Genomic DNA, 56,664 nt, shown 5'->3' with positions numbered 1-56,664 from the left:
CAGCTCAAGGTGGATGGAGACGAGGTCATTCGGGTACTTGTGGCGGCGGGCAAGGGCATCTCCTTTCTCCGAAAAAACGAAGTGGAGACGGCCAACCGTATCGGTCAGGCAGTGCACACCATGTTCTTTGAGGAATTGTCCATCCAGGCAAACTTCGTCTATCTCAGGCGGCACGATCAGGACCCGGTCATGCGGGCGGTCATTGACCAGGTGAAACAGGTCTGGGGGCTGGAATAGGCAGAGCGATATCAGGCGCAGTCCGCATCTTCCCAAGTCTGGGCCACCACGTCGGTCAGGGCGCGGATCAGCGGGTCACCCTGCCGACTCTTCGGGTAGACAAAGCAGATATGAAGCGACAGGACAGGACCGGTTTCGCAGATCAGGGCGGTGCCTTCAGCGACCATGGCGTCGGCATCGGACTGCTTGAGCAGGGATACTCCCTTTCCGGCGGCCACGAGCCTGCGGATGACGTCCTCGGAATCCGCTTCGATGTAGTCGGTTATCAGAATTCCCGAGTCCTCGAACACACCCTCGATGATCTTCATGAACGGGCAATCCACGTCAGGCTTGATCCAGGGCATGGCCGCGAGCTGATCAAGGGACTTGTCCTTGACCCTGGCCGCCCAGGTTGACGGGGCCACCACTCGGACCGGGATTTCCCTGAGCTTTAATGCGGTCACCTCCGGATACAGATTGTCGAAAAAGGAAAAACCAGCATCGATCCTGCGATCGCGCACATCCTTGAGGATGGGGCCGGAAGACCCCTGCATGAACTTGAGCCTGAGTTTGGGCTGGGCCATGGCCATGGCCTCCGAGAGTTCGGCCACGCGCAAGAATTCCGGGTCAGTGTTCAGGGCGATGGTCAGGGTGCCGGTCAGCTCTTCCCGGTAACTTGTGGCCTGGTTGACCATGTCCTCGGCGGCCAACAGGACCGAGTCCGCCTTGAGTTTGAGTCCCTTGCCCACTTCGGTCAGCTGCATGCCGCGCGGGGTGCGCACGAACAGAGGCAGACCCAACTCCTCCTCCAGCGCCTTGATGTGGCCGCTCACTGCGGGCTGGCTGGCATAGATGCGTTCGGCAGCCTTGGTCAGATTGCCCTCTTCGGCCACCACGACAAATGTCTTGAGCTGGTACAGTTCCATCATACCCCCCAGGTTCGGCGCACGATCTCGATGAGCGCGGCCATGGACGGGTTCTGCTCATCGCCCTTGCGGTAGACGAAGTTCAGTTCCACGGGATACCGGCCTACCAGGGCGCATTCCGCGGCTTGTCCCGCCTGAAGAAGCTCGGCCACCTCGTCCTCACGGACCAGGGCCAGGGCCTTACCCTCAATGATCAGTGGCCGGATCACATCTTCGGAGTCGGCACCGATGGTTCTGGACGGCACTATCCCGTACTCGTTGAAGATGGATAGTTGCAGCTCCCGGAACGGGCAATGACTGGTGGGCATGATCCAGGTATAGGCGGACAAAGCCCGGGCATCCGCCAGGGCCAGATCGTTTTCCCATTTGGCCGCGCCCATGATGGAATATGTCGGTTCGGCCAGTTTGACGTCTTCGAGGTCGCGGTACGGGTTGCCCGAGAAAATGAACCCAGCATCCAGGTTCCTGGCCCGGATCTCGCTCAAGATCACACCTGACGGCGACTGGACAAGCTTCAGGTTGAGCTTGGGGAACTGTTCGCTCAAACGGGTGATCAGACTGACGGTCTTGAGAAATGCCGGATCGGAACACAAGCCCAGCCCCACATGACCGGCCACTTCGCCGCCCAGCGTCACCGCCCGGGCCTGGAGCATATTGGCTGCGGTCAACACCTTGATGGCGTCCTCGACCAGCTCGGCTCCGGCCTGGGTCAACTCCACGCCGCGCGGCACCCGGTCGAACAGACGCACGCCCAGTTCCTCTTCCAGGGCCTTGATGTGCGCGCTCACCGCAGGCTGGGTGGCATGCACCCGCTTGCCCGCGCGGGTAATGTTGCCTTCCTCGGCCACGGCCACGAACGTTCTCAATTGATACAGTTCCATGCGCACTACATACCCGCACAAAGGAGAAGGGGCAATCAGGATTCCTTATGGGTGGCGTCATGCTTTGTAATTGGACCGAGAACAGCCTTTCCCCTAGGAGGAGAATACGGCGGTACTTTTAGCGGAATTAACCGGAGGGGCGGCCAGATGAAATGGCAATGCAGTTGGATTTATCTTTTCCATGTTGAGGATTCCAGCACAGAAGCGCGGGATTGTCCGGAGCTGGACGTATCGAGGCTGCTACGGACAGGCAAGGCCGTCCTTTGGGTCGGCATATCCGTCCTGATGGGAATGGGCGTGAGCCAGCTCGGCTAGTCCGACAGGACACACTCACCCTCAGCCCATAGACTTCCACGCCCCCTCCCGATACAGCCCCGAGAGGTATCAGAATTTCTTATGGCTGGCGTCACGCATTGTTATTGGACCACCGCGCTCCCTTTTGCCTAGGAGGAGAAAATTTTTTCTTCCTATTCAACAGGGTTAGCAAAGAGGTCGTGATGAGAAATTTGATGAATTGCAACGGCTGGATGTATCTGTTTTACCCCGAGGACTCGACCGGAGCTCCTCAAAGCAACACGCTGATCAAGAACGCAAACGGTCCGCTCGGCGTGATCAAGGTCGCCCTCTGGACAGGCGTTTCCTTCCTCATTTCCATGGGCATCAGCCAGCTCACCTAGTCTGAAAGGACCACCTTGTTCCGACCGGTTTCCTTGGCCTTGTATAGGGCCTGATCTACCTGCCTGATCAGCTCTTCCCTGTCGGTCCCTGAGGCATGAACCACGCCGAAACTGGCCGTCACAGGCCGTGAAAGCCCGCTGAAAGAGAACCCGGCCACGCCTTGCCGCAGCCGCTCGGCCATCCGCCTCACCCGGCCTGAGTCCTGCCCCGGCGACAGGACCATGAATTCCTCCCCGCCCCATCGGGCCAGGGTGTCCTTGCCCCGGATGTTTTCTCCAACCAACTGCGTCATTTCACACAACACGGTGTCACCCGCGTCGTGACCAAAGGTGTCGTTGATGACCTTGAAATGGTCGATGTCGAACATGATCAGTCCGAAGGATTCTTCAGAGGCAACCAAGGTGTCGAGCAGACGCAGAAAACTGCGCCGGTTCAAGGCTCCGGTCAAAGGATCGGTGGCGGCCTCGTCCTCGAGAACAGCCTTTTCATCCTCCAGGGCGCTCACATCCTGGAATGAGAAGAGCCGCAGGTTTGATCCGGGAAACTGGTTGAAGGTCACGCCGAAGACATGGGCCCTGGACTTGGGATGCCGGGGATTTTCGATATGCAGCACATGGTCGCGGTCCAAAGGATCGTTGACCATGGAGTCGATCCACTCGTTGGGATGGCCGTTGTAGGGCTCGTCGTTGAGCTTGACGATGTAATCCTCCAGACCCACATCCCGTTCTGTCATCTTTGCAAAACTCTCGAATCCGAGGAACGCGGCCAGGGGCCGGTTCATGTAATTCACTTCCATGTCATCCACCAGCACGGCCGGACCAGGAAAGAAGTCGAGGAGTTGTTGCAGGGAGTAGTCCATCTGGGCCATGCGCCGGGTCGTGACGATCTTCCGGGCACAGCGCATGACCGCATCCCGGAGCTTGATACCGTCCGCCGGCAACCGTACAAAGGCGTCAACGCCCAGCTCGACCGCCCGAACCAGATCCTTGGGGGCATAGGTATCGAAGGCCACCACCACCCGAGCCTGCTCCGAAGCGTCATGGGCCGCTTCAATAAGCCTGATCCCGTCCACCTGACTGGTCGAAAGATCGGTGACCAGGATTTCAGGCTTGAAGTCATCAATTATCTTGATGGCCTCATGGGTACTCGCTGCTGCCCGGACATGCACATTCCCCTCGTCCAAGAGTTTGACCACGAGCTCACGCTCCTGGTCCTTCTGCTGAACCACCAGAATGGTCATTCGCTTGCGGAGTTTCGACACGGTAGCGACCTTACACGCCCATGATGTTGTAGCCGGAATCCACAAACACGATATCCCCGGTGGTGCCGGAGGAAAGGTCCGAAGCCAGGTACAGGGCGCTTTTGCCCACGTCGTCGATGGTGATGTTCCTGTGCAGGGGGGCCTTTTCCTCGATGCGGCCGAGGATGGACTTGAACCCGGAGATGCCCGAAGCGGCCATGGTCTTGACCGGTCCGGCCGAAATGGCATTGATGCGCACCCCGGCCTCGCCCAGATCAACGGACAGGTAACGCACGCAGGCTTCCAGGGCGGCCTTGGCAACACCCATGGCGTTGTAGTTGGCCACCACCTTACCTGCGCCGTAGTAGCTCAAGGTCAGGACCGAACTGCCGGGCTTGAACAGCTTCTCAAAGGCCCGGCACAGGGCCACCAGGGAAAATGAGGACACGTCCAGGGCCACCTTGTACCCCTCGCGGCTGGTGTCGATGAACCGCCCCTTGAGGTCCTCACGGTTGGCGTAGGCTATGGAGTGGACCAACACGTCCACGTCGCCCCACTTGTCCTTGACCAACTGTGCCCCTGCCTCGATCTCGTCGTCAGAGGTGACGTCGCATTTGAACATGAATTCGCCGCCCAGCTCTTCACAGATGGGGGCAAGCCTGTGCTCGATGGGATCGGCTGCATAGCTGAAGGCCAGCCGAGCGCCATGCTCCCTGAATTGTTTGGCAATGCCATAGGCGATGGAGCGGTCGTTGACCACACCGAAGATGAGAGCCTTCTTGTCTTTCAAAAGCATGGATATCTCCTCTGATTGGCCGAGGTACCCCGGCCGTGACACTGCGGCGATGATAACCTACATGGCCGCGTATATCGCTTCCAGAATACGTGCGGAGTTCGGGCCGCCGTCCAGGTCCAGACCAAGGGAAGCGGCTTTGCGGTCAAGCCCCTCGGCCATGAGCGGCGTCAGCCGATCCGGTCCCAAATCGTCTTCGGTGATGACCTTGAGACCGCCTTTTTCCTCGATGCGTCGGGCGCGCATGTTCTGCTCCCGATTCTGCAGGAAGGGGTACATCAGACCGAAGGTGTTGGTGGCCAGCAGGTTCATGGTCGTATTGTAGCCGCCGAGGGACACGGACAACCGGGCCAGTTCGAGATAGGCCAGGAAACGTTTGCTAAACCGCTTCACCGTTATGTGTTCGTAGGCTTCGGCCTGCCCTTGCAAGGACTCCAACTCCGCTTCCTCCACGTAGGGACCGGTGAACATCACCAGCCGATGCGGATGGGATTCGAACAGCCTGGGCGAGGCAGCCATGACCCCGCGCAACAGATCGCGCCCGATGTGACCGCCCCCCACCGAAGCGACCACCAGGGGGATTTCGCCCAAAGCCAGTTCATCGGCCAGGATAGCGGTCTCAAGGGGGTCCGGCTTGCGCGCCACATAGCCGGTGTAATGCACCTCGGGCACGATGCCGTCCACACCGGGAAAGGTCTCGTCCAGCCGGACCAGGTTGGGGTCCGAATGGACCAGCACATGATCGAAATTTGGATTCAGATAGCCGTGTACCCGCTCCACCTGACGCTTCATGTCGTCCTTTTCCACCAGGATGTCACGAACCGAGCTTACGGATCGGCATTTGCCGTACTCGCCAATGCGCACATTCTTCAGGATGGGCAACAGCTCGAAACGGAATTTCTTGCGCCCAAAGGGAAAGAGTTCGACCATGAATATGTCGGGCTGCTGTTCGGCCATGATCTGCTTGAACAGTTTGAGGCGGCGCACCAGCACCTCGTCCACGTCCGCACCTTCCTCAAGGGGGATGAAACGGGTGAACTTGGAATCCATCATCAGGCCGGGCAACTGGATCTGGGTCATGTTGGCGGGTGGATCAAAATCCACTTCGGCCCCGCCCGTGACCAGTATCACTTCGTGGTTTTCAAGCCCCTTGACGATCTCCAGGGAACGAAACATGTGCCCCACGCCCAGCACGTGCTGACAATAGAAAACAATACGCATTACAGCTCCATATTCAGTTCGCCCAGGGCGAGTTCATTGTCCAGACAATCAATACGATGCAATCGGTAGGGAAGGAAAGGCACCGGGTCGCCCGGTTGAAAATCCAGGCCGCTCAAGGCGTATGTCAAACACTTGAGCACCCCGTTGTGGGTGACCACCAGCACTGACGATTCCGGGTGCTCCAGGGAAAATTCAATAAGCGCATCACACGTACGCATAAGCACCTCGTTTCGGCTCTCCCCGCCCTTGGGCTGAAAGTCGAAACCCCTGAATTCCTGCCGGCGCACCTGCTTGCGTATCTCTTTCAACTCCGCCTTGGTCAACCCGGCCCATTCGCCCCAGTCCTGCTCTCCCAGGCGGGGGTCTTCAAACACGGGCAGCCCCAGCCGCTCGTTGATGATGGACGCGGTTTCCCTGGCCCTGCCAAGGGAGCTTGTAAGGATGCATTCCAGCCCTCCCTGGTCCAGAGTCTCGGCCCATTTGCGGGCCATGTCACGCCCTTCGTTGCACAGGGGGATGTCTAGCGCGCCCTGAATCCGGGATTCACGGTTCCAGTCTGTCAGTCCGTGGCGCATGCAATAATACGTGGTCATTGTGAGGCTCGCTTGTTGGACAGTTTTTGCATGACGTCAACCACCAGACCGTAGTTGCGCCGTGCACTGTGATATTCCGCTACATAGGCAGGAGCCTGATTACCCAGGGACGTGCACAGGGCCAGGTCACGCACGAGAGTGTCCATGCCCTTTGTAAACGCCTGGTGCGTGGTTTCGGTGATAATCCCGGTGTGGTCGTGTGCCACCACCTGGGGCGCGCCCTCGTCGTCCGTGGCCACCACAGGCAGCCCGCATTGCTGGGCCTCCAGGTAGACCATGCCCACACTCTCCTTCAGTCCGGGAAAGGCAAACAGATCCGCTGCACTGAATACGGAAGCCAATTCCGCGCGCTCGACCAGTCCCAGAAAGCGCACCCGCCTGCCGAGCAGGGAGCGGGCTTTCGCTTCCAGCTCTCTTTTGCGCGGACCGTCTCCGGCCACCACCAGATAAATATCACGGCGACGCTCTATGAGCTCCGCGCAGGACCGGAACACCCATTCCAGCCCCTTTGCCTTGACCCCGTCACGCATCATGGCAGCGGTCACGATAACGCGAGCAGAACCGGTTTCCCATGCCTGACGCAACCTGGCGCCTTCTGCTTCGTTGCGCCCAAGCAACCCCTCCGGCAGACCGGGCCGAATATGAGAATACCGGTCTGCGGGCAGCAGTTTGGCGCATCCGGCCAAGTCGTTGGTCCGATTGCAAAAGACATGATCGGCCCGGAGCATGGCCCGCCTGTTCAGAAGATATCCCGGCAAGGTGGCCAACTTCTTCCGCCGGTTTTCCGCATAGCTCGCCTGGAAGATGCAGTACGGCACCCCCAGCCGACGGGCGCCCGAAGGCCCGAAAACATCCGGAACCTTATAGTAGGAGCCGAAGGTAAGCCATGCGTCCACGCCCTGCGCCTCCTCCACCATGGAGTTGAGAGCCCTTGCAGCCCCCGTCCACCTGGTGGGTTTGAAATATATTTCCTTGGCCGGAAAAAACGGCAAAGTGACCATTTCAACCCCCAACTCAACCAGCGTTTGCCGGAGATCGCGCGCAATGGTCACGTCACCAGAAACGGACGGATGCTCAAGGGGCTTGAAGGGCGTGCACAAGGCGATCTTCATCGGTTTCTCCCTAGTTGCGGATGGGACTTCATCACCTCTGTACACCATAATCGTCGGCGGGTGAAACAGCGGAAATCACTCGGAAGGCGGTACCAGCGGCAGAGGCGGGACCGGAACCTCGGGCAGGTTTGCCAGTCGGGTTTCCACCACTTTGGGGTTGGGATAGGTGGTCAGAATGGATTCCAACAGGGAGCGGGTCTTGGCGTAGTCGCGTTCGTTTTCGTAGATGTCCGCCAACAAAAACACTGCCAAGGCCCTGGTTTCATCTGAAATCTCTTTTATGCTCAGAAGCTGTTCCAAGGCCTTGACCGCCTGGGTCCAGCTGGAGATGAAGGTGTAGCTCTGGGCCAATTCGTACAGGCACCGGGCCTTGGACTCGGAATCCTGAGCGGAGTCGGCGCAGTTTTCCAGGGTCGCGGCCACAAGATCGTAACTGCCCATGTTCCTGTACAATCGAGCCATGCGCAGTTGTGTACGGTAGGTGTGTTCCGGTGAATTCGCACCATGGATAAGGCATTTTTCAAAGGCCTCGATGGCCTTGGGGATGTTATCGAGTTCAGAATAGACCTCGCCCAACTGGAACATGATATTCCAGGCAATCTCGGTATCCTGCCCCAATTCGAGATACATGGCTTCAAGCAGGACCACGGCCCGGTCGTAATCGCCCTTGATGGACACGGCTATTTCGGCGAGCCTGTCCCAGGCTTCCTTGCGAAACTCGCCTTGAGGTTCCACCTGGAGATAGCGCTCGTAATCCTTTTCCGCTTCCAGGTAAAATCCCTTGGAATAGGATTCGCGCGCCCTCTGAATGTCTTCCATGCCGGGAGACAATTCGGACGAGCAGGCCGCGACGATACCCATCGTCGCGGCCAGCAGTAACAACAGCAGTAAACGTTTCATTGGACCCTTGGACTAGATGTCCTTGAGTTCTTCGTCATCGTCCATGACGAGATCGAACCCGACGACCTTGTTGTCGTTGTCCATCCGCACCAGGCGCACACCCTGAGTGGCACGGCCCCTGGTCTGACTGACCTCGGACACGGACATGCGGATGACCTTGTTCTGGGAGGTCAACAGGATGACGTCATCCAGTTCGTTGACCATGCGGGCACTAATGACTTTGCCGGTCTTGTTGGTCAGTCGCATGTTCAGGATACCCTTGCCGCCGCGCGTCTGCACCCGGTACTGGTCGATGGTGGTGCGCTTGCCGAAGCCGCCTTCACTGACGGTCAGCAGCTGATCGCGTTCGCTGTCGCCGGTGACCACACAGGCCACGACCTCGTCATTCTGGCGCAGGGCCATGCCCTTGACGCCTGCGGTGACACGACCCATGGGACGGGCGTCGTTGATATTGAACCGGATGGCCGAACCTTCGCGGCTGACCAGGATGCAGTCCACATTCGGATCGATCTCGCGCACGGTCATGAGTTCATCATTGTCGCGCAGGTTCACGGCCCGGATACCGGTGGTCCGGCAGTTGCCGTACAATCCGATGGAAGAACGCTTGATCATGCCGCGCTTTGTCACGAACAGGAAGAAACGGTCGTCGTCGAATTCGCGCAGGGACAGGCAGGTGGTGATCTGCTCATCCTTGTCCAGGGGCAGCAGGTTGTTGACATGCCCGCCCTTGGCGTAGCGGCTACCCTCCGGCACCTGATGGACCTTGATCTTGAACATCTTGCCAAAGTTGGTGAAGAGCACCAGATGCTGATGGTTGGTGGTCAGCATGAAGGTGTGGATGAAGTCTCCGTCACCGGTCTGCACGCCTGCAATGCCCTTTCCGCCGCGACGTTGCGCCGTGTAGTTGGACAGCGGGGTGCGTTTGATATAGCCGCGCTGGCTGAGGGTGATGACCGTTTCCTCGTCGGGAATGAGGTCTTCGATGTCGATGGAATCCAGATCCGCCATGAGCAGTTCGGACTTGCGCGGAGTCGAGTAATTCTCCTTGATCTCCCTGAGTTCTTCTCGAATAACCCCCTTGAGGACCTCTTCGTTGCTCAGGATGGATTTGTAGTATTCGATCTTCTTCATCAGCTCGGCCAGCTCTTCCAGGAGCTTGTCGTGCTCCAACCCGGTGAGCTTCTGCAAACGCATTTCGAGAATGGCCTTGGCCTGGATCTCGGAAAGCTCGAAGCGGGACATCAGGGAATCGCGGGCCTCTTCCGTATTCTTGGACGCACGAATGAGCTTGACCACTTCGTCGATGTTGTCCAAAGCAATGCGCAAACCTTCCAAAATGTGGACGCGCTTTTCGCACTTGTCGAGATCGAACTTGGTACGACGGGTGATAACCTCCCGGCGATGCTCCAGGAAATAGCTCAACACCTGTTTCAGGTTCAGCAGCATGGGCCGCTTTCCGACCACGGCCATCATGTTGATGCCGAAGCTCGTTTCCAGAGGGGTGAACTTGTACAGGGAGTTGATGATGATGTCGGCAATGGCTCCGCGCTTGAGTTCAAGCACGATGCGGATGCCGGTGCGGTCGGACTCGTCACGCAGGTCGGAAATGCCTTCGATGCGCTTTTCATGAACCAGGGCGGCAATTTTTTCGACTAGGGTGGACTTGTTGAGCGCATAGGGGATTTCCCTGATGACGATGCACTCTTTTCGGCCCTTGGTGGCCTCTTCGACCTCTACCACACCGCGGATCTTGATGGAGCCGCGACCCGTGGTGTAGGCGTCGATAAGCCCCTGGCCGCCGAACACCGTGCCGCCGGTCGGGAAATCCGGTCCCTTGACGCACGTCATCAGCGATTCGATGGAGCATTGAGAATCTTCCAGCAGCAGAACACAACCGTCAATCAACTCGGACAGGTTGTGGGGCGGAATATTCGTGGCCATGCCGACCGCAATACCCGTGGTGCCGTTCAAGAGCAGGTTCGGCACCTTGGTGGGCAGTACTGCCGGTTCCTGCATGGTGTTGTCGTAGTTGGGCCTGAAGTCGACCGTCTGCTTTTCGATGTCCCCAAGGAACTCGGAACAGAGGCGGGCCATGCGGACTTCGGTGTACCTCATGGCTGCCGCGGAATCGCCGTCAATGGAACCGAAGTTACCCTGACCGTCCACGAGCGGATCGCGCATGGAGAATTCCTGGGCCATGCGGACCAGGGCATCGTATACCGCCGAATCACCGTGCGGGTGATATTTACCGATGACGTCACCGACCACGCGGGCGGACTTCTTGTAGGCGCGGTTGTGATAGTTCCCGAGGTCGTGCATGGCGTAAAGAATACGCCGATGGACGGGCTTCAGCCCGTCCCGCACATCCGGGATGGCGCGCCCGATAATGACGGAGAGGGAATACTCAAGATAACTTTTCTTGAGTTCGCTTTCGATAGTGATCGTATTGCTCATGTAATTGCCTCGAACTTAAATATCCAGTTCCTGCACAGCCAGTGCATTTTTCTCGATGAACAGCCGGCGGGGTTCCACGTTGTCGCCCATGAGGTCCATGAAGATGTCATTGGCCGCGGCCGCATCCTCAATATTCACCTGGAGCATGGTCCGCTTGTCCGGACGCATGGTGGTTTCCCACAACTGATCCGGGTTCATTTCACCCAGACCCTTGTAGCGCTGGATCTGCCAGCCGCGCTGCGCTTCTTCCATGACCCCGTCATAGAGCGCGAAAAGACCGGAAACGGGCTTCTCCATCTCTTTGAGCTGCAGGGTGAAGTCGAACCCGCCGCAGGCTTCCTTGATCTCGCCGTAGGTCGTGTAGCCCTTCTTGTAGAGCTTTGAATAAAAGAACTCCATGGCCAGGCGCATGCGATGGCCGTTGCCGTTCTCGAAGATCACATAGGTGCGGTCTTTGTCCAACTCATAGTCATGTTCGCTTTCGATAATGACCTTGAAACCTTGTTCACCGAAGGATTTCTTGAATTCCTCGGGATCATGGTCTTCAAAATGGGTGAAGGAAATCCGTTCGGGATAATCCATGAGCGCCTGATACAAAGCACACTCGATGCCCACTGTTTCCGCCTCATTGAACCGGGTGCGCATGAAGCGGATACGGTCCATGAGATCAATGAGTTTCTTTTCGATGAACAGTTCACCGGATTGCGCCTTGATGGCCACGTCGGTGCCGACCTTTTCCATGAGGAAATTATCCAGCTCCACGTCATCCTTGATGAACTGCTCGAATTTACCCTTGTGGGCGCGGTAGAGCGGAGGCTGGGCGATATACAGGTTGCCGCGGTTGATCAGCTCCTCGTACTGCCTGAAGAAGAACGTCAGGAGCAGGGTACGGATATGGGAACCGTCAACGTCGGCATCGGTCATGATAACGACCTTGTGATAGCGCAGCTTGTCGAAATCCTTTTCGCCCTCTTCCATGCCGATACCGATGCCCAGTGCAGTGATCATTGCACGGATTTCCTTGTTGCCGAGCATCTTGTGCATGCGGGTCTTCTCGACATTGAGGATTTTGCCCCGCAACGGGAGAATGGCCTGCGTTTTCGGATCCCGGCCCTGTTTGGCCGAGCCTCCTGCGGAATCACCCTCAACAATGAATATTTCGGAATCCTCCGGATTCTTGGACTGACAATCGGCCAGCTTGCCTGGCAAGGAGTTGTCCGACAGAGCGCCCTTGCGCCGGACCAGATCACGCGCCTTGCGGGCCGCTTCTCTGGCAACGGATGCATCCACGACTTTCTCGATAATGAACCGCGCTTCCTTGGGATTCTCTTCAAAAAAGGTGTTCAGCTTTTCGTAGATGACACCAGCCACCAGACCGGCGGCTTCCGAGTTTCCGAGCTTGGTCTTGGTCTGGCCTTCGAACTGCGGATCAGGCAGCTTGACCGAAATGACCGAGGTCAGCCCTTCACGGACATCGTCTCCGGTCAACTTCTTGATCAGCTTTTTCGGCAGATCGCCGTTCTGAACATAGTTGTTGATGGCACGGGTGAGCGCAGTCTTGTAGCCTGCCAGGTGCGTTCCGCCCTCGATGGTGCGGATATTGTTGGCGAACGTGAAGGTGTTTTCCTTGTACGCCGAGGTGTATTGCAAGGCGAACTCGACGATCATGTTTTCGGATTCACCTTCGCCATACACGATCTCACCGATGGTGCTCTGGCCGGAATTGAGATCCTTCACATACTGAACAATACCGCCTTCAAACTTGAATTTTTCGCTTTCCTGTTCTCCGGAACGCTCGTCCTTGAACTCGATTTCAAGGCCGGAATTGAGATAGGCCAATTCCCTGAAACGCTTTCTGAGCGTATCGTAATCGAATTGATTGACCTCGAATATTTCTTCATCAGGCCTGAAACGCTGGGTGGTACCAGTTTGCGTTGCCGGTCCGATTTCTTCCAATTCCACCACGACGTTGCCGCGTTCGAATTTCATGCGGTGCGTCTTTCCGTCACGCTTGACCGTGGTCTCCATGAACTCGGACAGGGCGTTGACGCAGGATACACCCACGCCATGCAGACCGCCGGATACCTTGTAAGAGTCATTATCGAACTTACCACCCGCGTGCAGGGTGGTCATGGCTAACTGGACGGCAGGCACACCTTCTTTTTGGTGGATTTCCACCGGAATGCCTCGGCCGTTGTCCGTGACCGTGCAGGAGTTGTCCATGTGCAGGGTGACCTTGATCTTGTCACAATACCCGGCCATGGCCTCGTCAATGGAGTTGTCTATGACTTCGTAAACCAGATGATGCAGGCCGCGAATATCCGTGGACCCGATGTACATGGCCGGACGTTTCCGAACAGCCTCGAGCCCCTCAAGTACGGTTATTGATTCGGCATTGTAAGTTTTTTCGCTCATTTATGCGTTTTCCTCGGTATAGTAAGTCTCTTCCTGGATCATCATGGGCATGACGATCACCTGATAATCCTTGTCGTCCGCGCCGGTCAGGCCGCAGGGAGCCTCGGTGCCGGTAAGCGTGAACTTCACGGTGTCGGAATTGAAATGGTTGAGTATCTCGATCAGGTTTCTTGTAGGAAAGGCAATGCGGCTCATGTCGCCATTGAAGGTAGCGTCAATGGACTCCCGTGCCGTACCGGTTTCCTGACCTTGAGCCGATACCGTCACCTCGTTCCCGGCAAAGGAAAAATAGGCGCAACGGTTGGAATCCGTGTTGAACAGGGCCACACGGGACAGGGCGTCCACCAGATCCAACCGGCTCACTTCCAGAGTGGAAGTGTCATCGTCACCTAATTTTGCAAGGAAATTATGATAATTGGGGTATTGATAATAGGACAATGGCAGCGTGAAGGTCTCGCGCTTGTCTCCGGTGCGGAAAAAGAGTCGCTTGTCCGAAATGGCCAGTTCGATTTCATCAGCGGTGAGCCATTTCTTAAGCTCGATCAAATACTTCTTCTGAATGAGCACCCCCTCTTCCGGGAGCATGGCAAAAATATCGTCGTTGATGAAATTGAACATGGAGAACTGATGGCCATTGAGACCGCAGACTTCCACCGTGTTGACACCCAATTTCTGACGCGGCACCAAATATATGCAGGCAATCGCCTCCATGGAATCTTCGTCTGAAATGCAGAAGGCGATCTTGTCGATGATTTCATGCAGGAAATCCCCGGACCAGAACACGGTTCCATTTTCAGGGAAGGTGGAGAACTTCTGGAACCACTCGGGATCATTGACCGGGAATTTGTATTTCCTGGCCTTTTGTTCCACCAGGACATTCTGATTGGCCTCATCGGTCCTGATGGTCAGTTCTCCCTGGCCGGAACGCAACTGTTTCACCAAATCATAAAATGCACGGCCTTGAACGCCGGCAAGGCCTTCGCCTTCCAGCGTGGCCGGATAGGAACCCATGAACTCCAGGTTGGAATCAGTGCTCATGATATTGAGGCATCCGTTCTCGCACTGCAACCAGATGGTTCTCAGAAATGCGGCACCAGTTTTGGCCGGGATGATGTTCGCCGACTTCTGGAGCCCTTCAATGATTTCATCTCTGTTCACTTTCAGAAACATAAAAAATATCTCCTTGATTGAGATTTATTACCTCGGTTCCTTTGTTCCTTTTCGATGTAAGGCCATGGAATCGATTACTATTTTGTGCACATGAATTGTCATGAGTTTGGAACCAAATCTGCGTAAAACAACCCTTTCTTCCAAACATCAAGATATGCGACATTTATTCTTCAACGTTTTCAACAGTTGTTTCAATTCAAAGTCATCTTCCTGTAATTGATCGATTTTTTTAACTGAGTACAAGACCGTGGAGTGATCCTTGCCACCAAAGGCCCGACCCAGGGCCGGATAGGAGGTGTTCAACATCTGACGACACAGGTACATGGCCACCTGTCTGGCCTGGGCAATGTGCTGGTGCCGCTTGGTGCCGGTCAAATCCTTTACGTGGATGTTGAAATGCTCGGACACCACGCTGAGAATTTTTTTTGGTGTCAGATCGTCCGTGGTCTTTTCCTCGGTGTTGGCCAGAATATGTTCGAAGTCCTTTTGGGACAGATCCTGCTTGACCAGCTCCTTGAAGGCGAACAACTTGAGCAGGATACCCTGGAGATAGCGGAAATCCTTGAACCGCTGAGCCAAGGTCAGAATCTGTTCCTTGCCCAGCGAGAGGCGTTTGGCCCGTGCTTGGCGCTGGATATAGCCCACCCGGATTTCCAGATCAGGCTCCTTGAGAGTGACGATCAAGCCCCAACCCAAACGTGATTGGAGATTGTCGTCCAGAAAATCATAACTGGTCACTTTTTCGCGACAGGCCAGAACCATCTGTTTCTTGTTGTCGTAGAAGTGATTGAATATATTCACCAGTTCCTGTTGGAAATGCGGGTGTTCCTTGATCTTGTGGAAATCGTCGATAAACAGGAAATCATATTCGAACAGATAGTTGCGCGCTTTGAAAGGGTCGCCTTTGAACCGGATGGAATAGATGGAATTCAACTCGTCCATGGAGCCCATGAACACAGTGGAATAGTCATGTTTCTTGCTGATCTCGTTGCCCACGGATTTGAGCAGATGTGTCTTGCCCGAGCCGCCAGGGCCGCAGATGATGAACGGGTTGAACAGAGAACCGGTCTGTTTGGCCACTTCCTTGGCTGAGGCGATGGGAAAGTAATTTTTTTTGTTGATCAAAAAAGTGTCAAAGGTGAATTCCTGACCAAAGGGAAAGTCGATGCGTTTGACAACGTCCGACACCTGGACACCTTTTGCCCGCTCCTTGTTTTCGTCATTCTTGTAGCTTACCAGATAGCCGTTACCCAGGAACATATTCAACTGGGCCTCGAATTTATCCTGAATGTCAGACTCGAACCACTTGGCAAAAAACGTATGGGGAAAACCCACGGTCAGACGCTTGTTTTCCTCAGAGTAATCGAACTGCAAAGGATCGAACCAGCGCTTGAGTTCCTCATCCGAACTGGTCTGAAGGAGATGTTTGCGAAGGGATTCTTTCACGGTGTGGCTTTGTTGTTTATAATTGTTCGGATTTATTGGAGATAAAAAACCAAAAACCAAGTCTAAATAATCTCCCTAAATACATTTGATTTTATACCTTATTATGGCCATAAAGCCAAGCATTTCCGAGAAATTAAATAGCTGAGCACCCTGTTTCAAGCCGGCTGAAAAACCCTTTTTCAATACCTGTTGAAAACAAGTGAAGGAAAGGCATTTTTTCCTGGTGAGTGAGTCATAAGCAGAGGATCAAAATTACGTTCAACAACTTGGTTTTCCTCTGCGCGAAATTGGATTACAAGAATTGTAATTCAAGAACAAAAAATTCCACCCCTTGGCTTTGGCTGATGGGTTCGGAGGCGGATACACATGGCAGAATTCAAAGTGAACAAGACGGTCAAGGAGATCAACGAACGCATCCGCAAAGGCAAGGCCGTGGTGGTCAACGCCGAGGAAATGATCGCCATCGTCAGGAAAGAGGGCAAGGTCAAAGCGGCTCAGGAGGTGGACGTCGTCACCACGGGAACGTTTTCGCCCATGTGCTCCTCGGGCCTGCTTTTCAATATAGGGCAGCAGCCTCCGGTGATGAAGGTTTCCAAGCTGTGGCTGAACAACGTCCCCTGCTACTCCGGCATTGCCGCTGTAGACGCGTATTTGGGGTGCACAGAACCTTCCGAGGACGATCCCCTCAACAAGGTGCACCCGGGCCGTTTTGCGTATGGCGGAGGGCACGTCATGGAGGATCTGCTCCGGGGCAAGGCCGTGCACCTGCGGGCCGAGGCTTACGGAACCGATTGCTATCCTCGTCGTACTCTGGACAAGGACGTCACCCTGGCCGACCTGCCCAATGCGATCATGCTCAACCCGCGTAACTGCTATCAGAATTACAATGCGGCCGTGAACCTGACCAGCCGCACCATCTATACCTACATGGGACCGCTCAAGGCCAACTGTTCCAACGTGAACTACGCCACGGCCGGGCACCTCTCCCCTGCGTTCAATGACCCGTACTACAAGACCATCGGGATGGGCACGCGCATCTTCCTTGGGGGCGGTATCGGTTATGTCATCGGTGAAGGCACTCAGCACGTGCAAAAACCCAAGCGCAATGATCGCGGCATCCCGGAGAACGGTTCCGGCACCCTGATGCTCAAGGGCGATTTCAAGAAGATGGACGCCCGGTATGTGCGTGGTCAATCCCTTGTGGGCTACGGCGTGTCCCTGGCCGTGGGTGTGGGCATCCCCATTCCCATGCTCAACGAGGAAATGGCCTGGTTCACCGGGGTTTCAGATGCCGACATCACCATGCCGGTCAAGGATTACGGCTACGACTACCCCAACGGCATATCGCGTGAACTGGCCCGGGTGACCTTTGAGGAACTGCGCAGCGGCGAGATCACGGTCAACGGCAAAAAGACCGAAACGGTCCCGGTGACCAGTTATTCCATGTCCCTCGAAGTGGCCGACAAACTCAAGGATTGGATTGAAAAGGGCGAATTCCTGCTGACCGAGAAACAGGACGACATCCCGAGTTTTTAAGATTTGCCTCCGGCGGCCAGAGGGGGAAACTTTTGAAAAAGTTTCCCCCTCTGGACTCCCCCTTCCAAACTTTTCATGTGCCTTCGGCAAGGGATACGATTTTGGTTGAGTAGCCCTGGTCAGGGCTTTTTTTGGTTTGTATGGATGTAATGGTAGATTTGTACGGTTTTATTATTGTTGTTACCCAAGCAGTAAATTCAAACGAAAAGTTATCATGTTACCATGTCAATTGGCGATAACAAGTTTTGGAAAAAGAGGGCTGGGGGGAAGGGAGAGAAGACCTTTTGAAAAAGGTTTTCTCTCCCTTCCCCCCAGCCGCCGGAGGCACTAAAAAAAATGGTCCCTGTCATAAACTGACAGGGACCATTTTCATTTATTGTACTCAATCTAGCCGACGTGTTTCGCGCCTGCCTGGATGGCCTTGGTGTTGGCCGGGATGAGCTTGTGGTAGCGCGCGGAGATGACGTTCTCCAGGGAGCCGATGACAGCGTCAAGCGGGACGATGCCGGAGGCCTGTACGAACGCGCCGATGGCGACCATGTTGGCCATGCGGGTGTTGCCCAACTCGTCGGCGATGTCGTTGCAGGGCACGCCGTAGCACTTCAGGCGGTCGGTATCGGCCAACTCCATGTCGATGAGCGAGGAGTTGATGATATGGATGCCGCCGTCTTCAACGCGTTCCTGGAATTTGTCGACGGACGGGCGGTTCATGGCGATCAGGGATTTGGGCCTGTGGATGATCGGGGACCCGATGTCTTCTTCGGACAGGACCACGGTGCAGTTGGCGGTACCGCCGCGCATCTCCGGGCCGTAGACCGGGATATAGGTGACGTTCAGGCCGTCCTTCATGCCTGCGTAGGCCAGGAGGTTGCCTATGAGCATGACGCCCTGGCCGCCGAAGCCCGCGATGATGGAATCGATGTAGCGCATTAGCAGATACCTCCTTCTTCCGACACATCCTTGAAGATGCCGAGCGGGAAGTAGGGGATCATTTCCTTCTGGATGCGCTCATTGGCCTGGAGCGGGGTCATCTTCCAGTTGGTCGGGCAGCCCGAGAGCAGCTCGACGAACCCGAATCCGGTGCCGTTGACCTGGAACTCGAAGGCTTTCTTCAGGTATTTTTTGGCCTTGCGGATGTTGGCGACACTGTCTAGTGAGCCGCGTGCGGCAAAGGCCACGCCACCCAGGGAGGCGATGATTTCGGTCATGCGGATGGGCGAACCTTCATGGGTCTGACAGCGTCCGCCGGGTGTGGTGGTGGTCATCTGGCCGATGAGGGTGGTCGGGGCCATCTGGCCGCCGGTCATGCCGTACACCGTGTTGTTGATGAAGACCACGCTGATTTTTTCACCCCGGTTGGCGGCGTGCATGATCTCGGCCATGCCGATGGAGGCAAGATCGCCGTCGCCCTGGTAGGTGAAGACAAAGTTATCGGGCCGGGAGCGTTTGACACCGGTGGCCACGGCAGGCGCGCGGCCATGCGGTGCCTCCACAGCGTCCACGTTGAGATAGTTGTAGATGAAGACCGAACAGCCGATGGAGGCGGTCATGAGGGTCTTTTCCGCCAGATTCATTTCATCGATCAGTTCGCCGACGAGCCGGTGCGCGATGCCGTGGTGGCAGCCTGGGCAATAGTGCGTAGGTCTGTCAATGATGCTTTCCGGTCTGTCGAATACGAGTTTTTCATTCATGTCGGACATTTATTTACCCTCCAGGCATTTGAGGATCGGTTCCTCGAGTTCGTCCGGGGTGGGCAGGTTGCCGGGATAGATGGGATAGAAGTCCGAGTCGGCTATGGTGCGGATGGCGAGACGGACGTCGTCGAGCATCTGGCCCAGGTTGTGTTCGATGGTCAGGAACCGCTTGCCCTGTTCGGCCAGGGCCTTGAGTTCGGCAGAAGGATAGGGATAGAGGGTGATGGGCCGGAACAGGCCGACCTTCTTGCCTTGCTTGCGGAATTTGCGCACCGCGGATTTGGCGATACGGCCAATGGAACCGTAGGCGCAGATAACAAGCTCCGCGTCCTCGGTCTCGAACTGTTCGGCTTCGGCCAGATCAATCCAACTGTCGTATTTTGCCTGGAGATGCTTGTTTTGCTCAGCCAACTCGCCTTCCTGGAGGAAGAGCGATTTGACGAGGCGCTTTTCGCGGTCTGCGGTCTTGCCGGTGATGGCCCAGTCGCGGCCAGCCTCTTCGTCCACGTCTTCCGGTTCCCATGGGGTGATGGGTTCTTTCATCTGGCCAAGAATGGCGTCGCCCAGGATGAGGACCGGGGTGCGGTGCTCAAAGGCGATGTCAAAGGCACGGATGGTCAGGTCGTAGGCTTCCTGGACCGTACCCGGACCGAAGGTGAAATGCCGGTAATCGCCGTGGCCGCCGCCTCTGGTGGACTGGTAGTAGTCACCCTGGGCCGGGCCGATGTCGCCAAGACCCGGTCCGCCGCGGTTCATGTTCACGATGACCGCCGGAATTTCGGACCCGGCCATGTAGGAGATGGCTTCCTGTTTCAGGGACATGCCGGGCGAGGATGAAGATGTCATGGCACGGACACCGGAAGCTCCGGCGCCGAGCAGCATGTTGGCAGCGGCCACTTCGGATTCGGCCTGCACGAAATCTCCACCTGCCTTGATCATCTCCGAGGACATGAATTCCGGGATATCGTTTTGGGGTGTGATCGGGTAGCCGAAGAAACACTTGCACTTGGCGGCCAATGCGCCTCGGGCGATGGCTTCGTTGCCTTTGACGAAAATACGTTCTGCTTTCTTGGTCATGCTATTTATCCCCCTTCTTTTTGGGGGTCCTGTACACAGTGATCGCCACATCCGGGCATATCTGGGCGCAGGATGCGCAGCCGGTACATTTGTCCGCGTCGGCCTCGGGTACCTCGGCGACCTTGTAGCCGCTGACGTTAAACCGGTCAGACTGGACGATGATGTCAACGGGACAGACGGTGGTACAGAGCAGGCACCCTTTGCACCGATCTTCCCGGACCTCGATTCGAGACATGTATTACTCCAGTTCTGTTAGTAATAGTAAAAGGTTACCGCGTTTAAACAATGAGCATCGCATCACCATAGGAGAAAAAACGAAAACTGTTGTTCAGAGCGTATGCATACGCGTTCAGAATGGTTTTTCTTCCAGCAAGAGCCGAGATCATAATGATCAGCGACGATTCTGGCAAATGGAAGTTTGTCAAAATTCCGTCAATGACCTTGAATTCATAGCCAGGAGAGATGAATATATTCGTTTCTCCCTGGAATTTAGAGATTTCTTCTGATTCCTTGAACATGCCTTCCAGGGTACGGGCACTGGTGGTGCCCACTGCAATGACCGGCCTGCCCTCGGATTTTGCCCTGCGGACCGCTGAAGCTGTTTCTTCAGGCACTTCGATATACTCGGCATGCATCCTGTGTTCCCGGATATCCGCGCAGCGCACCGGGCTGAAGGTGCCGTAGCCCACGTACAGGGTCACCTCGGCCCACTCGATACCCCTGTCCGCAAGACGTTGGCGCAGTTCGGGCGTGAAATGCAGCCCGGCGGTGGGTGCAGCCACGGAGCCGGTCTTGGATGCATCCGAGTAGGTTGTCTGATACCGTTCCCGGTCGGCATCATTGTCTGGACGTTTGATATAGGGTGGTAGCGGCAGGTGTCCCAACCTGTCGAAAATCGACTTGAGATCACCCTGCCACTGAAGCTGAACCTGCCACCGGCCGAATTCACCGGCTGCCTCTGCGGTCAAACGGAAATCTTCGCCAAAGGAGACCGTTGCGCCCGGCTTGGGGCCCTTGGATGCGCGGAGCAACCCTTCCGCCCGGGCATGGTTCCATTCTCCCTTTTTCTCCGCGTTTATCAACGGCAACGGGGTGAGCAGCAGGAATTCCACCTGTCCGCCCGTGGCCTTGGCGCCGAAGATGCGGGCGGGAATGACTCGGGAATTGTTGGCAACGAGCAAGGCGTTGTCCGGCAGAAAGTCGAGCAAGTCGGTGAATGCCGCTTCGGTCAGATTTCCATCATCACGACCAAGCACAAGGAGTTTTGATCCGTCCCGACGGTCTGCGGGCTGTTGGGCAATTCTGTCTTCAGGCAATTCGAAATTGTAATTCGAAAGGAGGTAATCTTGAGGTATTTCCATTAATATATATCCGATTGTTTAGGCAGGTTAGGTTGTACAACACCAGCAATTTCAACGGAATCATTTTCTTATTTAATAAAATCAGCTAGATATGAGGTTTCTCGTTCAATTTCAGCTAGGGGCTTGATATTGGCCGTATTCGTGGTATTTCATATACATGAATTGGCTTTCCGTGGCTGAGATAGCCAAACTCACTCGTATTCCCGCACCGACCGCGCGTCGGTATGCTGCCCTGTTCAAGGATTTTCTCGGGGGCCGCAAAATGGGACGCGTCACCAAATATCCCGATGATTCCCTGGTGGTCTTCGAGCGGATTTCCCGTTTGTATGGTGAGGGTTTGGTGACCAGTGAAATCGATGAAAGATTACACAGTGAATTCTCCCGAACCATAGAGATCGACCACAGGTCAAACACCCCTGCCCCTCAAACCGAGGGATATGCTGAGCTTGCATCCACATTCAATGATGTCCTTGCACGGGTGACAGCCTGCATGGAAGTGATGTCCAACCAAAAGAACATCATTGATAATCAGCAGGAAGACATTCGAAAGTTGAAAACGGCCTTTGTGCTTCTTGCGAGAAGTCAGAAGAGGATGAAACAACTCCCGGATTTGTCCCTGGCACTGCCGGATGACTTTCTCATGCAGACCAAGGCTCTTGAGGAAAAAGATGCCGAGATCGAGGAAATGGCCCTCAAGCTCACTTTTGACACTTCGGACATCAAGGCGAAGCTTCAGATTCTCGAAAGCGAACTTGTCAGGCTGCGCAAGGACAGACGTGATATGGAGAAATATCTCCAGGAAAAAATCGACCGACTCAAGGTGTCGGCTGAGTAAACAGCACCGTATTTATTGCATACGATAGACTTTGGAGGAAACCATGCGGTTTTTCACTCAATGCATTTTTGCGCTGATTCTTGTAGGCATGTTGGCGGCCTGCACCACCACCAGAACCGGTTCTTCCCAAAATAATACGGGCCAGTCTCCCGAGGCTCAATATCAGGAACCGGATTACTATCTGGATTTCGACGATATCATGATTCCCAAGGAAATCGATTATGTGAATGACGGTTCCTACAAACTGGATAACGCCAAGTTTCGTGCTTCCATAATGAAGTTCAAGGGCCGTGTCGAAATCCTGGAATTGGTCCAGTATTTCATCAACAACATGACCAAGGACAACTGGACCCTGATTTCCAGCAACAAGGCCAGTTCCATTCACATTATGAATTTCGAGAAATTCAATAAGAGTTGCGTGATTCAGATCGATGACGCTTTCGCCTCTGCCACCACGACGATATTCGCCGTTGAGGTAAAGGATGCCAGCGGAGTCAAGAGCAAGTAAATGCAACCTCACTATGCCTTTGCCGGGTTTATGGGCAAGCGCGTCCACCTGGGCGTTTCCGGGTCCATTGCCGCATACAAGGCACTTGATCTCATGCGTGCGTTACAGGAGGCTGACTGCATAGTGTCGACCACTTTGACAGAGTCTTGCACCCGTTTCATACAGCCGCTTTCTTTTGAGGCATTGGGCGCCGCTCCCGTCTATACGGACATGTTCGCAGATACGCCCGGAGCAGACACTGCATTCGGCCACCTCGAACCCGGTCAGGCCGCAGACGTCATGCTCATAGCGCCTGCCTCGGCCAGCACCATGGCCAGGCTCGCATTCGGCATGGCGGACGATATGCTCTCCTGCCAGGCCCTGGCCTTTCCCGGCCCCAAGCTGGTGGCCCCGGCCATGAATCCGCGCATGTGGAATGCACCCGCCACCCAGCGGAATTGGGCCCTTCTCGACGAGCTCGGGTATATCCGCATAGCCCCGGATTCCGGTGCCGTTGCCTGTGGCGATACCGGTACAGGCCGCCTGGCACCCATGGAAGAAATCCTCACGGCCACACTCAAGGCAATATCCCCGCAGGATCTCGCCGGCAGAAACGTTCTCGTGACCCTGGGGCCGACTCGAGAGCCTTGGGATGCAGTCCGGTTCTGGTCCAATCCGTCCAGCGGCACCATGGGAGCGTGCATGGCCATGGCCGCATATTTGCGCGGAGCAAACGTTACCGTGGTGGCAGGACCTACCGCCCTGACTTTTCCTTCGGCCATATCGGTTGTCTCGGTCCAGACCGCCCGCCAGATGTTCGAGGCCTGCGCAGAACTCTGGCCCGGCATGGACATGGGTTGTCTTACAGCGGCGGTTGCCGACTACCGGCCGGTTCCGTTCGGCAATGCCAAATTCAAGAAAACCACTTCAGCCGGTGCCGGTATTACGGTTGAGTTCGAAACCAATCAGGATATCCTGAAGCACCTGGGATCGCTTAAGACCGATAGCCAAAAGCTGATCGGGTTTGCCGCTGAGACCGAAAATCTTCGTGACGAAGCTTTGAGAAAGCTTGAGAGCAAGAATCTAGATCTGATTGCGGCCAATGACATATCCAAGCCAGGAAGCGGGTTCGGCGTACCCACTAATCAGATGTTCGTTCTGGATAAGCAGGGACGAAAAGAAGTATGGCCGCAATTGCCCAAAACCGAAGTTGCGTGGAGATTATGGGATCACCTTCTGCTCGACTGAAAGTATGCGAGAGCCTGAGGCCCTGGCTTGAGTCCGGGCTGCAGTTCGTCTACAGGCCCGGCGGGTTGGCTGTTGAGGAGCATCCTTCCTCTCTTGCTTCCCACACAAGTCAGAACCAGGGTCAGGCCGCTCCTCAGCCGCCTGCTACCGGAGTTGAACAACGGCAGCCACTGAGACCTCCGCAATCGCAATCCGCCCCGCCTTCCTCTCCGCCTGTTCAGGATTTCCCACAACCCTGGGCTTCCTTTCTCAGGTTCACAAAACCAGAACCTAAAGTCGTGTGGACCTACATGGAGCTGGGACTCGATCTGGGTGGACAATCCGATCCAAGGCGGAGCTCTGTTCTCAAGAATCTTCAAGCTCATCTCAAATGGCCTGCCGGGACCATCAACTTCTGGCCCGTGGCGGCTTTGGCTGGCGGAAGCCTTCAACCCGACACCCAGATGTTTTGGCGTGGGTGGGAGTTGTGGCGCACTCCCCGCATCGTATGTTTCGGTGACGAGGCCGTGAAGGTGATTTTGCCAGATGCAGACATCCGGCTTGAAACGTACCTGCTTGAACACGTCATTGTACACAAGCTACCGCCGCTGACCCGGCTCATGACCCTTTTGCCGCATGAACAGCAGATGTCCGTGGATTCGATAGCCAACATAAGGTTTTGAAGCAGCCCCAAAAAGCCCTGAATCCCGAATTTGGCTCATATTTTCAATCTAACGCCAAAACCCTGTTTCACCGAAGTAGACATCCCTTTTTGTCAAAAAAACAGGGACGAGCCAAATATGGGAACGACCTCGGAAAACCGTTGGGAAACAACAGTTTTATCACGAGATGCAATGATTTTTTGGAGGCTTTATGGGTTTCTGCCAGTCTGTGTTAGTCAAGATCACCAGTCAACATGGATATGACATTTGTCTGTGTCAGAAATAGAGCATTGCAAACTTGCCCTCGTGGCATGGTCTAGAGTATGTGCTTTGTGCATCACTAATTCAACACATGATTCCTAGAGACGAGTACGCCCGGACAAGGGTGGCTCCAAACGCAGTCTTGGCGCGAGGCCGAGCCCGAGGATACTATAATATGAAAGTACTTGTTACCGGCGCAGCCGGGTTTATTGGTTTCAATCTCTCTAAGCGTCTCATTGATGAAGGGGTTGAAGTTGTCGGCCTGGACAATCTCAACGACTATTATGACGTGAACTTGAAAAAAGCGCGCCTCAAGATTCTGGAGGAAAGCCCCGTATTCAAGCATGTGAACATCAGTCTTCAGGATGATCAGCCCATGAGCGATCTTTTTGCTCAGGAAAAGTTCACCCATGTCGTCAACTTGGCTGCTCAGGCTGGAGTTCGTTATTCCATTGAGAACCCCAAGTCTTACATTGATTCCAATGTCGTTGGGTTTTTGAATATTTTGGAAGGATGCCGGCACAACAAGGTGGAGCATCTGGTCTATGCGTCAAGCAGTTCCGTCTATGGCATGAACACCAATATGCCGCTCAACCCCCATGAAGGGGTTGATCATCCCATGAGCTTGTACGCCGCCACCAAAAAGGCCAACGAGATGATGGCGCATTCCTATTCAAACCTCTACGACCTACCCACCACGGGGTTGAGGTTCTTCACCGTGTACGGTCCCTGGGGCCGTCCGGACATGGCCCTGTTCCTTTTCACCAAGAACATCTTGGAAGAGAAGCCCATCGATGTCTTTAATTACGGCAAAATGCGTCGCGACTTTACCTATATCGATGATATCGTGGAAGGCGTTGTCCGCGTCCTGAGAAACACGGCAACCCCCAACGAGCAATGGGATGGGAACAACCCCGACCCCTGCACGAGCTCGGTCCCCTACCGCGTGTACAACATCGGCAACAACTCCGTTGTTGAGCTGTCCAGGTACATTGAGGTAATTGAAGAGGTGGTCGGCAAAAAAGCGATATACAACTATATGCCTATGCAGGACGGCGATGTCCCTGCGACCGAAGCCGATGTTTCGGATCTGGTCAGAGACGTTGGATTCAAGCCGAATACGACCATCGAGGTAGGCATACGCAAGTTTGTTGAATGGTATCGTGAGTACTACAGCAAGTAGAGCAATGAGCACTCAAAGAACTCAGGGGCGGCTTTGGCCGCCCCTTTTTTTTGTGATTTTACGCTTTTTAAGCGAACACTGCTTGCCTTTGTTTTTCATTCATTTTAGGACAAGTGAACCCGAGAGAGGACTGTTTCACGTGAAACAAACGCTGCTTGGGTCGGAATGTTTCACGTGAAACAGGCGGCAGGGCCTCGGAAGCATCAAATTGCAGCATCAAAGCGAGGGTTTTGTGGCAAGAAGAATCGTTGTAGCGAATCAAAAGGGCGGGGTCGGCAAGACGACGACTTCGGTCAACTTGTCGGCCGCATTGGCCGTAATGGAAAAAAAGGTGCTCCTGGTGGATTGCGACCCCCAGGGAAATGCCTCCAGCGGGTTGGGTTTCTACCCTGCCGACAAGAGGGAGAACATCTATACGGTCCTGTTTGAGCCCAAGAATGTCCACAAGGCGATCCTCTCAACGGGGATTCCCTTCCTGGATATTCTGCCCGGAACACAAGATCTGGTCGGGGCTGAAATCGAATTGGTGGATAAGTTCGGGCGGGAATACTATCTGCGCGATCTGATTGATCAAGTGGATGCCGAATACGACTTTATCCTCATCGACTGCCCGCCTTCCCTGGGCCTGCTCACGGTCAACGCACTGTGTGCGGCCACAGAGTTGTTGGTGCCGCTTCAGTGCGAGTATTACGCATTGGAGGGCATTGCGCAGCTCTTGATGACCTACGAACTGGTCCGCAAGCGCCTCAACACGGACTTGGATATCCTTGGCGTGGTCCTGACGATGTATGATTCCAGAAACCGGCTGTCCTGGCAGGTGAAGAATGAAGTTCGCAAAGCCTTCCCGCAGCACCTGTTCGACACGATCATTCCGCGGAATGTCCGTCTTTCGGAGGCTCCGAGCTTTGGTAAGCCGGTGATCAACTATGATATCAAATCAAAGGGTGCGGAGGCCTATCTCGCCCTGGCGCAGGAAGTGGCAAAAAGCACTACTGCCAGGGGCTGAGAACGTTCTTTGACAAGCCCGCCCGGGCATGGTTGCCACGGGCGGCGGTATGAGAAAGCGGTGATCAGTACCGCCCTTCCTTGTTGGTGATCTTGGAATCACGGTAGGGAGTGCACTCGGTGGAGATTTTGTCCTTGAAGTGTTTTTTGACAATCTTGGATTGGCAATTCATGCACTTGAAGGCGACCAGTCCGGCCAGATTGGCGCTGGTCAGCCGGAAAAGGCGCGGCTCATCTTGAGCCCAATCTTGGGTGTTGTTGCCGCAATGTTCGCAGGAGACGTCGGTGTCCACGGGGTACGGGAAGTCCCAGTACTCCTGGAGCGTGGCCCAGTCCGAAAGGGGTTCCGAAAAAGTCGGTTCAGCGGGTTGCTCCTGCACCCCGAGGGTTTTCAGGACCTGATCGCGGACGGCTGTCCACGCCTGGGCCGTAAGCAGAGCGCCGATGAGGTTGCCGTTCTTGTCAAAAAGTTCGTTGATATGATCAGACATAATAACTCCGATGGGTTTCGCTTGTCTTCGGGGTTTATAGGCACTTGAGGCTCATTGAGCAAGGGTGAAATTTCAAGCACTAGGAGAGATGTTCATGACATCAAGTAATAGGGGTTTGGGCAGAGGTCTTGATGCGCTGCTCGGAGGCGTGCGCCAGGATGAAAAGGTGACCTCTGACGCAGCCGAGGTGCGCATGATACCCGTGGGTGCCATAGTGCCCAATCCGCATCAGCCCCGCCGTGAGTTTTCCGAGGAAGGACTGAATGATCTGGCCGCATCCATACGCACTCGGGGCGTACTGCAACCGGTTCTTGTCCGCCCTCTTGGCGGTGACAAGTATGAATTGGTGGCGGGAGAGCGTCGGTTGCGGGCTTCCAAGAAGGCTGAGCTGACTGAAATTCCCACCCTGGTTCGCGAGATGACCGACCAGGAAAGCCTGGCCATTGCTCTGATAGAAAACCTGCAACGCGAGGACCTGAATGCCATAGAAGAGGCTCTGGGCTACCAGCAGTTGCAGCAGGAATTCGGTTTAAGCCAGGAAGAGTTGGCAAGGCAGGTTGGTAAGAGCCGATCCGCCGTGGCAAACTCCCTGCGCCTCCTCAATCTGCCCGAAGTCGTGCAAACGGATATCCAGCAAAACACCCTTTCCGCTGGCCATGGACGGGCCATTATGTCCATCAAGGATGCCGAAGCACAGGAACAACTCCACAGACGCATTGCCGAAAACGGCCTTACGGTTCGTCAGGCTGAAGCCCAGGCAACGTTCTACAAGCAGAACGGCCGTCTGCCCGGTGCCGACGAAATAGGCGTTCCATCCGGTTCGGGGAGTGTCAAGACCCCATCCAAGCCCCTGGAGCCGCGTTTGCTTGATCTCCAGGCCGCGCTTTCCGACCTGCTGAACCTTAAGGTTAAAATCGTCGGTTCAATGGAAAAAGGCAAGTTGACAGTAGCTTATGGCGTTGAAGAAGATTTGCGGTCGGTTGCTGGAAAGCTTGGAGTCGAGTTTGAGTAACTCCGCCCTGCAAGGGAGTGATCAAAGTGCGCCGCGGTGAGTGTTTGAATGATGATATATCCTGATCACAGTGATGTTTGACAGGCAGGCGTGCCAAGCCTTGATCGATAAACGCATGATTTCAGATTAGTATAACCGCTCAAAAATACGGATTGTTTACAGTATGTCACATGATTTGATTCTCACTGCGATCACAGCCCTGAAAGGGCATAAGGTCATGATCATTGGCGATCTTATGCTTGACCACTACCTTATGGGCGAGGTTGAACGTATTTCTCCAGAGGCTCCGGTTCCGGTGGTCCGCGTGGAAAAAGAGTCCTTCCTTCTGGGCGGCGCAGGTAATGTGGCCCGCAACATAGCGGCCCTGGGCGGAGAACCGATCCTCATCGGGACCGTGGGGACCGACAGAAACGGCGGCGTGCTGGAAACTCTTTGCCAGGAGGCGGGGTTGACCACCCGGCTCGTCCGCAGTGCCGACCGCCCTACTACAGTTAAAACCCGGATTATCGCGCACAACCAGCAGGTCGTGCGTGTTGACCAGGAATTGGCGGAGCCGCTCGTCTCCGCTGAACTGGACCAACTGTTCCAGGGCCTGGAAACCATGCTGAGCGACTACCCGGTCATCATCCTGTCCGACTATGGCAAAGGGTTGATTTCACAAGAATTCATGGATCGTCTTATGCCGATGGTCAAAGCGTCCCTCACTCCTCCCCTGGTTTTGGTGGACCCGAAAACCGTCAATTATGACCTCTATCAGGGGGTGGACCTGCTTACCCCAAACACCAAAGAGGCAAGCGAGGGTGCCGGCTTGCCTGTGCGGTCGGACAGGGAATCCGTCATTCTTGCCGGACGGGCGCTCTTCAACAGGTTGAACTGCAAGAATCTGCTGATCACGCTGGGTCCGGACGGAATGGCCCTTTTCGAAGGCGAATCCTCGGTCAGGCACATCCCGACTTTTGCCCAAAAGGTTTTTGACGTTACCGGTGCCGGAGATACCGTGATCGCCACTGCGGCACTGGCGCTGTCTGCCGGTCTGGACCTGTTGATGGCTTGTACCCTTGCCAACTATGCAGCCGGTGTGGTTGTCGGCCAGGTTGGGGCGGCATCCGCCAGCCCTGATGATCTGGTGGAAACAGTTACCGAGCTTCCTGAACCCGAAGTGTCTCGATGGTAGCCTATGAATTCGGCGTCTCCGCAATATAACCGCTTGGAGCGTAAGACATGCCTAATATAGATTTCGATACAAAAATCTCCAGCCTCGGTCCGGCAAAGATCAAAACGCCTCTGGAAAAGACCAGGCACATTGATGAGTCTGTGCCGGTAACCCTGATGCTTACCTCGGAGGAGTTGACCGAACTCGATGACAAAATTCTTCAAAAGGATTTTGAAAAAGCAGGCCCTCGCGAGAAAATCTACTTCGATCCTTCCAAGACACGATGTGCCATTGTCACATGCGGCGGTATCTGTCCCGGCATCAATGACGTCATCCGTGCCATCGTCATGGAGGCCTTCTATCACTATGGTATCCGAAAGGTGCTCGGAATAACCAACGGGTTACGGGGCTTCATTCCTAAATATGGCTATGATGTCCAGGAACTTACTCCCCATGGAGTTTCTCATATCCATCAGTTCGGAGGCACCATTCTTTCTTCTTCCCGCGGCCTGCAAGACCCCGAAGAAATTGTCGATTCACTTGAAAGGCTGAATGTGAATATTCTCTTCGTCATCGGGGGAGACGGTGCCATGCGGGCCGCCAAGTCCATTGTCAACGAAGTGTCCAGACGCAAACGGAAGATAGCCATTATCGGTATCCCCAAAACCATTGACAACGATATCAATTTTGTCACCCGCTCCTTCGGATTCGATACGGCCGTGGAAAAGGCTGCGGAAGTCATCCAATGCGCGCATGTCGAAGCCACGGGTGTGGATCGAGGCGTCGGCCTGGTCAAGTTCATGGGGCGTGAAGCCGGGTTCATCGCCGCCCAGGCTACCCTGGCCCTTCAGGAGGTCAACTTCTTGCTGGTCCCTGAACAGAAATTTGCTCTGGATGGGGAAGGAGGACTGATCCATGCCGTGGAAAGGCGGCTCAACGAACGGAAACACGCACTCATCGTGTGTGCCGAAGGCGCTGGCCAGGATCTCCTTGGAGGTAAACTGGAGCGGGATCCCTCCGGTAACCCGAAGCTTGGCGATATCTGCGGCCTGATTGTTGATCGGCTCAAGGCGCATTTTACTGAAAAAGATCTTGAAATGAATATGAAATTCTTTGATCCCAGCTATTTGATACGATCAGTGCCGGCCAATGCCGGAGACCGGGTCTATTGCGGCTTCCTCGGTCAGAATGCAATGCACGCGGCCATGGCAGGAAAAACCGGCATGGTCGTTACCCGGCTGAAGTCGAGCATGGTCCACCTGCCATTGGACCTGGTTGCGGTGAAACGGCGCAGTATCAATATAAATTCAGATTGGTGGTGTGCTGTCATGGAGTCAACTGGGCAAATGGATTATCTCAAATGAAAAAGGGGCCATAAGGCCCCTTTTTTCATGCCGGTAAGGGCATGAAATTATTCGTTGGCTGCCAACTTTCGACGGACCTGCTCGCAGACCTGGCTGCTGCTGGATTCCTTGTCGGATTCCATGGCAACCGCCAACAGTTCGAACAGTTCGTCATAATTGAATTCGAGGCTCAGGCTGCCATTGGTGACAATGCAGCTATCTTCACGTTCTTCAACCCGGTAGGCACGTCGTTCACGGGCATGGCCAATGGCGGAAATGATACCGTAGGCAAGTTTCCCATCTTCACCGCGGTAAAGTTTTTCCATGGTCAACATGCCGGTGCTGTCGTCAAAGTACATCTCTTCGCCGATCAGGCGACCAGTGACATCTACATCCTGTCCGAAATCGTTGGGCAGATTCACATTGAGAATCGGATCGTTTCCGTCATGGCCGCTAAACATTTTTTTCGACATGCATTTCTCCTTAATCAAAAGGAAGTTTGAATTGATCGGATGCAGGTTGTTTCCTTTCAGTGGATACGCAATCCTTCCATCCAGTCTCTATGAATTCAATCAGGGCCTTCTCGGGGACTCTCCATTGGCTCCCGATCTTGATTGCCTGAATACTCCCGCCTGTGATCAGCCTGTAAGCCGTTCGTTGGTGTACCCGTAGAAAGTTCGCAACTTCCCGCACGGTGAGCAGAGTCGGTGGCTTGGGTACATCTGAGTTATCCATATTGTCACATTCTGACCTATGATGTTCATTCTTTGACATAGCCTGTCAAAGATTGTCAACAAAGTACAACGTTGTCCTACAAACTCTAGAAAAAATCTAGAAAAGGGCTATGAAAAATAATTACAGGACGTTGTTGAACATTAGAGAAGTCTATAGCAGAAATCACTGGAAAAAATAATGGGAAAAAATCACAAAGAACACATTTTCTTGCCGGCAATACCCATGGTCGGGATGAATTGAAATTTGTCGGGGAGGTTTGCGAGCAGCCAATGCAATGAAACAAAAGAGTGTTTAATTCCGATATATTAAAGATATCTTGCTTGTTTTACTCGTCAAGGACTGGTAATGAGGGGCACAATCTGCGTGGGGTTGTTGATGCTTGGAGTGTCAGGAAAGTAAATGAGCAAGTGTAAATATTTGATGTGAGTGAGTTGCTTGGGAAAAAGATTGTAGATGGTTGTAGAAAAAGATTATGGAGATTTCAGGGGTCAGTCAGAGACTTCATCAAACAGGATAAGGCACCCTTCTTCGAGATCGGAAGCCACTTGTTCGGTCATTTGATGGAGTATTCGCCGAAAATATTTTCGATCATTGATTGTCAGTCCGGAGTTTACCGTAGCTTGCAGGTCATCGATGGAAGCCGAGACGACCTTCTGGATGGCTCGCCCCGAATCCGTCAGTTGAAGTTGCGTCAACCTGCGGTCGCCCGGTTTTCTGGTAGAAAGCAAGAAGCCGTCGCGTTCCATCCGTTTTAGAGTGTTGGACAAAGTGGCCTGTTCAATGTCGAGCATGGCAAGGAGCTCTTTTTGGGTCACGTTGTCCTGTTGCCAAAGCTGGAACAGAATCTCCAGATAGCCGGGTTTTATTCCGTGGGGCTCCAGTCGTTTTGACAGGCCTTTGGTGTAGAGGCGTGTAAATCTGGAGAGGGAAAAATAAAAGAGATGTTCCGGGTTGTTGCTCAAAAAAACCCCTTATTTCAAGTTGATGCCGGTAATTGTATAGCATGCTGTATGACGCTGTACAATAACAAAAAAACAATCTCATGCGATTGGCAATCATTTGAATAGGCGAAAAGCCGTATTAAAATAAATGATTGGACATTTGTTCAAACGTAGCTAGAGAGTATTCTACTTTGGAGTATATATATGAATATAATGAAGCGTTGGCATAATAAGGGTGGGTATAGAGAAGCCCTTGTCATTGGTTTGCCTCTGATCGTCAGCATGATTTCCATGACGGTCATGACTTTTACTGATCGTATCTTCCTTGGCAACTATTCCATGGAGGCTTTGGCGGCATCGGTTCCTGCCAATATCGCCGCTTTTCTGTTCCTTTCATTCTTCATGGGGATGGCAGAATACACAGGGGTCTTTATTGCGCAATATACGGGCTCCTGCCAGCACCAGAAGGTGGGCATGGCCTTGTGGCAGGGGTTGTGGTTTTGTTTGCCTTCAGGGTTGTTTCTTGCCTCCTTGTGGTTCCTGGCTGAACCTCTGTTTGCCCTGGGAGGGCACCCTGCGGTGGTCCAGTCGCTGGAAATCCAATATTTTCGTATATTGACGCTTGGGAGCGGCGTGTTCCTGGTGGGCCTGTGCATGTCGTCTTTCTTTTCTGGGCGCGGGTTGACCAAAACGGTCATGGTGGTCAGTGTCGCGTCAATTTTTATCAATATTCCGATGGATTATTGTCTGATTAACGGGGTGGGGCCCTTCCCCGAGATGGGTATTGTCGGCGCTGGAATCGCTACGGTAATAGGCTTCACCCTTCCTGTGGTGTGTTACAGTCTGCTCATCTTTACCAAGAAAAACGAGATAACATACAGTGTACGGACTGCCTGGAAACTGGAGCGCGAATCATTGATGCGATATTTGCGTTTCGGATTGCCGGGCGGCGTGGAGTTTTTCCTGGATATCTTTGCTATATCGTTTTTCGTCTTCATGGTCGGTCGTTTCGGTCCGGTGGAGCTGGCTTCCACCAATGCTGTTTTCTCCATATATAATCTGGCATTTTTGCCGACCATCGGGCTACATATCGCGGCCAGTATCATGGTCGGCCAGGCTATGGGAGACCGCAACCCCGCATTGGCGGAGTATTCCACCAAGTCAGTCCTGCACCTCGCATTGGCCTACATGTGCTTCATGGCGGTTGTCTTCATTCTCATACCGGAGCTTCTTCTCAATTTGTTTCGGGCTCGGGGCGAGGCCGGCATCGCATTCACTCCGGTTCTTGAGATGGGTGTGGTTCTGATGCGTTATGCAGCGCTGTTCACAGTGATAGACGCCCTGGTTATAGTGTATATCGGTGGTCTCAAGGGTGCCGGTGACACGCGGTATCCAATGATCGTCATGGGCTCTGCCTCCTTGGCCTGTATGGTCTTTCCTCTACTGGCGCTGAACGCTTTGGAGGTCAGAAGCATTCATGGCCCGTGGCTCTGCCTGCTCTTTTACGTCCTGGTCCTGGCAATCGCCTTTCGGAGCAGGTTCCGTAAGGGGGCGTGGAAATCAATTGAAGTCATAGAACACGACGTTCACCGGGAAAAACGTTGAACCTGTAGCAGGGCTGGGCTAGTCTCCGTTCATGGGCTTTGAATCACTCGTCTCTAATATCCGCAAAAAGGCAGAAGCAAACGATCGCGTCTTGGTTGCCTTGTCTGGTGGCGTTGACAGTGGACTGGTGGCGGCTGCCGCATTTGAAGCTGCGGGGGCGCGCACCATAGCAGCTACTGTCGCGAGTGAGATGACCACTGTGCTTGACCGTGCCCGCGCGATTGAGGTGGCTGCGCATTTAGGCGTGCAACACCGGTTGATTGAGGCAGCGGTATTGGCCGATCCAAAGATAAGTGAAAACTCGGAGAAGCGTTGCTATTACTGCAAACGGCATATCTTCCAGAGGATGCAGGCCGAATTCGGAACGGATTGCCTGGTCTTGGATGGAACCAATGCTGACGATGATCAGAACCGACCGGGATTGCAGGCAGCAAAGGAATTCCAAGTTTATTCGCCACTTTATGAGGTGGGATTCAATAAGGCCCAAGTCCGGAATGTGGCACGGGACAGAGGCTTGCCCTGCTGGGACACCCCTTCTGAAAGCTGTCTCGCCACACGTATTTCTACCGGCACTCCGTTGACCCTTGTCGGTCTCAGTCAGGTTGAGGCCATGGAATCCCTCCTTCACCAGCTTGGGATACCAATCGTCCGAGTCCGGCATGACAATCTGGTGGCAACGGTGGAGTATTCTTCACAGTATTCTGAAATAATTGAAGTAAGCCGTGATAATGTCGTGGCGTTAAGTGTCAGGATCGGGTTTCGATCATGCCTTTTCAAGGAGTTGAGCCAATGAGTCTCGATCAATTGATGGACGATTTCGAGGCAGGCAGGATATCTCGGGATGACTTCAAGAAAGGGGTGCTGGAACGGTCCTTTATTGAAGCTGGTTGTGCCAAGATAGACCATCACCGCGAGTTGCGCACCGGCGGACCTGAAGTTGTTTACTGCCAGGGGAAAACTCCGCAGCAGGTAGCATCCATCTTTGCGCATATGGCGAAGCACAGCGGCAGGGTCTTGGGCACGCGGGCGGATACGGCGCATTTCCAGGCGGTCAACGCTGTTGTGAAGGTCTTGTTCGATGCCGAATCCCGTTTGTTGGTCGTGGGTGAACCTGCGGCAGACCCGATCGGAAAGATCGTTGTGGTGTCGGCCGGGACTTCCGATCAATCCGTGGCCGAGGAAGCCGCTGGAACTGCTGAGTTCCTGGGGAGCCGGGTTGAACGGCATTATGACTGCGGAGTGGCCGGTATCCATAGATTGTTCTCGGTCATGGACGAGATGAACGATGCGTCCGTGATTATTGCCGTGGCCGGAATGGAAGGCGCCCTTCCCTCGGTTATCGGGGGGATGGCCAGGCCGCCGATTGTGGCGGTGCCGACCAGCGTGGGCTATGGTGCCAATTTTCAGGGACTGTCTGCCCTGCTCGCCATGATGAACTCCTGCGCGCCGGGCGTGGGTGTGGTCAACATCGACAATGGCTTTGGGGCGGGTTTTTTAGCGCATAAAATCAATGTGTTGGCTGTAAGCCGGCACTCATAGGCGGAGTTAATGAAAACATTGTACCTCGATTGTTCTACTGGTGTAAGCGGTGATATGCTCCTCGCTTCTCTGGCCCATGCGCTGGAGGAATGGAAGGGGGTGGGCAAGGGGTTTGCCTTTCTCGAACAGGAATTGGACCGTCTGGGTCTCATTGGTTTCGAGCTGCATTGGTCCGAGAAACAGGTTGCAGGTATCAGGACCAACCATGTCGATGTGGTTCAAACGCAGGACCAGCCTTTGAGACACTATTCAGACATACGCAAAATCATAGAAGAAAGCGGCATTGATGGACACGCTGCCCAGCGATCAATGCAAGCCTTGCGCCTATTGGGGGAAGCCGAAGCCAAGGTGCATGGCGTGGACCTGGAGCAGGTACATTTCCATGAGATCGGCGCTGTGGACACTATTGTGGATATTTGCGGAACAATGGTGCTTTTGGAGGCGTTGGGTATAGGAAAGGTAATTGTCTCCCCGGTTGATCTCGGTTCGGGGTTCGTGGACTGCGCCCACGGAAGAATGCCCGTACCTGCGCCGGCTTGTGCGGAACTGGCACAGGGGTTGATTACCTTTGGCTCCGACTGCGCCATGGAGCGGGCAACCCCTACCGGCCTGACTATCTTGCGGACTATTGCGGATGGCTTCGGTTCCATGCCTTTGGGCTCCATACTATCGGTCGGCTATGGATCGGGCGGAAGATCCTCGGATGCGCAGCCGACATCTGTACGGGCATTTGTTTTGGAGTCGGTTGAAGTTGACAAGCCGGTACGGAACCACAAACATGCCTGATAATGTCAAGGTGATCATAGCCAGGTACCAAGAGGACGTGTCCTGGGCGGATGCGTTGGGATATGATTACGTTGTGTACGACAAGGGTGGTAATCAAGATATAACTGCCTGTTTTTTGCCGAATATTGGCAGGGAAGCTCATACCTATTTCACCCACATGGTCAGGGAGTATGATCGACTGAATCCCATGAACGTTTTTTTGCAGGGAGACCCTTTTGATCATATTGATGATCAGGGCCGGGCTTCTGTGGAAACCTTGCGGTTACAACTTGAAGATGTTGCGGATCGCATGGTTCCCTTCAAGGGTTTGGCCTGGTTCAAGCTCAAGTGTGATGCCTTGGGTCGCCCTCATGACCTGCATAAACCGGAAAACCAGGGCCGATGGGCCGGATGGGGACGAGATATCCCGGTGGGCGAGATTTTTACGCGACTTTTCAATACGCCGATGCCTGCTCAGATCATCAGCAGGGCGCCAACGGGCAACTTTTGTGTAACGGGTGAGCGGATTCGGACGCGGCCAAAGCGGTTCTATGAATTCTGTCTGAAGCTCATAGAGGCCGATCCGCAGGATGAGCGCAATACCGGACATGCCTTCGAACGCCTTTGGCAACATGTTTTCAATGGCAATACGGACTGGAATCAGGATAGTTATGAATGAAATCGTGTCCGCCTTCGTCATCGTTAAACAAACGGGGTAACCCATGCTGCCGCTCAATTTTCGCATAGCACTCTCTTCTCTATCTGCGCATAAATTGAGGGCGATTCTAGCCATGCTCGGAGTGTTTCTTGGCGCGTTGGCTTTTACCGGTGTGCAGCATGTTTCCGAAATTATGGTGAAGCAGGCTGAAATGGAAACGGAGAAGCTCGGTCCGAACCTGTTTGCGGTCATGGCGGGAAGAGTGCGATTCACCCGTGGCGGCGGCATACGATTGTCCGGCGTCAAACGCAATTTCATGCTATCGGATGCGCAGGCCCTGATAGACTCCGTTCCGTCCGTACTGGATGGAACCCCCTACGTTTCCGAGTCCATGCCTGTCAGAGGCAACGGCACCGCCGTAGACGCGCAGGTCATGGCTGCATGGCCGAATTATGAAGATATAAGAAGCTTTTATGCTGATATTGGTCATTTTTTCAACTGGCAGGACGTGCGGGACCGGACCAAGGTGTGTGTGCTTGGTCGCAAAATAGCCGAGCGACTTTTCGGCGATCCCGAACGGGCTGTGGGACAGCAGGTCTACATGTTCCGGGCCAGTTTTCGGGTTCTTGGCGTCATGCAGGTCAAAGGGCGTGACGTATCCGGGGTCGACCAGGACGAAATCATGCTTGTTCCCATAACCACCTATATGCGCAGGGCCAGCAACCAGCAGTGGATCAGTGGTGTCTTTTTGCGTTTGTCAAAAGATGCGAGCCTGGATATGGTCAACAGTTCCGTGGAAGCAATAATGCGGGAGCGGCATAATATCGACGAGAGTGAAGACGATGACTTCAGCGCCATGTCCGCCTCGGATGCGATCAAGCTGCAACGCCAGGCACTTGATCTCATGACGACCCTGGGCGGTATCACATCGACCATATCCTTTGCCGTGGGGGGCATGGGTATCCTTTCCATCATGATTCTGGTGGTCAGGGCCAGGCGCGTGGAAATCGGAGTGCGTCGGGCTGTGGGTGGGCGCCGGAGGGACATTGTCAGGCAGTTTCTTTTCGAGTCCGGTCTTATGGCCGGTGTGGGCGGTGGCCTGGGCGTGCTCGTGACCGTAGTTCTCGTGGTGGTTGGCTGTTCAGTGGCCGACTTGCCGATTCTCATCGATTCAGGAAGCCTGGCAACTACCCTGGTCGGTTCCGGTCTGCTCGGCGTGGCCGCCGGTGCCTACCCTGCCTGGCAGGCTGCGAATATTGAGATTCTCGACGTTTTAAAATCATGACACAGTTTACGGCTGTGATTACAGCATGTTGATCCATTCTCATTTAATAAATCAAATTACATAGCGTGCTATTTGTTGCTGGTGGAAAGGGAAAATGTTGTGTCTAAATCGACTGTGTGTCTGAAGGCGGAAACAAGGAGTCGTGAGGCATTTCGCTATCAGCACACCGGCTTGACAGGTTTTCATGACTCCTTTAATGAACATGTTCATAATATGAACGTGTTCATTAAAGGGGAATGTCATGGTCAGGAAACCGTCATTGCAGGAACAGCGAAAGCGGGAAACCCGTCAGCAGATTCAGAAAGCTGCACGGAGTTTGATCATCGAATGCGGGTTTGAAAAAACGACCATGCGTGCTTTGGCCGAGAAAGCCGGGGTTGGCCTCGGTACCATCGCCCTTCACTTCAACGACAAGAAATCCCTGCTGTTTTCCACTTTTTTTGAAGAGATAGGGGAGGTTCTCGGTCAGGCCATTGAATCCATTCCTGGTGATGCGCCTCTCATGGGACAGTTCCGGCATATGTTGCATTGCCTTTATGGTTACTACAGTGAGCAGACCTTGTTTCTCCGGTCCGTGGTCAAGGAGGCATTGTTTGCAACGGGAGAGTGGAAAGAACGATTCGATGCACAACTCATGGAGGCCTTGGGTCTGATCGCTGCAATTGTCGAGAACGGAAAGGCCACAGGAGAAGTGAAACCCGAGGTGTCGGGTGCACACGTGGCCTTGGTTTGTTGGAGTCTGTATCTGAACGGCCTCATCGATGGTCTCAATGCAGAGGAGTTCGATGCGTCGAAACAGGTAGCCCAAGTTGAGCCATTGTTTGAAGTGGTCCTGAACGGTGTCCTTGCATGAGGAGGAAACGATGTTGCGGCATGATGTCGACAGTCTTTCGGGTATGAAAGGCCGGACGGACGGAGCTGATCATGTGGATGTGCAGAGCCTGGACGGGACGATTTCGTTGAAGGCCTTTACGGCCGGAGTGCTTTCCTACCGGCCTGGATGGATGACCGCCCTGTGGCATGTTCGGGTCTGGTTGCTCCGGTTGTTGGGCCAGGGCGAGCGGGAGGTCCCGGACATGGAGCGGTTCACGGAGCAGACCCTGCCGGTGGAGGTGGGCGAACATGCCGGTTTCTTTGAAGTTGTTGCTTCGGACGGGGAAACCTATTGGGTTGCCGAGGGCCGTGAGAGCCATTTGACGGCGGTCCTGGCGGTCTCGACGGAACCTCTGCAAAACGGAATGCGCCGTTTTCACCTGATTACCGTGGTCTGGTATCTGAACCGGGTCGGATGGATATATTTCAACTTCATACGCCCTTTCCATCATCTCGTGGTTTTGTGCGCCATGAGGAAAGTCCTGTCTTTGGAGCGCGGTGTAAAAAAATGATGAAAATGGTCAGGCGGATTTCAAGTATTGTACGCTAATGTGCATAGTTGTAACAAATTGTAAACAGTGTTTACAAAATGAACACGGCTTGCTAGGTGGGGCGCATGAGTACTCAAAATAGGCGTGAACGGGACAAGGAAAAGATGCGTCGGAGCATACTGGATGCGGCCAAGCGTCTCTTCGTGAAAGAGGGGTTCGACAATGTGACGTTGCGGAGGGTCGCCTCCAAGATCGAGTACAGCCCTGCGGCCATTTATAGGTATTTCAAGAACAAACGGGAGATACTGTCCGTGCTGCGCGAAGAGGGGTTTGCCCGATACGTAGAACGGCAGCGGGTCGGGATCGAAACCATTTCCGACCCCATGGAACGCCTTCGAGAAGGCGGTCGGCAATATGTCAGGTTCGCCCTGCGTGAGCCGGAATACTATTACCTCATGTTCAGTACCAGCTGCGAGCAGGTGGATCTCGATGGTGAATGGGCGGCCAGCTCGATGATTTCCTTCAAGAATTTTCGAGCGACAGTGCAAGAGTGCGTGAAGACGGGATATTTCGGGGAGATGGATGTGGATACCCTTGTTTTTGGCCATTGGTCGAGTGTCCACGGCCTGGCCCATCTTATCGGCACGGGTCAGGTTTCTGCGTTGATGGGCGGTTCGTTGGACGTGGATGCGCTGACGGAAAACCTGCTTGAGTTCTGGATGCGGCCCTTTGACAAAGGGCTGACACCAAAAAGATAAAGGCGAAAAATCATGAAATGGATACAGGCGATAATATTGGTATTGATGCTGATGTTCACGGCAGGATGCGGCAATGACCGGCTCGGCGGAGAAGCCGCGAGTGAGGAATCCCTGCCCGGCAGTACTCTGGCGGAGGCGGCCAGCGTCGAGGTCGAGACCCCTTCTGTGCTTCAGGTCAAGTCCACCGAAACCTTTGTGGCCCAGTCCGCTGCGCGTCGGTCCTCCTTGACCGGCTTCACTCGCGCCCGCAACTCCATGACCCTGGTTTCCGAGGAATCCGGGCGTGTGGCCAAGGTTTTGGCCGATGTGGGTGACACCTTGGGCAAGGGCGGACTGTTCGCCGAGTTGGATACCACCTTTATTCAATTGGACCTGGTTGGCAACCGCACGGATCAGGAGCGCCTCAAAAGCGATCTCGACTATAACAAGAAGGAAATGGACCGCTACCAGATGCTGGTAAAGAACAGGACGGCGGCCCAGTCCACCCTGGATTCCAATATCCGTGCCCACCAGTCCGCCTTGCAGCAGCTCCGTGCCAAGCAGGTGGAGGAGCGGGTGCTCATGGAGCGGATGAAGCGGTTTTCCCTGATCGGCCCGTCGGGTTGGAAGGTGATTACCAGGTACATCGAGCCGGGGGAATGGATCACCAAGGGCGAAAAGGTGGCGGAACTCGGCCGGTACGACGTCCTGCTCGTGCCGTTTGCCCTGGCCAGCGAGGAATACCGCGCCCTGAAAACCATGGGTGACACGGTACAGCTCCAATTGACCGACCTTGGCGTGACCATCCCGGCCAAGGTGGCGCGTGTATCCCCGGGGTTTGACGCACAAAGCCGCAAGATCAACGTGGACCTGGAAATCACCAAGGGCGACTTCGAATTTCGTGGAGGCATCAGGACCGAACTGACCATCGATCTGCCCGATCCGGGTGGCGCGGTCATCGTGCCCAAGTCCGCACTCGTCAAGGCCTACGAGGAATACTTCCTCATGACCCCGAGCGGCGATCGGGTGCGCGTGGTGCTGCTTGGCTCCGGTGATGACGAGACACGCCGTGTTTCCGGCTCGGATATCCGTCCCGGTGACGTCTTTCTGCTGAAACCCTAGCGGTCATCGAGGCAAACCATGCTTAAGGATACACCGGTGCAAAGCCTTATAAGGCTGACTCTTGGACAAAAAGTTTTTGTCAACCTCCTGTTCGTCATGCTCATGGTCGTGGGCGTGTTCTGCCTCTACGACCTGCCTGTGGAACGCTACCCTGATGTGCGCATGGGCAAGGTCATCATCACCGGTTTCCTGCCGGGGGCCAGTCCTGACGAAGTGGAAACCCTGGTCACACGCAAGATCGAAGACGCCCTGGAAGATCTTGAGAACGTAGAATTTATTCGTTCGCGGTCCTTCCGCCAGCGTGCATCCATCATGGTCAAGTTCCTTGACGACACTGATTATGACAAACTGTATGACGAATTGCGTTTCAAGGTGTTGTCGGTTCAGAACGATCTGCCCGATGAGATGGACCCGCCGACATTTACCGTCATCCGGGTGTCGGAATGGTTGCCGGTCATATCGGTCAATTTGGTGGGAGACCGCTCAAACCGAGCCTTGAGCCTTATGGCCGAGGAACTGAAGCTGCCGCTCCAGCGCATTCCGGGCGTCAAGGAAGTGCAGGTCAACGGCGAATATGATCGGGAGTATCATGTTTCCCTGGATCCGGGGAAGATGGTCCGGCTCGGAGTGACGTTCGATGAGGTGGGCAAGGCTCTGGAAGGCGCTAACGTCTCTGTGCCTGCCGGTGATTTTATCAGTGACTCCGGTGAGTACGTCATTGTGGTGGACGAGAAATTTCGGTCCCGCGACGAAATCGCGGCCACGGTGATCCGCCGTGACCTGGACGGTTCCTTCGTGACCGTGGGTGACGTATTGAGCGCGGCGGGCATGGACTATCGGGACCCGTTCGTGGTGTCGTCGGTCAACGGCAAGGATTCCGTTTCGATCAAGGTGATAAAAACGCCTGACGGAAACGCTCTGGACATAGGTGCCGAGGTCGAAAAGGTGGTGGCCGGGTTCCATTCCGTGCTTGTAAAAGAGGGCGTTGAGGCGGTCATGACCCAGGACCAGCGCGTCAACATCCGTGAAAATATCAACACACTCGGCTCCAACCTGCTGGTAGGTATCGTCCTGGTCTGCGTTTGTATCTGGTGTGTCATGGGATTCCGCAATGCCATGCTGACCACGGTGGGGGTACCCTTTGCCTTTCTCGTGACCATGATCATCATGTGGATCACCAACAATTCCATAAACGAAATCACGCTCTTTTCCTTTGTCCTGGTCAGCGGCATTATCGTGGACGATGCCATCGTGGTGGTGGAAAACATCTACCGGCATGTGCAGGACGGCAAGCAGATCAAAGAGGCCGTGGTGGATGGGACAAGCGAGGTCTTTCTGCCGGTGATCGCGGCCACTTCGACCACGGTGGCGGCCTTTCTGCCGATGTTGATCATGACCGGTTCCACAGGTGAGTTCTTTGCCCAGGTGCCCAAAGCGGTTTCTTTTGCCATTGGCGCATCCATTTTCGAGTGCCTGTTCATTCTTCCCTCCCATTTCATGGATTGGCCGGGAGCGGCCAAGCTGACGGCTGACATCAAGGCCCATCACCAGGTCAAGGAGATTGCGGTCATGATCTGGCTCAAGAGGGTCACAGACTCAGCTCTCCAGTTTTCCCTGCGCCACAAATGGAAATCCATGGCCGTGGTGTTCGGTGCCTTTGTCATGGCCCTGGTTATGATGGGCGTGTCGGTTTCAGGGGTGATGCCGCTGTTGCGCATCAAGTTTTTTCCGGAGGAATACACCCAGTATTATGTTTCCATGGAAGGCCCGGTGAGCACTGATGTGTATACCGCTTCGAATAAGGCCAAGGAGGTATCAAGGACCCTTATGGAGTTGGGGCCTGGAACCACCAAGGCGTGTTCCGGGCTGGGTGGCATGGACATCAATGACGACTACGAGAACATGTTCAGTTCCAACCGGGCCATAGTCATCGTGGAGTTGCCCGATCGGGAGCATCACGATTTTGTTGATAATCCCGATAACGACCCGGTGCTGTTGCTTGAAACCATCCGCAGGAAGCTTGAACCCCTGGCCGCGGACGGGTGGAAGCTGCGCGTATGGCCTGAGAAGGGCGGCCCACCGGCAGGCAAGGACTTGAATATCCGGGTTCTCGGGCCGGATCAGGATTCCGTGGTTGCCCTCAAGGACGATATCGCCAACTGGATCAAGCGAAATGACAAAATTTCACCGTATCTCATCGATTTTTCAACAGACACTGGGTCTGATAACCGTATTTTCAGGTTCAGCCCGGTGCCGAGCCTCGTATCCGAATACGGATTGACTCCGGCCCAGGTGGTTGCCTTGGCGGGCGGCATTCTGGACGGACGGTTTGTCGGCAAGTTCCGTGCTGCGGACGAAGACATCGACCTGCGCATGAAAATCGGCAAACAGTTTTTACAGCAACCTGAAGACGCCTTGGATATTCCCATGCTTGAGCGCGATACCGGGCCTGTGCGCGTGGGGGATCTGGTGGAGGTAATGGCCTACCGCGAACCTGGGCAGCTCAACAGGTTTCAGGGCCAACGTGCCATTGCCCTGACCGCCAACATCCGGGAAGGCTCACCGGTCAGCGCCACCAGCGTGGTGCACGATGTTCGGGTTTATTACGAGTCCATCCTGGACAAATATCCCGGTGCGACCATCAGCTTCGCCGGTGAGTTCGAGTCCACCGGCCGGTCGTTCACTTCGCTCATGTATGCGTTTTGTATCGCGATACTGATCATGTACACCATCCTGGCCTGTCAGTTCCAATCCTATGTTCAGCCGGTAATCATCCTTTCGGCTGTGGCGTTTGCCCTGATCGGCGTGGTTTTCGGCACGTTCCTGACCCGCTCCCTTTTTACGGTGAACAGCTTCATCGCCACCGTGGGAGTCGCCGGAGTCGTGGTCAACGACTCGCTGGTCCTGCTTGATTTCATCAACCGGTTGTATGCGGCGGGATACACGCGACTGGAAGCCATCCGCGAAGGGGTTCGTATCCGTTTGCGGCCTATTCTCATGACCACATTGACCACCACCCTGGGCTTGCTGCCCATGGCTCTGGGTATCCCCTTCTATTCAATGGTATGGGGCACCATGGCCACCACCTTCGTGACCGGACTGTGCGTCGCCACCACCCTGACGCTGATCATCATGCCCGTCGAATGGGATCTGCTCATGCGCAGGAAGGAGCGGAAGGAGAAAAAGCGGGCGGAGAAACTCAAAATGGCCGAAAGGGACGGCGGATTGTAGTCAGTCAGGCATTTAGAGAAAGTCTAGCAAATGTCTAGACAAAGCAGGTCTCGCTGTAATCTCAGGAATAACTATTGCCATTTGGACTCTTTTGTCCGTTTTTAAGAGATGGCAATCCGGTTTGTGGCCCTCGCCCCATCCGGCCGCAGGAAATGCTTTCAGGGGGCGTTTACGGGCGCGGAGCAGCCACTCCCGGCATTCTCGGCCAGACTCTTGCGCCATTTTACGGGTCAGGGTAATCTGCGCAGCAAATCGTGAACCCAAGGAGTCGAGATGGCCGCTTTTCCGCCTGTTACCCTGTTGGTCCGAAACATTGAAAAATCCGCTGCCTTCTACAAACAGGCATTGGGTTTCGACCTTGCCTGGAACGCTTTGCTTATTGGACCTTTCGGGCAATCCCTGCGGCTGGTGGAGGTCAAGGACACCACTGCCGGAGGGTGCGTCATCGTGACCCTTGAGGTGACTGACGTGGACAAGGCGGTGAACGCCATTCTGGACAACGGCGGAGGCCGTGCGCAGAAGCTCATGGGGGACGCACCGCTCTATCTCGGTTTGGACGGGGAAATGATCGCCCTGGTCGGGCGTGGTCTGCCCGGTGCGCACCGGGTCAAACTCGTGGTCTACGACTTTGACGGGGTCATGACCGACAACCGGGTGATCGTGGACCAGGACGGGAGCGAGTCGGTGCGGGCCAATCGCAGCGACGGCCTGGGCGTGGGCATGATCCGCAGGCTTGGCCTGGAGCAGGTTGTCCTGAGTACGGAGGTGAACCCCGTGGTCAAGGCCAGGGCCGACAAGATCGGTCTGGAAGCGATCCACGGCATCCGGGACAAGGGGTCCGCACTCCTCGAACTGGCCGACAAGCGCGGAATCTCCGTGGCCGACATCCTGTTCGTCGGCAATGACGTCAACGACGCCGACGCCATGGGGCTGGCAGGCTTCAAGGTCGCTCCGGCCGACGGGCATCCATCCATCCTGGCGCAGGCCGACTACGTCACCCAGGCCTGCGGCGGCTGCGGCGTTGTCCGCGAACTGGCCGACGTCCTCAAGGCAGCCAGGAAGTAAGAAACCTCCGGCAGCAGGACGCTGTCCTGGACTCTCCCAATCTTTTTGGCGCCGCTCCGTGGGGTTTGTGCCGAGAGAGGCCAAGGCTTGTTTTGAGTCAGGTGTTTTCTTTATGCACTCGTGTTCCCTTGTCGGAGACACTCGAAAAGTTTGGGAAAATGAGGTGATGAGGGTCCGGGGGAGGTTCTCCCCTCAACACATACTCTTCTGGACATTGTTGAGACTTTTGGCCTAGGTTCTGCCAAGATAGGGTGAATATATTGACTCGGGGAGCCGGAAATGTCTGAAGCCGCGTTCGAAAACATCTGCATGTTCCATATTCTGGACGGTCTCTGCGAAGGGTTGTCCCATTTTTCGCAACAGAGTCGGGCAGCGATCATATATGCCCGTGCACCGGGTTCTCCCCCACGCATCTGCGACCCTCAGGGACTGTTGGAAGGACATGAACCAAAGCTTCGGGATTATTATCTCTATTCAAGCAAATGGCGTGATTCTGGTGAATGCGGCAATGGGCTGGAGGTCATCAGTCAGGACGAGGCCGGACTGGACCTGTCCGGTATCATCACACTGGGCGCCAGATCCCAGTCCATGGGATACCAGATGTGGTTCACCGAGGAGCACCCGGACATGTGCTCCACCGGCCCTACCAGGAGCTGGTTGGAGTATGCTGCGGAACTTGTCTCCCAGAGTTTTCAGACCTGCAACATCATGGGATTGGACACGGCCGGGTTCATGCTCCAGCATTGCGCCCCTCATGCCATCAGGGATTTCATCGTGGATGAGCGGTCGAGGATGGGCTGGCTTGATACCAAAATACGTGTGTATCCCTTTCTGGACGCCCTTATCGGTGTGTCCGGCACCAAGGAAGAGGGCGCATGGCCGCGCGGCCGCATGGTGGTGGTGGAACCAAGCCAATTGGATCAAGTCCGGTTCGTCTGTCGTTTTCCCGAGAATGAGCAGCCAAGAGTGAAGGATATCAAGCATGTCCGCAAATTGTTGCAGGCCGTGGAGGATTCCGGGCGCGTGCTGGTGGCCGATGGTTCGTCGGTGCTTGGCATAGCCATCGGTCCCATGCCCGGGGCCTATCTGGCAGCGCAGTTTTCCGGTACCCACGGGTTTTTGTGGATACAGGAACGCCTGGTGTGCAGTTTCTCCGACGGGCGGTTCCATTCCTCCAACCTCAAGGCCAATCTGGTCCAGCTGGAGGAACAGCTCCTGGAAACGGATATGGACATGGAAAGCCAGACGTCCCTTTTCAAGATGGTTTCGCTCATGGTCAACCGGGTCCGTGACAGAAAACACGGCTGCACGTTGGTGGTGGACATGTCCGATGAGCGCCTTACCATGTCCGGCCAGCATTTTGTGGAGCCGCTGGACCTCAAGGACAGCAGTCAGCTCAAATTGGCCTGTTCCCTGGCCAAGCTGGACGGTGCCCTGCATCTCGGGCGTGACCTGAAGCTGCACGGCTTCGCCTGCCTCATGGACGGCCGGAGCGTGCCCGGTGAAAACAGGGCCAGGGGCGCACGGTTCAATTCGGCCCTGCGCTTTACAGCCGAGCATGATCACATCGTGGTTGTGGTCGTGTCTGCGGACCGGCCCGTGTCCATCATCAAGAACGGCGTGGAACTGACCGCCCAGTGCAACTTCCAGCAGATTTGCGGGTTGCAGCGCCCGCAGCTCCTGGCCGAATGGGTCATGCGCTAGCCCTTGCGGGGCACACCCGGCCTTGAGGCGACGTCTACCATGCACAAAGATTGTATGTCTGACCCCCTTTTTTGGGTTCTTGTTTTCCCTGCCCTGGCCGTTTCCGGCCTGCTCATCCAAATGATTCTGTCACTCTTCAGCTGTTGCGCCACCTTCAAGCTCAGGGGGCGGACCATCCCGCTCAAATGGTGGATGATTCCTGCCGCCGGGGCGCTTTGCGGTTTGTTGTGGTTTCTTGCGGTGCTCTATGTCCTTCTCCCTGCCTCATGACAAACAACCACAAATAATTGTTGCGATTATTGGTGTAACACAAAATTCCGGAAACCTTCACCGGAATGGTGCATACCTGTAACAAATCGGGTCGTTTAAATACGTTCCCGGCGTAGGTTCTTCTCCTGTAGTGATCGCAAGCCGTCGGCATTGCGCCGACGAGGGAGGGGGAACCGATGAAACTCAGCGTCAAAATGCTTTTGTTCTGTCTGCTGATAGGCGTTTTGCCTTTGGCGGGCATGGCCGGTTACAGTCTGCATATCGCATCAGGGAGTCTGAAGGGCCAGGCCTTCAGCAAGCTGGCCTCCCTCCGGGAGGCCAAATCTCATGAACTCGAGAGCCTGATCCGAATCTGGAACAAGGACATCACCATGTATTCCGAGGCGCGGTATGTATACAGCGCCCTGGTCCGGCTGCGGGACATCGTTTTCTATGCGGCCAAGCCGGGCCGGAAAATGGATGTGGCCGACGAGGATTTTGCCAATGCCATGAAACAGGTGACCGGGGAGTTTACCCCGTGGCTCAAGTTGCGGGGATATGCCGACGCCTTGATCCTCGATGATACCGGCCGCGTCGTGTTTTCCGCTGCCCGGGGTCGGGAGCTGGGTGAGGATATCACCGACGGCCCGCTCTCCAAGAGCAAACTGGTCAGGGCCTGGGAGCGGGCGCTCGCGGGGGAAACCGTGTTCATTGACTTCCATCCCTATCAGCCCATGAAAGGCCTGCCCTGCGCCTTTGTCGCCGCGCCCATCCGGCGCCACGGCCTGGAGATAGAGGGGGTGGCCGTCCTGCGCATACCCATCGAGTCCGTGAACATGGTCATGCGCACTCGGGCGGGCATGGGAAAAACTGGAGAAGCATACCTCATAGGGGGAGACGGGCTGATGCGGTCCGATCTTTTTTCTGATCCCAAAGGCCATAGTGTGGTTGCCTCTTTTGCCGATCCGCGCCGAGGCGTCATGCGATCCGAATCCGACCTTCGTGCGCTCAAAGGCGATGACGGAAACACCAAATGCATCGACTATCGCGGTCAAGAAGTGCTGTCTGCCTATGCCCCGATTCCGGTGGGCGACACCACCTGGGGGCTGGTGGCCAAGATCGACGCCTCCGAGGCCCTTGCCCCTGTGCGACGGCTTGAAAACGCCGCCATGGTGGTTGGCGGCAGTTCTGCGGCCGGTATCGCGCTGCTGACGCTGTTGTTTCTCTGGTTTGTCCTGCTCAAGCCGTTGGCCGGGTTGCGGGCATACGCCGGGAAAGTGGCTGAAGGTGATCTCGAGGCCAGGCCAGAAGGGGTGTTCAAGGCGGAGTTGCAGCAGGTCTCAGTGGCTATCGAACAGATGGTTCATAACCTGGGCGAGAAGATGCAGGAGGCAGAAGCTGCCTCATCTCTTGCTCAGGCCCGTGCCGTGGAAGCTGAAGCAGCCTTTGTCAGGGCCGACAACGAACGTCGGGCACGCAACGACGCGGCCAAGGCCCAGCGCGAAGGGATGCTCCAGGCCGCCGGGATGCTTGAATCCGTAGTCATGGGGATGAAAGAGGCATCGGCCACGGTCAATGCGGAGTCCGACCTGATCATGCAGGGGGCCAACAGCCTGAGCAGTCGCGTGGAAAGTACGGCTGCGTCCATGGAGGAGTTGGCCGGGTCCATCCGCGAGGTGGCCGGAAATGCCGAAAGGGCTTCCATGGAAGCGGGAGCGGCCCGGCAGCGAGCTGATGAGGGTTCAGATGTGGTTCGCAAAACCGTTAGGTCCATCGGCGATGTTCATGTCATTGCCGAGGCGCTCAGGCGGCAGGTGTCCAACCTGGGAACCAAGGCGGATTCCATCGGAAAAGTCATGAACGTCATATCTGACATAGCGGATCAGACCAATCTTTTGGCCCTGAATGCCGCCATCGAGGCGGCCCGGGCGGGCGAGGCGGGCCGAGGGTTTGCCGTGGTGGCCGACGAGGTTCGCAAACTGGCCGTGAAGACCATGGACGCCACGCGGGAGGTGGGCAATTCCATCGCCGCCATCCAGTCCGATGTCCGCGAGAATATCAAGGCCATGGACCAGGCCGCGGAAAAAGTGGACACGGCCAACAATCTGGCCGGAGAGTCCGGCACGGCTTTGAGCGAGATCATGGGATTCTTCGACACCACCCTGGGGCAGGTCCAGGCCATTGCCTCGGCCAGCACCCAGCAATCACAGGTTGGGGAGGAAATCAATCTGGCCGTGAGCGAGATGGATGTGGTTTCCTCCAGGACGGTCGAGGCCGTGGCCGAAACCAGTGGGGCCATCAACGCGCTGACCGGGCAGATCAACACCCTTTCCAAGCTTCACGGATTGTTCATGTTGCTCGGCGAGGGCACGGTGCAGAGAAAGGTTGAAGCCCTTGCCAAGGTCCCGGATTTGGCCGTTCGGAACCCGGAAAAGCAGTTCCGTGTGCTGGAGCGGGTTGTGCAGGAGAATCCGAGTCTGGAAATCGCCAGGATAACGGATGACAGGGGCGTTCAGGTGACACGGTCCGCCATGGCTCATCATGCGCCAAAAGGCACGGCTCGGAGCGGGCCGGGATTTGACTGGTCCGAGCACGAATGGTTCCGGGAGCCCAGGCGCACAGGCGAGAGTTTCATTTCAAACATTCATTATTCCGAATCCATAGACGATTACTGCCTGACCGTGTCCACGCCCATAAAGGATCGGGAGGGGAAGCTTCTGGCGGTTCTGGCCGTGGATGTGCGTCACGGCGAAACGGGTGAGAGGATGAGAAAGGCCGCCTGATGCAGCCTCGTTGTCGATGTATTGCCATGGTCCGGTCATGATCGTTTCATCGTGATCGGATAATTGAAGAGGCAACTAGGAGGGTACGCAGATGATCTGGTTTTCGCACAAGAAATACACGGCTGAATACTATGCGGTTCGGTTGGCTGAAATGTGCCGGCATGCGCGATTTTCCACCCGGTGCATGACCGCCGTGGCTGGCGCTTCGGTCCTGGCGATGACCGTGGCGAACATGGGGTTCATCTACGCCCTGTAGCGGCGTATCCCGTAAAGCAGCGCGACAAGGGCCGCCAGGCCGAAGACCCAGGCCAGGCCTGAGACCGGCAGAGCGGATTCGTCAACAACGTGCCGGACGGGCTGGTTCGTGATCTCGGCTCCCGGTGGCGCCTTCAGGCCGAATCGCGTCAAGGCCGTGCCGTCGAAGCGCAGTTCGGGACGTGTCGGTTCAGGCAGCATCTCCTGCACGGCTTCGCCCTGGCCGATGCGCGTCACCAGCCGGGCCGCATCGCGGCCTATGGTCCGGCCGGAGATCATCCATCCTCCCAGAACCCCGGAATCGGGCCAAGCGTCGCGGACGACAAAGATGGGGGATGTGCCGTGGCTTCGGAAAAGCCCGGAGAGTTCCTCATCGGACACGGGGTTTCCCTCTCGGTCTTCGGCAAACCCCAGGAACAAGACAGCGCCTGAGGAGGGTACGCTGGAAAGGGTTTCCGCGAGCGTCTTCACGTCAAGTCCGTTGTCATCACCCGGCTCGAATCCGGGAAACATGATTTGTGCCCTGTCCGTGTACTGCTGCATGGCCAGCCGGACGTCTTCCATGAGGGGGGTGGCGCTGTGAGATGCGTCGGCTATGGCTACAACGAGATTGATTCCCGGACACATGGAGAATATGAGGTCAACCGATCCCTTGAGGTCGAACTCCATGGGAATGCCGGTACAGTTGCCGCTCTGTGTCAGGACGCGCGTGTCGGGCCTGCCCATGGAACAGAAAATCACGGCGGCGCCGGGAAAAAGGTCATCGCCATATTTGCGGGCAAAGGCAAAGGCCGTTTCCCCATTGGCGACTACGGCCAGGGGGGTAACTCCGGCCAGCTCCTGGGACAGCCGCTCGAACACGTCGTCAAAAGCATCCTCGTCCATGCTCCGGGCCTGCAGAAAGATCTGGCGGACGTCTGCACTGTCGTTAAGTTCGGCGGTCAAACCGGTGGCAACATCCTGTGTCCAGGCAGAGGGATTCGATTCGGAATGGAGCAGAAGGACGAGATCCCGTGCTGCAGCCGGAACAGGGAAAAGGCTTAAGGAGCCGAGTATTATCAGCAATCGTAACCACATAACATACTCGTTTCAAAGGTTATACTTGATCGTCAGTGTTCGATAGCTGTCGACCCATAGGGCGGAAATCGCAGTTATTCCGGGGCAGAACAGACCCTGTTGCGACCGGTGTTTTTGGCCCGGTAGAGTGCGGCGTCCGCAGTGCCCACCAGATCTCCGAGAGTCGCTCCTTCTGTCCATTCCGACACGCCGATGGAAACCGTGAAATTGAGGGAGGTGTCTGCCAGTTGTCCATTGGTGCGGACACGGAAGTCATATTGCTCCACATCGGCTCTCAACGCCTCGGCCTTGATGGTGGCCCAAGCGAGGTCCATGCCTTTCATGACGATGACCAGCTCCTCACCGCCGTAGCGGGCTGCAAATCCTTCATACTGGATGGCGTGCGCGTTGATGATCCGGGCCAGGGCGCGGAGCACGTCGTCGCCGGCCTGGTGTCCGTACGTGTCGTTTACCTTCTTGAAGTGATCCACATCGATCATCATCATGGCCAGGGGCGCGGGGGTCTCTGCTTGCTCTTCCTCGACGCTCTTGAGGTAGGCCTCGAGGGAACGCCTGTTGTGCAGGTCCGTGAGCAGGGGGTCAAAGTCGGCAGTCAGTCTGAAGTGTTCAGCCTTGGCGTTGAGCACTCGGGCTTCCTCGCGGAATTCCTCGATGATTTCCTGGAACATCCCTCGGACTTTATCAACGATGTGGGATTTCTTTGTGCCGTCTTTGATCACCTCGACAGTTTCTTTCTGAAAGGTGGTCAGCCTGTAGTCCTGGCGTTCGTTGGCCCCGTGCATGGTGCTGATCATCTCGTCCATCTCGTTGAGGAGCAGGGCTGCGGTCCGTTTCTCCTGAGTCAGGGCCTCTTCCATTTCAAGGGCACCGATGTTTTGCATGATGTACATGTCGAGCATGGCTATAATGGCGTCCAGGTGTTCTTCAGAAAAATCCTTGGTGACGAGCTGGTCGCATATTTCTCGTTGAATTTCCGATTTTTTTTCATCGGAATAGATAGAAAGGCGGGCGAGCAGATTGCGCACGAAAAGGACAATGGCCATCCAGTCCGAATCATTGGCAACTCCCGCCTCCTGAAGCCGTTTGGCAAAAATATCGATTTCTTTGCAGGAATTGGTTTTCATTGCGGGTGATCACTTTAGCTGAAATTTGGATTCACTGAATGTTGCGGTCTACCTCTGTCAGAGGCCGATTAACATCCATTAACCGCACTGTTCAAGAAGAAAGGGGATAAAAAAGGAGAGAGATAAAAAAAAGTGCGCCTTGCCGGATTCTCCGGCTTGGTACCAGGGCCAGACATTTCAAAATATACACTTTATGACGGCCTGGTGCGTTTATAATTGGCGCACGGCGCTCTTTGTATGAGCGGGGCGACTCGATTCGCCAGATGTGTTTAAGAAGAAATCGGTATCTATTTCCTCGCACCCTCCGTCAGAGATTTATTCCATTCCCCGCAAGCGGGGAGCCTCAACCCTTGATTAATATATACGCCTCTCCAATTGTTGAAGCAAGGGGTTGGCAGCTGAAAAGCGGTCGATTCAGTGCAACCTTCGGTCAGGGTTGAAGATAAAAATGAAAAAAGTGTGTGGGGTGTGCCGGGTCACCGGGCGGAGACAGGGAAAACAGAGAAGATGCAATTATGACAACATATTACCAGTAGGTATAAAAGGCAAGCACAAAGCCGGAAATGCCGAAACAAGCATGTCCGACCGCCAAGCTTGATGAAAGCTTAAAGCTTTTGACCGTCTTCAAATGGGTCGCTGATCAGGTCCATGACCCTGGTGAGATCAAGCCTGTGGGTATTTGCCCCCTGGGCGGCGAGGTCCTGCCCCAGGCTTTTGAGGCTGTCCTCGGCTTCATGGGTTTCCTCGCGGCCGAAATTCTTCGCGACCACGGAAAGGGCGTCATCGAGTCCTTCTGCGGCGCGGGCCTTGAGTTCCTGTATGCGGGCGCGGGCGGTGTCGGTGCTGTGTTGTATCTGAATCTGTTCAATAGCGGGCATTTTGTTCCTCCTTGCAGGGTGCAGAGAGTAGAGCAAGACCCGTGCGCGATTATGAATTTCCTTGTAATCCGCAATATTAAGATTTCTAAAGGAGCTTGCCCGGCAGCATTTTCCGCTTGTACCTGACCGGCACCAGGAAGAGCGTCAGGAGAATCAGGCCGAAAAACAGGGCGTACGCCACAGCGAATTGGGTCTGGCTGAAATCCTGAAACAGAATTCTGGACGCCCAGTGGCCTACAAAGGATTGGCTTTGGCCCGGTCCGGCCTGTCCCCCGGTCCGTCTGAGCATCCCTTCCCATACGGTCAGTGGACAGAGTTTCCCTGCCATGGTTTCCAGGAGCACGAATCCCATGAGTCCAACGTGGGACCAGCGAAACCAGGGGTTGTGCACGAATGCCAGGCCTGCCAGCCTTCCGATCCAAATGACCGGCAGGCTCAAGGCGTTGAAGGCGGCTATGGTGAAGTGGAGGACCAGGATTATGTCGGCCCAGAACAGCACCTGTGCGTCGGTCATCGGTCTATTCTCCCAACCCGTCCAGAAACCGGTTCAGCCCGTCCGAATATCTTCGTCCGGTCAGGAGAAAGCCGCTGTTGTGATCGCCCTGAAGCTCCAGAAAGGTCTTTGGCCCCAGGTAGTTGTCATGGAGCCTGCGGCCCAGGGCATAAGGCACCACGTCATCGTCCGGGCTGTGCAGGAACAGGGCGGGCAGAGGGAGTCCTGCCAGTTCGGTGGCACTGTCATACTGGTACCGAGACAGCAGCCGTACCGGCAGCCAGGGGTAGATGTACGCGCCCATGTCCGGCACCGAGGTGAAGGTGGACTCCAGGATCAGTCCTGCCGGGGGCGTGTCAGTTTCTGCAAGTTCGCGGGCCAGTCTCGCGGTGACGGCTCCGCCCAGGCTGCGCCCGAACAGGACGATGGTGCGCGGATCGGTCCCCTGTTCTCGGACAAGCCAGTCCCAGGCGGCCCGGGCATCGGCACGGGTGGCCTCCTCGCCGGGTTCGCCCTGGCTCTGTCCATAACCGGAGTAGTCGTATATCAGCACCGACAACCCAAGATCGTGAAAAATGCGCAACGATTCCAGTCGGTGGGAAAGGTTGCCACCGTTGCCGTGGGAAAAGAGCAGGGTGAAGCGCGGCGCATCTGCCGGCAGCCACCAGCCGTGAATCCATGTCCCGAGCCGGTTGGTCAGCCGGATATCCTCATACGCCAGCCCGATCTGTTTCGGAGTGGCCGTCAGTTCAGCCCTTGGCATATAGAGTAGTTTTCGTTGGGAAAAAAACACCCAGACCGCCACCGCCGCATAGCATAGGGCGAACAGCCCCAATATCTTCACTGCAGTCCACATGGGGGAAACATACACGCATGAATGGCTTTTGTAGACCCTTTCCATTTGTCCGGCCTTGAATTACCGTGCGGGCATGAATATCGCAGGCATAATTCTCGCCGGAGGACTCGGCACCCGCATGGGGCACGTCAAAAAGGCGTTTATGGAAATCAGCGGCAAAACCATCCTGGATAGGCTGTTGGCGGTTTATCGTCCGCTTTTTCCTGAAATCCTTATCTCGGCCCGCGACAGAAAAGACTACATTATGTATGACTTTCCCGTTGTCGAGGACCGGTTTGAAGCACGCAGCTCCCTGACCGGCATCCACGCAGGACTGCATGCCATGACTGCCTCCCACGGGTTCATGGCCGCTTGTGACGGTCCGTTTCTGCAAGCCGGGTTGGTGCAACGCCTCCTGGCAGAGGTGTCCCCTGATGTCGACGTGGTCGTCCCCATCAAGGAGGACGGCTACTGCGAACCGCTGTGCGCGGTCTATTCCAAGCGCTGCCTGCCTTTCATCGAAGCGCAACTCAAGCGCGGCGATTTCAGAATCATCGAATTCTTCGACCGGGTGAAGGTCAAGGAAGTGCCGGTCGCCCTGCTCAGGCAAGGCGACCCCCATCAGGTTTCCTTCTTCAACGTCAATTCCCCCGAAGACCTCAAACAAGCTGAACTGCTGGCCGCTGAACTCGGCCTGTAGGAAGCGGCTTTCCAGAGGAAGAGAGCCGTTGTTTGGGGGCCTGGCGGTCCCCAAAGGCACTCCTAGTTGGAAGGGCTCTTCAGAACATCCCTTCCCGCGAAGCGGCACCAGAAAGTTTGGGAAAAGGAGGGGATGGGGGTCCGGGGG

At 55.3% G+C, this 56,664-nt stretch carries 56 protein-coding genes (1 of these 56 only partly in view); 30 read left to right on the top strand and 26 right to left on the bottom strand.

Going from position 1 to position 56,664, the window contains the following annotated elements; all coding sequences use genetic code 11:
• Positions 1-237: the final stretch of a LysR family transcriptional regulator gene (locus DWB63_RS11250; protein ID WP_128328938.1), read on the top strand. 645 nt of this gene lie to the left of the window's left edge; only the last 237 of its 882 coding nucleotides appear in the window; its start codon lies off the left edge, out of view; it ends in the stop codon at positions 235-237.
• 11 nt (positions 238-248) lie between these two features.
• Here DWB63_RS11250 and DWB63_RS11245 read toward each other — a convergent pair whose 3' ends face one another.
• Together DWB63_RS11245 and DWB63_RS11240 are read right to left on the bottom strand one after the other, a co-directional pair.
• Positions 249-1,145 (bottom strand): LysR family transcriptional regulator, encoded by an 897-nt coding sequence (locus DWB63_RS11245; protein ID WP_241648805.1) that lies wholly within the window; start codon positions 1,143-1,145, stop codon positions 249-251.
• The gene (locus DWB63_RS11240; RefSeq protein ID WP_128328937.1) at positions 1,142-2,023 is read right to left on the bottom strand and encodes a LysR family transcriptional regulator; all 882 of its coding nucleotides are present in this window, start codon (positions 2,021-2,023) and stop codon (positions 1,142-1,144) included. Before DWB63_RS11240 ends, DWB63_RS11245 begins: the two co-directional genes overlap by 4 nt.
• 147 nt (positions 2,024-2,170) lie before the next feature.
• Here DWB63_RS11240 and DWB63_RS17320 point away from each other — a divergent pair, with 147 nt between their 5' ends.
• Positions 2,171-2,338 carry a hypothetical protein gene (locus tag DWB63_RS17320; RefSeq protein WP_164879858.1) on the top strand — a complete coding sequence of 56 codons (168 nt, stop codon included), beginning with the start codon at positions 2,171-2,173 and terminating at the stop codon, positions 2,336-2,338.
• A 182-nt stretch (positions 2,339-2,520) separates the two neighbouring features.
• Positions 2,521-2,700: a hypothetical protein gene (locus tag DWB63_RS17315; protein WP_164879857.1), complete on the top strand. Its 180-nt coding sequence runs from the start codon at positions 2,521-2,523 to the stop codon at positions 2,698-2,700.
• Here DWB63_RS17315 and DWB63_RS11235 read toward each other — a convergent pair.
• The 10 genes from DWB63_RS11235 to DWB63_RS11190 all read right to left on the bottom strand — a co-directional run bounded on the left by DWB63_RS11235 (position 2,697) and on the right by DWB63_RS11190 (position 16,045).
• Complete coding sequence (locus DWB63_RS11235) at positions 2,697-3,962, bottom strand: diguanylate cyclase (RefSeq protein ID WP_128328936.1); 1,266 nt, start codon at positions 3,960-3,962, stop codon at positions 2,697-2,699. The genes DWB63_RS17315 and DWB63_RS11235 overlap by 4 nt on opposite strands.
• Positions 3,963-3,972: 10 nt before the next feature.
• Complete coding sequence (locus DWB63_RS11230; protein ID WP_128328935.1) at positions 3,973-4,737, bottom strand: enoyl-ACP reductase; 765 nt, start codon at positions 4,735-4,737, stop codon at positions 3,973-3,975.
• A gap of 57 nt (positions 4,738-4,794) precedes the next feature.
• Positions 4,795-5,955 carry a glycosyltransferase gene (locus DWB63_RS11225; RefSeq protein ID WP_128328934.1) on the bottom strand — a complete coding sequence of 387 codons (1,161 nt, stop codon included), beginning with the start codon at positions 5,953-5,955 and terminating at the stop codon, positions 4,795-4,797.
• Positions 5,955-6,548, bottom strand: coding sequence for a histidine phosphatase family protein (locus DWB63_RS11220; protein ID WP_128328933.1), 594 nt, complete (start codon positions 6,546-6,548; stop codon positions 5,955-5,957). Before DWB63_RS11220 ends, DWB63_RS11225 begins: the two co-directional genes overlap by 1 nt.
• Complete coding sequence (locus DWB63_RS11215; protein ID WP_128328932.1) at positions 6,545-7,660, bottom strand: glycosyltransferase family 4 protein; 1,116 nt, start codon at positions 7,658-7,660, stop codon at positions 6,545-6,547. The genes DWB63_RS11220 and DWB63_RS11215 overlap by 4 nt, the downstream gene beginning before the upstream one ends.
• A 75-nt stretch (positions 7,661-7,735) precedes the next feature.
• Positions 7,736-8,560, bottom strand: a complete 825-nt coding sequence (locus DWB63_RS11210; protein WP_128328931.1) for a tetratricopeptide repeat protein — start codon at positions 8,558-8,560, stop codon at positions 7,736-7,738.
• A gap of 12 nt (positions 8,561-8,572) precedes the next feature.
• Positions 8,573-11,014: a DNA gyrase subunit A gene (gene gyrA / locus DWB63_RS11205; RefSeq protein WP_128328930.1), complete on the bottom strand. Its 2,442-nt coding sequence runs from the start codon at positions 11,012-11,014 to the stop codon at positions 8,573-8,575.
• A gap of 15 nt (positions 11,015-11,029) precedes the next feature.
• Positions 11,030-13,429, bottom strand: coding sequence for a DNA topoisomerase (ATP-hydrolyzing) subunit B (gene gyrB, locus DWB63_RS11200; protein ID WP_128328929.1), 2,400 nt, complete (start codon positions 13,427-13,429; stop codon positions 11,030-11,032).
• Entirely contained in the window at positions 13,430-14,599 is a 1,170-nt protein-coding gene (dnaN, locus tag DWB63_RS11195; protein WP_128328928.1) for a DNA polymerase III subunit beta, read from the bottom strand. It lies immediately after the preceding gene.
• A 147-nt stretch (positions 14,600-14,746) separates the two neighbouring features.
• The gene (locus tag DWB63_RS11190) at positions 14,747-16,045 is read right to left on the bottom strand and encodes a DnaA/Hda family protein (RefSeq protein WP_128328927.1); all 1,299 of its coding nucleotides are present in this window, start codon (positions 16,043-16,045) and stop codon (positions 14,747-14,749) included.
• Between the two features lie 366 nt (positions 16,046-16,411).
• Here DWB63_RS11190 and DWB63_RS11185 point away from each other — a divergent pair, with 366 nt between their 5' ends.
• Positions 16,412-17,581, top strand: coding sequence for a homocysteine biosynthesis protein (locus DWB63_RS11185; protein WP_128328926.1), 1,170 nt, complete (start codon positions 16,412-16,414; stop codon positions 17,579-17,581).
• 387 nt (positions 17,582-17,968) lie between these two features.
• Here DWB63_RS11185 and DWB63_RS11180 read toward each other — a convergent pair whose 3' ends face one another.
• From DWB63_RS11180 to queA, 5 genes are read right to left on the bottom strand one after another with little or no spacing between them, the layout of a single operon-like run.
• Positions 17,969-18,511, bottom strand: a complete 543-nt coding sequence (locus DWB63_RS11180) for a 2-oxoacid:acceptor oxidoreductase family protein (RefSeq protein ID WP_128328925.1) — start codon at positions 18,509-18,511, stop codon at positions 17,969-17,971.
• Complete coding sequence (locus DWB63_RS11175) at positions 18,511-19,281, bottom strand: thiamine pyrophosphate-dependent enzyme (protein ID WP_128328924.1); 771 nt, start codon at positions 19,279-19,281, stop codon at positions 18,511-18,513. Before DWB63_RS11175 ends, DWB63_RS11180 begins: the two co-directional genes overlap by 1 nt.
• Entirely contained in the window at positions 19,282-20,352 is a 1,071-nt protein-coding gene (locus tag DWB63_RS11170; RefSeq protein ID WP_128328923.1) for a 3-methyl-2-oxobutanoate dehydrogenase subunit VorB, read from the bottom strand. It abuts the gene before it with no gap.
• Between the two features lies 1 nt (position 20,353).
• On the bottom strand, positions 20,354-20,587 hold the full coding sequence (locus DWB63_RS11165) for a 4Fe-4S binding protein (protein ID WP_128328922.1): 234 nt from the start codon (positions 20,585-20,587) through the stop codon (positions 20,354-20,356).
• Between the two features lie 43 nt (positions 20,588-20,630).
• Positions 20,631-21,713, bottom strand: coding sequence for a tRNA preQ1(34) S-adenosylmethionine ribosyltransferase-isomerase QueA (queA, locus tag DWB63_RS11160; protein WP_128328921.1), 1,083 nt, complete (start codon positions 21,711-21,713; stop codon positions 20,631-20,633).
• Between the two features lie 157 nt (positions 21,714-21,870).
• Between queA and DWB63_RS11155 the strand changes: the two genes are divergently transcribed.
• The 6 genes from DWB63_RS11155 (at position 21,871) to DWB63_RS11130 (ending at position 27,374) form a co-directional block, all read left to right on the top strand.
• A complete protein-coding gene (locus tag DWB63_RS11155; protein WP_128328920.1) occupies positions 21,871-22,548 on the top strand; it encodes a hypothetical protein in 678 nt (225 codons plus the stop codon).
• A gap of 43 nt (positions 22,549-22,591) precedes the next feature.
• The gene (locus tag DWB63_RS11150) at positions 22,592-23,056 is read left to right on the top strand and encodes a hypothetical protein (RefSeq protein ID WP_128328919.1); all 465 of its coding nucleotides are present in this window, start codon (positions 22,592-22,594) and stop codon (positions 23,054-23,056) included.
• Entirely contained in the window at positions 23,057-24,283 is a 1,227-nt protein-coding gene (coaBC, locus tag DWB63_RS11145; RefSeq protein WP_128328918.1) for a bifunctional phosphopantothenoylcysteine decarboxylase/phosphopantothenate--cysteine ligase CoaBC, read from the top strand. It abuts the gene before it with no gap.
• A 278-nt stretch (positions 24,284-24,561) separates the two neighbouring features.
• Positions 24,562-24,945, top strand: a complete 384-nt coding sequence (locus DWB63_RS11140) for a hypothetical protein (RefSeq protein ID WP_128328917.1) — start codon at positions 24,562-24,564, stop codon at positions 24,943-24,945.
• Between the two features lie 415 nt (positions 24,946-25,360).
• Positions 25,361-26,368 (top strand): NAD-dependent epimerase, encoded by a 1,008-nt coding sequence (locus DWB63_RS11135; protein ID WP_128328916.1) that lies wholly within the window; start codon positions 25,361-25,363, stop codon positions 26,366-26,368.
• A gap of 232 nt (positions 26,369-26,600) precedes the next feature.
• The gene (locus DWB63_RS11130) at positions 26,601-27,374 is read left to right on the top strand and encodes an AAA family ATPase (protein WP_128328915.1); all 774 of its coding nucleotides are present in this window, start codon (positions 26,601-26,603) and stop codon (positions 27,372-27,374) included.
• A gap of 64 nt (positions 27,375-27,438) precedes the next feature.
• Here the strand turns inward: DWB63_RS11130 and DWB63_RS11125 are convergent, their stop codons facing one another.
• Entirely contained in the window at positions 27,439-27,864 is a 426-nt protein-coding gene (locus tag DWB63_RS11125; RefSeq protein ID WP_128328914.1) for a hypothetical protein, read from the bottom strand.
• A gap of 94 nt (positions 27,865-27,958) precedes the next feature.
• Between DWB63_RS11125 and DWB63_RS11120 the strand changes: the two genes are divergently transcribed.
• From DWB63_RS11120 to DWB63_RS11110, 3 genes are all read left to right on the top strand, one after another.
• Positions 27,959-28,876 (top strand): ParB/RepB/Spo0J family partition protein, encoded by a 918-nt coding sequence (locus DWB63_RS11120; protein WP_128328913.1) that lies wholly within the window; start codon positions 27,959-27,961, stop codon positions 28,874-28,876.
• Positions 28,877-29,039: 163 nt separating this feature from the next.
• Positions 29,040-30,050, top strand: coding sequence for a D-glycero-beta-D-manno-heptose-7-phosphate kinase (rfaE1, locus tag DWB63_RS11115; protein WP_128328912.1), 1,011 nt, complete (start codon positions 29,040-29,042; stop codon positions 30,048-30,050).
• A gap of 47 nt (positions 30,051-30,097) precedes the next feature.
• On the top strand, positions 30,098-31,393 hold the full coding sequence (locus tag DWB63_RS11110; RefSeq protein WP_128328911.1) for an ATP-dependent 6-phosphofructokinase: 1,296 nt from the start codon (positions 30,098-30,100) through the stop codon (positions 31,391-31,393).
• Positions 31,394-31,440: 47 nt separating this feature from the next.
• Here the strand turns inward: DWB63_RS11110 and DWB63_RS11105 are convergent, their stop codons facing one another.
• The 3 genes from DWB63_RS11105 to DWB63_RS11095 all read right to left on the bottom strand — a co-directional run bounded on the left by DWB63_RS11105 (position 31,441) and on the right by DWB63_RS11095 (position 33,069).
• On the bottom strand, positions 31,441-31,845 hold the full coding sequence (locus tag DWB63_RS11105) for a hypothetical protein (RefSeq protein ID WP_128328910.1): 405 nt from the start codon (positions 31,843-31,845) through the stop codon (positions 31,441-31,443).
• A gap of 10 nt (positions 31,846-31,855) precedes the next feature.
• On the bottom strand, positions 31,856-32,107 hold the full coding sequence (locus DWB63_RS11100) for a helix-turn-helix domain-containing protein (protein WP_128328909.1): 252 nt from the start codon (positions 32,105-32,107) through the stop codon (positions 31,856-31,858).
• A 488-nt stretch (positions 32,108-32,595) separates the two neighbouring features.
• Positions 32,596-33,069, bottom strand: coding sequence for a MarR family transcriptional regulator (locus tag DWB63_RS11095; protein WP_128328908.1), 474 nt, complete (start codon positions 33,067-33,069; stop codon positions 32,596-32,598).
• A gap of 183 nt (positions 33,070-33,252) precedes the next feature.
• Between DWB63_RS11095 and DWB63_RS11090 the strand changes: the two genes are divergently transcribed.
• The 16 genes from DWB63_RS11090 to DWB63_RS17310 all read left to right on the top strand — a co-directional run bounded on the left by DWB63_RS11090 (position 33,253) and on the right by DWB63_RS17310 (position 51,411).
• The gene (locus DWB63_RS11090; RefSeq protein ID WP_128328907.1) at positions 33,253-34,653 is read left to right on the top strand and encodes an MATE family efflux transporter; all 1,401 of its coding nucleotides are present in this window, start codon (positions 33,253-33,255) and stop codon (positions 34,651-34,653) included.
• Positions 34,654-34,684: 31 nt separating this feature from the next.
• On the top strand, positions 34,685-35,446 hold the full coding sequence (larE, locus tag DWB63_RS11085) for an ATP-dependent sacrificial sulfur transferase LarE (RefSeq protein WP_128328906.1): 762 nt from the start codon (positions 34,685-34,687) through the stop codon (positions 35,444-35,446).
• The gene (larB, locus tag DWB63_RS11080; RefSeq protein WP_128328905.1) at positions 35,443-36,192 is read left to right on the top strand and encodes a nickel pincer cofactor biosynthesis protein LarB; all 750 of its coding nucleotides are present in this window, start codon (positions 35,443-35,445) and stop codon (positions 36,190-36,192) included. Before larE ends, larB begins: the two co-directional genes overlap by 4 nt.
• A gap of 9 nt (positions 36,193-36,201) precedes the next feature.
• Positions 36,202-36,978, top strand: coding sequence for a LarC family nickel insertion protein (locus tag DWB63_RS11075; protein WP_128328904.1), 777 nt, complete (start codon positions 36,202-36,204; stop codon positions 36,976-36,978).
• Positions 36,971-37,636, top strand: coding sequence for a DUF3431 domain-containing protein (locus DWB63_RS11070; RefSeq protein WP_128328903.1), 666 nt, complete (start codon positions 36,971-36,973; stop codon positions 37,634-37,636). The genes DWB63_RS11075 and DWB63_RS11070 overlap by 8 nt, the downstream gene beginning before the upstream one ends.
• 43 nt (positions 37,637-37,679) lie before the next feature.
• On the top strand, positions 37,680-38,900 hold the full coding sequence (locus DWB63_RS11065; RefSeq protein ID WP_128328902.1) for an ABC transporter permease: 1,221 nt from the start codon (positions 37,680-37,682) through the stop codon (positions 38,898-38,900).
• Between the two features lie 241 nt (positions 38,901-39,141).
• Positions 39,142-39,753 (top strand): TetR/AcrR family transcriptional regulator, encoded by a 612-nt coding sequence (locus tag DWB63_RS11060; protein WP_128328901.1) that lies wholly within the window; start codon positions 39,142-39,144, stop codon positions 39,751-39,753.
• A 10-nt stretch (positions 39,754-39,763) separates the two neighbouring features.
• Positions 39,764-40,285, top strand: coding sequence for a DUF2867 domain-containing protein (locus DWB63_RS11055; RefSeq protein ID WP_128328900.1), 522 nt, complete (start codon positions 39,764-39,766; stop codon positions 40,283-40,285).
• A 104-nt stretch (positions 40,286-40,389) separates the two neighbouring features.
• Positions 40,390-41,022 (top strand): TetR/AcrR family transcriptional regulator, encoded by a 633-nt coding sequence (locus DWB63_RS11050; RefSeq protein WP_128328899.1) that lies wholly within the window; start codon positions 40,390-40,392, stop codon positions 41,020-41,022.
• A 12-nt stretch (positions 41,023-41,034) separates the two neighbouring features.
• Complete coding sequence (locus tag DWB63_RS11045; RefSeq protein WP_128328898.1) at positions 41,035-42,123, top strand: efflux RND transporter periplasmic adaptor subunit; 1,089 nt, start codon at positions 41,035-41,037, stop codon at positions 42,121-42,123.
• 18 nt (positions 42,124-42,141) lie between these two features.
• The gene (locus tag DWB63_RS11040; RefSeq protein WP_128328897.1) at positions 42,142-45,354 is read left to right on the top strand and encodes an efflux RND transporter permease subunit; all 3,213 of its coding nucleotides are present in this window, start codon (positions 42,142-42,144) and stop codon (positions 45,352-45,354) included.
• A gap of 273 nt (positions 45,355-45,627) precedes the next feature.
• Positions 45,628-46,419, top strand: coding sequence for an HAD hydrolase family protein (locus DWB63_RS11035; protein ID WP_128328896.1), 792 nt, complete (start codon positions 45,628-45,630; stop codon positions 46,417-46,419).
• A gap of 279 nt (positions 46,420-46,698) precedes the next feature.
• Complete coding sequence (locus DWB63_RS11030) at positions 46,699-48,123, top strand: DNA integrity scanning protein DisA nucleotide-binding domain protein (protein WP_128328895.1); 1,425 nt, start codon at positions 46,699-46,701, stop codon at positions 48,121-48,123.
• A 54-nt stretch (positions 48,124-48,177) separates the two neighbouring features.
• Complete coding sequence (locus tag DWB63_RS11025; RefSeq protein ID WP_241648803.1) at positions 48,178-48,393, top strand: competence protein ComEC; 216 nt, start codon at positions 48,178-48,180, stop codon at positions 48,391-48,393.
• A gap of 176 nt (positions 48,394-48,569) precedes the next feature.
• Positions 48,570-51,155, top strand: a complete 2,586-nt coding sequence (locus DWB63_RS11020) for a methyl-accepting chemotaxis protein (RefSeq protein ID WP_128328893.1) — start codon at positions 48,570-48,572, stop codon at positions 51,153-51,155.
• A gap of 91 nt (positions 51,156-51,246) precedes the next feature.
• On the top strand, positions 51,247-51,411 hold the full coding sequence (locus tag DWB63_RS17310; protein WP_164879856.1) for a hypothetical protein: 165 nt from the start codon (positions 51,247-51,249) through the stop codon (positions 51,409-51,411).
• On the opposite strand, the gene DWB63_RS11015 is transcribed toward DWB63_RS17310, so the two are convergent.
• From DWB63_RS11015 to DWB63_RS10995, 5 genes are all read right to left on the bottom strand, one after another.
• Positions 51,399-52,487 carry a hypothetical protein gene (locus DWB63_RS11015; protein WP_128328892.1) on the bottom strand — a complete coding sequence of 363 codons (1,089 nt, stop codon included), beginning with the start codon at positions 52,485-52,487 and terminating at the stop codon, positions 51,399-51,401. The genes DWB63_RS17310 and DWB63_RS11015 overlap by 13 nt on opposite strands.
• 74 nt (positions 52,488-52,561) lie before the next feature.
• A complete protein-coding gene (locus DWB63_RS11010) occupies positions 52,562-53,611 on the bottom strand; it encodes a GGDEF domain-containing protein (protein WP_128328891.1) in 1,050 nt (349 codons plus the stop codon).
• A 605-nt stretch (positions 53,612-54,216) separates the two neighbouring features.
• The gene (locus DWB63_RS11005; RefSeq protein ID WP_128328890.1) at positions 54,217-54,489 is read right to left on the bottom strand and encodes a hypothetical protein; all 273 of its coding nucleotides are present in this window, start codon (positions 54,487-54,489) and stop codon (positions 54,217-54,219) included.
• An 85-nt stretch (positions 54,490-54,574) separates the two neighbouring features.
• Positions 54,575-55,003, bottom strand: coding sequence for a DUF2784 domain-containing protein (locus DWB63_RS11000; RefSeq protein ID WP_128328889.1), 429 nt, complete (start codon positions 55,001-55,003; stop codon positions 54,575-54,577).
• A 4-nt stretch (positions 55,004-55,007) separates the two neighbouring features.
• On the bottom strand, positions 55,008-55,838 hold the full coding sequence (locus DWB63_RS10995) for an alpha/beta hydrolase (RefSeq protein WP_241648801.1): 831 nt from the start codon (positions 55,836-55,838) through the stop codon (positions 55,008-55,010).
• A gap of 73 nt (positions 55,839-55,911) precedes the next feature.
• Here DWB63_RS10995 and DWB63_RS10990 point away from each other — a divergent pair, with 73 nt between their 5' ends.
• The gene (locus DWB63_RS10990; RefSeq protein ID WP_128328887.1) at positions 55,912-56,517 is read left to right on the top strand and encodes a molybdenum cofactor guanylyltransferase; all 606 of its coding nucleotides are present in this window, start codon (positions 55,912-55,914) and stop codon (positions 56,515-56,517) included.
• Positions 56,518-56,664 lie beyond the last annotated feature (147 nt).

This window comes from Pseudodesulfovibrio sp. S3 (genome assembly GCF_004025585.1).
GTDB lineage: Bacteria > Desulfobacterota > Desulfovibrionia > Desulfovibrionales > Desulfovibrionaceae > Pseudodesulfovibrio.
Note: the sequence above shows the minus strand (reverse complement) of the source record. Positions and strands in the feature narration are given on the sequence as shown.

Bases quoted from the DNA above. Each gene is read 5' to 3' on its own strand.
- DWB63_RS11025 (WP_241648803.1), top strand. From the start codon at position 48,178: ATGTCTGACCCCCTTTTTTGGGTTCTTGTTTTCCCTGCCCTGGCCGTT.
- DWB63_RS11105 (WP_128328910.1), bottom strand. From the start codon at position 31,845: ATGTCGAAAAAAATGTTTAGCGGCCATGACGGAAACGATCCGATTCTC.
- DWB63_RS11020 (WP_128328893.1), top strand. From the start codon at position 48,570: ATGAAACTCAGCGTCAAAATGCTTTTGTTCTGTCTGCTGATAGGCGTT.
- DWB63_RS11135 (WP_128328916.1), top strand. From the start codon at position 25,361: ATGAAAGTACTTGTTACCGGCGCAGCCGGGTTTATTGGTTTCAATCTC.
- DWB63_RS11240 (WP_128328937.1), bottom strand. From the start codon at position 2,023: ATGGAACTGTATCAATTGAGAACGTTCGTGGCCGTGGCCGAGGAAGGC.
- DWB63_RS11215 (WP_128328932.1), bottom strand. From the start codon at position 7,660: ATGAAGATCGCCTTGTGCACGCCCTTCAAGCCCCTTGAGCATCCGTCC.
- larB (WP_128328905.1), top strand. From the start codon at position 35,443: ATGAGTCTCGATCAATTGATGGACGATTTCGAGGCAGGCAGGATATCT.
- DWB63_RS11175 (WP_128328924.1), bottom strand. From the start codon at position 19,281: ATGTCCGACATGAATGAAAAACTCGTATTCGACAGACCGGAAAGCATC.
- DWB63_RS11010 (WP_128328891.1), bottom strand. From the start codon at position 53,611: ATGAAAACCAATTCCTGCAAAGAAATCGATATTTTTGCCAAACGGCTT.
- DWB63_RS10990 (WP_128328887.1), top strand. From the start codon at position 55,912: ATGAATATCGCAGGCATAATTCTCGCCGGAGGACTCGGCACCCGCATG.
- DWB63_RS17310 (WP_164879856.1), top strand. From the start codon at position 51,247: ATGATCTGGTTTTCGCACAAGAAATACACGGCTGAATACTATGCGGTT.
- DWB63_RS11090 (WP_128328907.1), top strand. From the start codon at position 33,253: ATGAATATAATGAAGCGTTGGCATAATAAGGGTGGGTATAGAGAAGCC.
- DWB63_RS11125 (WP_128328914.1), bottom strand. From the start codon at position 27,864: ATGTCTGATCATATCAACGAACTTTTTGACAAGAACGGCAACCTCATC.
- gyrA (WP_128328930.1), bottom strand. From the start codon at position 11,014: ATGAGCAATACGATCACTATCGAAAGCGAACTCAAGAAAAGTTATCTT.
- DWB63_RS11230 (WP_128328935.1), bottom strand. From the start codon at position 4,737: ATGCTTTTGAAAGACAAGAAGGCTCTCATCTTCGGTGTGGTCAACGAC.
- DWB63_RS11210 (WP_128328931.1), bottom strand. From the start codon at position 8,560: ATGAAACGTTTACTGCTGTTGTTACTGCTGGCCGCGACGATGGGTATC.
- DWB63_RS11015 (WP_128328892.1), bottom strand. From the start codon at position 52,487: ATGTGGTTACGATTGCTGATAATACTCGGCTCCTTAAGCCTTTTCCCT.
- DWB63_RS11005 (WP_128328890.1), bottom strand. From the start codon at position 54,489: ATGCCCGCTATTGAACAGATTCAGATACAACACAGCACCGACACCGCC.
- DWB63_RS11035 (WP_128328896.1), top strand. From the start codon at position 45,628: ATGGCCGCTTTTCCGCCTGTTACCCTGTTGGTCCGAAACATTGAAAAA.
- DWB63_RS11245 (WP_241648805.1), bottom strand. From the start codon at position 1,145: ATGATGGAACTGTACCAGCTCAAGACATTTGTCGTGGTGGCCGAAGAG.
- DWB63_RS11000 (WP_128328889.1), bottom strand. From the start codon at position 55,003: ATGACCGACGCACAGGTGCTGTTCTGGGCCGACATAATCCTGGTCCTC.
- DWB63_RS11100 (WP_128328909.1), bottom strand. From the start codon at position 32,107: ATGGATAACTCAGATGTACCCAAGCCACCGACTCTGCTCACCGTGCGG.
- DWB63_RS11225 (WP_128328934.1), bottom strand. From the start codon at position 5,955: ATGCGTATTGTTTTCTATTGTCAGCACGTGCTGGGCGTGGGGCACATG.
- gyrB (WP_128328929.1), bottom strand. From the start codon at position 13,429: ATGAGCGAAAAAACTTACAATGCCGAATCAATAACCGTACTTGAGGGG.
- DWB63_RS11185 (WP_128328926.1), top strand. From the start codon at position 16,412: ATGGCAGAATTCAAAGTGAACAAGACGGTCAAGGAGATCAACGAACGC.
- DWB63_RS11040 (WP_128328897.1), top strand. From the start codon at position 42,142: ATGCTTAAGGATACACCGGTGCAAAGCCTTATAAGGCTGACTCTTGGA.
- DWB63_RS11170 (WP_128328923.1), bottom strand. From the start codon at position 20,352: ATGACCAAGAAAGCAGAACGTATTTTCGTCAAAGGCAACGAAGCCATC.
- DWB63_RS11075 (WP_128328904.1), top strand. From the start codon at position 36,202: ATGAAAACATTGTACCTCGATTGTTCTACTGGTGTAAGCGGTGATATG.
- coaBC (WP_128328918.1), top strand. From the start codon at position 23,057: ATGCAACCTCACTATGCCTTTGCCGGGTTTATGGGCAAGCGCGTCCAC.
- queA (WP_128328921.1), bottom strand. From the start codon at position 21,713: ATGGAAATACCTCAAGATTACCTCCTTTCGAATTACAATTTCGAATTG.
- DWB63_RS11070 (WP_128328903.1), top strand. From the start codon at position 36,971: ATGCCTGATAATGTCAAGGTGATCATAGCCAGGTACCAAGAGGACGTG.
- rfaE1 (WP_128328912.1), top strand. From the start codon at position 29,040: ATGTCACATGATTTGATTCTCACTGCGATCACAGCCCTGAAAGGGCAT.
- DWB63_RS11030 (WP_128328895.1), top strand. From the start codon at position 46,699: ATGTCTGAAGCCGCGTTCGAAAACATCTGCATGTTCCATATTCTGGAC.
- larE (WP_128328906.1), top strand. From the start codon at position 34,685: ATGGGCTTTGAATCACTCGTCTCTAATATCCGCAAAAAGGCAGAAGCA.
- DWB63_RS11065 (WP_128328902.1), top strand. From the start codon at position 37,680: ATGCTGCCGCTCAATTTTCGCATAGCACTCTCTTCTCTATCTGCGCAT.
- DWB63_RS11055 (WP_128328900.1), top strand. From the start codon at position 39,764: ATGTTGCGGCATGATGTCGACAGTCTTTCGGGTATGAAAGGCCGGACG.
- DWB63_RS17315 (WP_164879857.1), top strand. From the start codon at position 2,521: ATGAGAAATTTGATGAATTGCAACGGCTGGATGTATCTGTTTTACCCC.
- DWB63_RS11045 (WP_128328898.1), top strand. From the start codon at position 41,035: ATGAAATGGATACAGGCGATAATATTGGTATTGATGCTGATGTTCACG.
- DWB63_RS11165 (WP_128328922.1), bottom strand. From the start codon at position 20,587: ATGTCTCGAATCGAGGTCCGGGAAGATCGGTGCAAAGGGTGCCTGCTC.
- DWB63_RS10995 (WP_241648801.1), bottom strand. From the start codon at position 55,838: ATGTGGACTGCAGTGAAGATATTGGGGCTGTTCGCCCTATGCTATGCG.
- DWB63_RS11050 (WP_128328899.1), top strand. From the start codon at position 40,390: ATGAGTACTCAAAATAGGCGTGAACGGGACAAGGAAAAGATGCGTCGG.
- dnaN (WP_128328928.1), bottom strand. From the start codon at position 14,599: ATGTTTCTGAAAGTGAACAGAGATGAAATCATTGAAGGGCTCCAGAAG.
- DWB63_RS11110 (WP_128328911.1), top strand. From the start codon at position 30,098: ATGCCTAATATAGATTTCGATACAAAAATCTCCAGCCTCGGTCCGGCA.
- DWB63_RS11150 (WP_128328919.1), top strand. From the start codon at position 22,592: ATGCGGTTTTTCACTCAATGCATTTTTGCGCTGATTCTTGTAGGCATG.
- DWB63_RS11060 (WP_128328901.1), top strand. From the start codon at position 39,142: ATGGTCAGGAAACCGTCATTGCAGGAACAGCGAAAGCGGGAAACCCGT.
- DWB63_RS17320 (WP_164879858.1), top strand. From the start codon at position 2,171: ATGAAATGGCAATGCAGTTGGATTTATCTTTTCCATGTTGAGGATTCC.
- DWB63_RS11120 (WP_128328913.1), top strand. From the start codon at position 27,959: ATGACATCAAGTAATAGGGGTTTGGGCAGAGGTCTTGATGCGCTGCTC.
- DWB63_RS11155 (WP_128328920.1), top strand. From the start codon at position 21,871: ATGAATTGGCTTTCCGTGGCTGAGATAGCCAAACTCACTCGTATTCCC.
- DWB63_RS11180 (WP_128328925.1), bottom strand. From the start codon at position 18,511: ATGCGCTACATCGATTCCATCATCGCGGGCTTCGGCGGCCAGGGCGTC.
- DWB63_RS11220 (WP_128328933.1), bottom strand. From the start codon at position 6,548: ATGACCACGTATTATTGCATGCGCCACGGACTGACAGACTGGAACCGT.